Raw genomic sequence first — 57,671 nt, 5'->3', positions numbered from 1 at the left:
GTGGTATGGGTGATTAGTGTACTACCTGCCCATATGGGCAGAAATACGGTTTTTTAAATAGCCATAAAGCATGGGCGAGTGTATGACCGTCGCCGCCTATGTTCGGGTCTCGACTGCCGACCAGAATTTGGACCGACAACTGGAAGCAACACATGACTATGCGGTCGACGAACTCGGGTGTGATCCGTCTACCCTGGAAGTGTACCGGGACAAATCAACCGGGACCGATATCGAACGTTCCGGGTATCAAGCTCTCCTGAACGATGCAGAGGTGGGACAACTGGAAGCAGTGGTAGTACACGAAGTCTCGCGTATTGCTCGAAGTATTTCTGATCTTGAGCGCACAGTCAAGCAACTCCGGGATGCCGGCGTCGCTGTCCACATCGTTTCGGAGCGAATGGTATTGCGACCCGATCAGGAAGACGAGGATCCGTACCAGCGTGCGCTCTTTCAGATGCTCGGTGTGTTCGCCGAATTGGATGCAAAAATCAAGCGTCAGAATATCCGTCAAGGAATCGCGGCCCGGCAAGAAAGTGAGGACTATCGCCACGGGCCAGCTCCGCTCGGGTTCGAGAAAGACAATGGAGAACTCGTTCAGGCTGGCAACTATCACCGAGTGTGTGAAACACTGGAACAAGTGGCTCGTGACGAAATGAGCCAGCGACAAGCCTCCAAAGAACTCAATTGTGGCCGAAAGACGATTCGGCGTGCATTAGACGAACGCAGTGATCTGTATGGCCTCTAAAGTTAATTATGAGTCCGTCCGTTGACTCGCTCATTCATATCGCTCCTCAAGATCATCAAGTGCGCGCCAGAACTGTTCATCATTGATCCGGGGCTCTGTCGTTGCCCGCTCTTCTAACACGCCGGCGTACGTGTCGAATTCCTCGGGCCTTGGATTCGTCGCAAGAATACAGTCGGCGTATCCATCGATTGCGGTCTGGATGGTCCGTGCGTAGTGGTCGTAAGCACCGTCGATCAAGTTGTACTTCTCGTCGATCTCCTCAAACACCGCTCGATAGACGGTCGCAGCGGCCAAATACCGGTTTCGGTCCCGATACTGCTCGGCAATCTCGAAGAACCTGGAGAAGTCGATGGCCTCGAACACGACCGGGTCGGCATGCTGTTCCAATAGTTGTGCAATCTCTTCACGATACTCGTCGACCGATTTGTAGTCGTCGCCGAACCGCGCGAGAAACTGCTCGCGTAACTCGGGGCGTTCGGCAAGTGAATCACGGACGAACTCACGCAGGTCCTCGGCTAAGACATCGTTTAAAACTGCCTCGACACGGTCACTCTCGTCCTGTGGTGGGCTTGCGGCAATATCCAATAATACGGCGACGACGTGCTTGCAGTCACCGTTCCCGTCGTACGGACAAGTACACCGGGTGTCGATATGGTGCCCGCCGAATTCAACAGTCACATCGTACAGGTTCGAGCCGCTGACGGTCGCCGTAACGAGGTTACCGAATCGATCCAGTTGCTGAATACGTCCCTCGTCGCGGTAGTTTCTCCCGCGTTCGAAGACTGCATCCGTACTCCTGTTTTCGATAACTTCCGTCTCGATGTTCATGTCTCGCCTTTCGACGCGGACGTGGAATTCGATTTTGATGCCGGGTCGGTGTGTGCCAACTTAGACCGGCCAGCATCATCTTACATCCTCCGCATGAACTCGAAGGAATCCCGAGCGGTAGAGTCTCAGCGGTTTCGAGGGGGAGTATCCGTGTCAACGAGAACTGATGGCGCTTCTCACTCCCCACCGGCTACGATTGGTACACGCCGTGGGTATCAATTTCAGTTGCCTCCTCGAATGCTGCACGTTCTCGCTCGATTTCTTCAATTCCATCTCCGATAAGAATTCGAGCGACATCCTCGGATATCTCTCCGTCCCTGTACTGCTGGTGAATCTGAATCTTCTCTTCATTCGACAGCGTCTCACGCAGTTTTTCACGAAATCCCCGCCGAGCGAGTTCGCCAAGATTGATACCTCCGAACCGCATCTGATCAACGATTTGGCTTGCCTGCTTCTCTGTTTCCCCCCGAAACTGGATTTTGTCGTTCCCCGTCGTCATCGTGAAGAGATAGTGGGTGCCCGATAGAATAACTGTTTAATTAGCCGTCCGTGTCATGACAACAGCATCGACCAAATTAGAAATGGTTTAGATTAGCGTGAAATATCCGGGCTGTTCTCAACGGGGGTTGGTGGGGGGTGTCAGATGCACCCTCGGCTTGAACGACGGGATTCTCTCCTCAAAGAAACATAGTCGCTTCGTCAGTGTTTATTGATAAGCAGTTGGGAAGTAGTGTATGGATGAACTAACGGCGAACATCTCGTTTGATCGGTTCGCCGATATGCCGGAGTTCTACGGCTCAGGGGCTGCGAAGTTTCGTTTGGCGATGGTGAAAGAACGGGCGGACTTTCTGGATTTGTTCGAAGGGGCTCGCCACGTCGACGCGGTCACATACGCGGAGACGCCCGAGCTGATGGTGACGATGCTCACCGAGTACGATATCGATTCTCTCGATGTTCTGATTGGCAACGCGGACGACTATGCTGACCGAGTCAATGAGGTATCGACAGCACGGTCGCTCGTGGAGCTTCGCCAGGACGGGCGACTCACCGTTCGACTGAAGAACCAGAAAACCGTCCATTCGAAGATTTACCGTATCGTCATGCCGGATGACACGGTCAAACTCGTGCACGGTTCAGCGAACCTCTCACGGAACTCGTGGGAGTACCACACGAACCAAATTTCGGTCATCACGACCGACGTCGATACACAACTCGACGAGCAATTCAAGCAATTCATCGACGAGTACAGAGAGGGATACAGCGACCAAACGCTTCTCGACGGGCTCGTCGAGGCTCTCGAAGACGCAGACACGCCAGAAGAACGAGACAACCGCATCGAGTATTGGGTCGGTGCGGGTGACCTCGAAGTGAGCGACACAGCGGCATTGAATCAAGACGCAGTCGAGGACCTCAAATCGGTCGCTGACCATGTCACTGCCGTCGTTGACGATCCTGAGGGCGCTGATGAAACGGTCGCGTTCGTCGAAGAACCAGAGAACGCTGACCGAACCGTCGTCGAGCCTGAAGACTCCGCGGATGACGAGGATTCTGAGCGGGACAGTGAAGACACCGAGTCGCCGGATGTCGGACTGGTCGAATCGGACCACGAAACGGACCTGACAGAGACGCTCGATCGGCCACGTGTCCGGGCACCTGACCAGCAGATACGGATGGGGACGAGCAAGGTCGACAGGGACACAGCCGACGAATTCGGGACGAGTCTCCGCGACCGCGGTGCGACCGTCGAAGACCACAGCATCGCTGCGCCCCTGAGCGCGTACAACAACCAGGTCAAGGAATCGACCACCATCCCGACGATGTCTGTGCTGCCTGACGCTGAGCAACTCGTCATCGGTGACGACGACGAGATGATTCTCGTCGCTACTGATGACCCGACACCTGATGTTCTCAACCACTGTCTCGAAACTATCGAGGACTACATCGAGACTGTCGAGAACCACGGGCACACGCAGTCGGAAACTGCTGTGATGGGCCAAATGTACGAAGCGTTCCTCTACGGCTTTTGGGCACCGTTCGCCAACCAGTATGCAGAAGCGCTTTCTTCACCGTCCAGAACACTTGACAACGTCCTGCAGCACCTCTACATCGAAGGGAAAAGCGACGCCGGGAAGGACAAGCTCACCGAGTACATTCTACGTCTCATCTCGGACAACACGGTGATTTCCGGCGTGGATGCCGACGACGTCGGCGTGAAAGAGATTCGCGGAATCCGTCAATGGGACACCAGCTTCCCGTACGCCATCATTGACGCTGAAAAAGAGAAAATCCAGCGGTGGAGCCCGATCCGGAACTACTGGAGTGATTGGACCCCAACTAGCGTTGACCAGCCGTGCCTCATTTTCACGACCAACGATGCACTCCCGAAATCGGAGTTCCGGAATCGTATGAAAATCCTGAGTATGGACGTTTCATTCCCTTCCAATCCTGAAGACCCCGGGTTTCGTGAGGCGCAAGACGACCTCGCAGAAGTGCTGGAACGACAGAACCCGATCTTCAGTTACGTCGCGCGACGCATGCTTACCGAACAACCGTGGGAAGACGGGACTGGTACCATCGAAGACGTCCGGCGTATCGTTCGAGAATTCTACGAGGAAGCCGGCCGGAAGCAACCCGAGTACTTCCCTGCGGACGAGCCGGCCGAGAAGACGTACGATACGGGTCGAATCAACTGGCAGCGAGACATTCAGGGTGGCCGCGTTTCCTTCGAACCTGAACCAGGGGCAATCACGGCTGAGTTCGACCGCGACGGGTACGAAGTACACGACTACGCGAAACGCCTCCCGAAACGGTTCATGGCGGAAAAATCCGCGTCCAGCGTGTATATCGGTGCCCCTGAAGAGTTCGCCGAATGGGCCGGCTACACCGTCGACGAACTGTTAACCGGTGCAGCCGAGACTGGCATGAACAACAAAGAAGAGGAAGACGCAGAAGAAAGCGCAGATTCGAACGACGAGTCCGGTGGCTTTCTCTCCAGACTGCTCGGCTGATACTCAAGAGTTCCGGTCGATCCAATCACGGAACTCGTCAAAATCTTTCATCCCGGCCTGCTCACCGATGCTCCGTAGCGTCCCGGTGTCCAGTTCGTCATGGAGTGGGATGGGGACTGTTCGAGCGTCGGAATCATGGGCGGCAGGTGGATTCCATCGCAAGATAGCGTGGTCTCCGTTCGTTCTGACCCACTCGTAGATACCACTATTCACCATGACCTTTACGACGTCCATTCCAGAAAACGTCCCACGAGCCACGAGTTACTCGAAAATATCCGATTCGTCACGTGCCCCGGACGTATTGTTCGAAGGATCAATGCCGAGTTCGCGTAATTCTTCGTCGCTAGGAGCATTACCCTCGCCTCGGTATCCAGCCATAGCTTCGTCGAGGTTTTCAAGGGCACTTTGACGCGTTTTTCCCTGCGACGTTACGCCGGTTTCAATATCGCGGGCAATCCACCACTCGTCGGACTCGGTGAGCGTGATGGTCGGTTCAATCCCGGTACTCATACACTCTCTGTACCTACCTACTGGTCCAGTCGGTATGAAAGTGACGGGGTGGGTGAATTGTCTGTAGAGACGATAGAGGGAGTAAAACAGGTATCCGAAACGGTGTGACCGTATCAGCTCCGGCTGTGCTTCTAGCAGAGTAGAAGGTACAGCCAGTACGGTAGCTGAATAACACTCTCGTCGATTTGCTGTACTGGTTTCGAGCCGCGAACAGTATCGCCTGCGAGAAGGAAGCCGAGTGGCGAGTCGAATTCATTTTGGAACTCTTGGATAGCAGCAAGCGCCGCGTCCCTGTCACGCGAGCGATATGCGAGCCCGATTGGGACTGGCGTCTCTCCGACCTCGAAGACGAAGTCAACCTCGCCTTCCCGGCCACGCCAGTATTGGACACTCGGTGTCGGGTCGTTGCCTTGTGCTGCGTTGACGCCGTAGGCGAATCGCATTGTGTGGTCGAAGGCGGCGACGCGGGCGAGTTCTGCTTCTCGCTGGAAGTCGTTGCGGACGGCTGATGCGTCGCCGTCCGATAGGGCCGTTGCGAGGCCGGTGTCACGGAGGTAGAGTCGGACGCCGCGCGGGCGACTGTTGTCGTATTCCGTGACGCCCGTGAGGACGTACAGTTCGCTGAGTGCGGGGAGGTAACTGTCTGCGATTGTGCGGCGGTCGACGTCGAACAGTTCGACGAGTTCCTGGTAGCGGAAGGACTCGGTGGCGCGGTTCCGAGCGGCCAGCGCACACAGCCGTTCGAGGTCAGCAATTGTTTGAATTGATTCGAAGCCGGGAACGTCCTGATATAGGGCTGTCCTGACGTTGTCCCGGAGGCGAGCGTAATCTTTCGAGGAGAGGTCACTTGCTGATTCGACGGCTCCGTCGTGTTCGTAACTGATGATACCGCCCATCGTCAGGTACTCGACGACTTGCGACTGGATCCGGCGTTCCGCGTCGATGACTTTCTCGTACTTGCGTCGCAGTTCCTCAGTGAGGCTCGCTGTATCCGCTTTGGCAATCGCTGCCGGGAGGCTGTTCTCACCTGCTCGGATAGAGCTCGGACTGACGCGATTGTCGTCGGCTTCGAGGTCGGGGTAGAGAGTGAACAGGTAGTCTCGGAATTTCTCGGGAAGAATAGGTTGTACGTCGTACGCGTCCGGAGAAATTTCGGTATCTGCGAGTTCCCGTTCGATCTGGACCTCAGCGCTGGCCGTCATAATCACGTGCCGGTCCGAGGTTTGCTCGATGAGTTCGGCGACGGGTGTGCCCCATCCGTCAATCGTGGGTTTGCTCGCGTGTTCGATCTGATGGATGTCGTCGATGAGAACGAATTGTGGCCCGTCGTTGGGTGTTCGACCGTAGACGCGGCTTTCGTAGTATCGGACGGCGCGTGCGAGCTGCTCGTCCGACTGGAGTTGGTAGAGTGGATCGGCGTCAAACGGAAGGTACAGAAATTGCTCAGGAGCAGCGCCAGTCTCGATTCGGTGGTGGATGAACTGGTGGAGAAGCGTAGTTTTGCCGACGCCGCGCCGACCGACAAGTGCGAGGATAGACTGATCTTCGAATTGGCTACCGGACGCTTCCGGGCGTGCGAGATGGTAGAAATCGCTTTTCTGCCGGGCAGGAAGGTCGAAGGCGTCGGTCCTGTCGTCCCACCACGGGTTGTGTTCGTGGAGGGACTCGACTAAGGCGTCACCAGCATCGAGAGACATAGGTTATTGCTTGGTCCATGAGCGCCATCCCAATGATTGTTACGCCCGTCTACTCGGCGTTGCAACGCTGATTTACCACCAGAAACCACTCTAAACGGCTCGAAAAGTGATCTTGCGGGATTAAACATCATAACAGTGTAGTTTAATGCTTCAAATACGACTTTATAGTGCATACTGTCGAAACATTTATCTCGGCATGAGACATAATGTTGGGTGTAAGTGTGACAAAAGCGCCACTGCGTTGGTGCTAATTGGCTGGCGCGCTTGGGAGGCGCGTGTATCGTGGTTAGGGGCCCGTTGGCTGCCCGGGTGAGCGGCAGCTATCAACAAACTATGGATGGGATATTCGCGGATGCACGACCCGGCGCACGCCTCGACCTCTCTGTCGAGTTCATCACCAAACGACCACTCGGCTGCGACGGCGAGACGGTATTTCGGCTGCTCGTCACCGACCAGGCAGGCAACCAGTTCAGTATACTCGCCACCCCGGACAGCGACTCGTTGTGGCATCTCGAAACCGGCGAGACGTACGAGATTACCGGGCTGCTCGGTGCCGACCCCGTAGACACCGATCCAGCAGTTGCACGCGAATGCCCGCACTGTGGTGACCACCTCCGAGCGGGGCAAGCCATCGACGCTGCCGGCTCCGCAGTCGTCGAAGCAGCCGAGAAACTTGGTCTCGACAAGCGGTTCGGGATCCTCGATGAGAAGTCATCGCTCAAGCCCGTCAACGAGGATTCCACGACTGTTGACGACTGGCTCCCGATGCGAGACGACCAGCCGGTCGAGACACCCGACTATGTGTGTCGGTCCTGTGACCGGCACGTAGCTGAACGCGACTTAGCTCGTGATGAGGAGCCAGTCCTGGAAAACATGCAGGCAGATGCGAGCATGGAGCCCGCGAACAGTATGGCGAGTCCGGAGACAGTCGGCCTCGCCGCTGGCGGTGCGAAGGACATCACCAGCTTCCGGGAGAACGTATCGAACGGGTACACGCCGGAATCCGAAGCTATCAGTGACGAGGGACTGTTCTACGACTACTATTTCGAGACGGGAGGGCGGACTGCGACGGATTCGCTGTTCGCGCCGCGATATGCGGCAGCTGTCAGCGACCACCCGTTCACCGGCGAGACCGAACAGTACCTCTCCGTCGGGCTGGACTCGACGCTCTCCGTCGAGGAGTTCGAACGGCCGCGACTCGACCTCGTTGCGGTTCTGGATGTGTCCGGGTCGATGTCCAGCGCGTTCGACCAGTACTACTACGACGAGCAAGGTCGCCAGCGTGAAGCCGAGAGCGGAAACGAGACGAAACTCGAAGCGGCGACGCAGTCGCTGTGTGCGCTCACTGAACAACTTCATGTCGAGGACCGCCTCGGTGTCGTTCTCTATAATCATCGGGCGCACGTGGCGAAACCGCTACGCGATGTCGGGGCGACGGATATGCCCGCGATTCGACAGCACATCCGCGATATTGCGGCTGGCGGGAGTACGAACATGGAAGACGGGTTCGAGGCCGCCGTTGACATGCTGGCCGACGGGACGACTGGCCACGGCATCGAGCGCCGCGTCATCTTCATGACCGACATGATGCCAAACACCGGCGAAACCGGTGCGGCGGAATTAACCGAACGGTTTGCTGACGCCGCTGTCGACGGTATCCACACGACGTTCATCGGTATGGGGCTGGACGCGAACGCAGAACTGGCCGACACGGTGTCGGGGATTCGCGGCGCGAACCACTACTTCATCCACTCCGCCGACGAGTTTGAACAGCGACTCGGCGAGGAGTTCGACTACATGGTGACGCCGCTCGTCTACGACCTCGACCTGGAACTGGACGCGACGGGGTACGAAGTCGAAGCCGTCCACGGGTCCCCATCAGCCGACGGCGCGAGTGACCAGCTCATGCACGTCGGAACGCTGTTCCCCTCTGCTAAGCAGGACGGGAAAGCTCGCGGAGGGGTCGTGCTCGTCCGGCTCACGAAGACGGCGTCGGACGCGACGCTCGAACTGCAAGCCTCGTGGATGGAACGCGATGGAGCCGAACAGACCGAGCGGGTCTCGGTCTCGATGCCCGACGGCGAGTCATTCGGACACGACGGCGTCCGCAAGGCTGTGGCGCTCGCTCGGTACGCCCGGGAACTCCGCTCGTGGGCCGGTGACGTTCACGACCGGGCTGACAACGCGACGGGCGTCGATGACTGGCTGCTCCCCGACAAGCGCGGCGAACACGAGCGCGAGTCCGTCCCGCTGGTCGTGCCTGACGAGTACAGAGAGCGGTTCGACGGCCTTCGTGGGTACCTCACCGCTGAGATGGACGCCGTCGGTGACGACTCGCTGCAACAGGAACTGGACCTACTCGACATGCTCTGCCGGCCAGAGGCAGCACGGGAGGCGGAGGTGTCGGAGTGACGCTGGTCTTCGCGTTCGACCGGGACTGGACAGTCGACGTGAACCCGCACCCGCGTCACGAGGCAGTCCCGATTGAGTGGGTGCGTCACCTCGCGCACGAGACTGACCACGCGGTGTACGCCATCGGGAACCAAGACCTCGCGGAGGAAGCCGCTATTCCTGGCGTCGTGGATATCGTTGGTCGCCACGATGACCCGTGGGACGAGTGGCTCGGTACGAAACAACCCGACGGGTACTACGAACAGTTCCCGCTGCGTCGTGAACGACTCGCCCTCATCTCGGACCTGCACCCGAACGCGGACGACTACATTGTCGTCGACGATCTCGACCTGAGCGACGTTGACGGGTGGGAGCACTACCACGCGTGGGATTTCGTTCCAGCCGTTGAGCATGGTGATATCGACCCGGCGTTGCCATGGGCTCGTGAACCAGTCACTGACGGAGGGCTGTCGACCGCTGCTGGCGTCACGCCTGTCGACGAGTCGCACCTCTCGTCGTGGCTCACCGAGCACCGGGACGCTCAGGCCTTCGAACTCACGTACAGCGACGCAAACGGCGAGTCCACGGCACTTTTATCGGACATGTCGGTCGATGCCGTGCGACTCGAAGCCCCCTCGAAAGCGCCCGGTGTCCGCTGCACGCCGTTCGCACCGGGTGAGGACCGATTTATCATCGGTATTGAAGCTGTCAGACAGGTATCTGTTGTCGAGATCCCCGCAGAGGTAGCGCAGCGGTTGACGACGCAAGCGGAGACGTTGACTGAAGAAGCAGTACTGCTTCGTCGGTTGGCAGCGGCTAACCCGAACGCAGTTCGTATCTCTGCAGTCTTGTCGCTCTTAGACCGTGAAGAGACGGCACCTCTCCAGCAGCGGGAAGCTTTGCAGGCGCTCCGGCCGATCGCGGTTGCACGTCCCGAAGACTGTACACCGGCCATTCCGATTCTCCGGTCACTACTGTGCGACGCCGATCTGATCTCGCCGGACGATACCTTAGCGATACTCAGTTCGATTGGTGAACAGAACCCGGATGCAATCGCGCCGGCGACGGGCGAAATCACACCGTATCTTGATTCGAACCGCGTGGCCGCTCGTCGTGAAGCAGCCGCGTGTATCGCCCACATTGCGACTGCCGACCCGAGCGAGGCGGTCGATGCCGTTCCGGGGTTAGCGACTGTCATCGAAGACGATGCTGACGGGACTCACGATGCTGTGGCCGCACTCACCGATGTTGCGAGTGAGTACCCCGGGGCCGTTGCGCCGGTCGCAGAGCCGCTCGGGACGGTCGTCCTGGATGCGTCACAATCAGACGATGTTCGATTATACGCGACAGCCGCGCTTGGCAGTGCTGTCGAGACGGAACCAGGCCTCGCAGTCGATATCGTTGATGACGTCGCACAACTACTGACTGTGGAGAACCCCCGGCTCCGAAACAACGGGGTCGCGTTGCTCTTCGAGGTCTCGGCGATTCACACCGACGTTGTCGAGCCGTTCGTTGACGACATTGCTGACCTCCTCACAGTTGACGATGCGTACACGCGAACGAACGCCAGTGGGACACTCGCTCGCGTGGCCGAGGACTTCCCGGCCTCGGTCGAGCACGTGACGCCAACGTTCGTCGAATTGTTGACCGACGACGAGTCGACCGTCCGGGAGAACGCCTGTTGGGCGCTCGGATATCTCTGCGCCGCGGACAGCGAAGATGCACTTCAGAAGTGCCTGCAGGAGGATGTTGACAAAGACGTGCGGGCCCGGGCATCGTGGGCGCTCTCGCGTCTGGAGGGGTAGTATGCGGGTGAACGCTTATCATGGTCTGCTAGAGTCATAGTTATGATGAATAATGTGTGGGTGAGTTCGGGGAGTACGACTGTCGAGGCGATGGTGAATCCGATCGCGGCGGCGTGTGCCGGGGACGGACTGGACACCGCGTTCGTCCCCGACACTGTGTATTTCCTCGACAACCCCGGGCTCGGCGATGCGCTATCCGATACGAAAGTCCTCACAAGGACGCTGATGGAGCAGTACGGCGTCGAGAGCCCCACGATCAAGACAGGGCACATCGATCACGAGACAGACTTCCAGGGAATTGCGACTCACTTCAGAGAGGCAATCGCCGAGGCACGCGACGCAGCTGCGAACGTCGCCGTCGACGTTACGCCCGGCCGGAAGTTCATGTCCGTCATCGCGTTCAACGCCGGGATGACGTACGATGCCAATCACATTTTCTACTTCTACTTAGAATCGAGTGATTATTTCAGCCGCATCTACCCCGAGATCCCACGCACAGCAGCGAAATTGTACGACTTCACGGAGATCCTCTGATGGAACTCGCACACGAGGACTTGATGCTCCTGTTAAACGGGCTGTACGAACTCGGTGAGGAGTCGTTCTCGGTCGTTCACCCGGCGGACGAAATCGGCGAGCTGTTTCGTGTCGACCTCGGCAACGCGACGGACAGCACCGTCAGTATGACCACCGGTGCAGTGACGTACGAAGACGCACTCGACGAGATCGAACGGGAACACGGCCCGACAATTCGGAAGGAACTCCCGAACGAAGCGGCGTACGTCAAAGCCGTCACTGCCAGCGGGCTCGTCGACATTCAAAACCGGGAGGAACTGGACAAATTCATCACTCGGTACGGGTACCAGGACCTGCAGGAAGGCCACCCGCCGCGGTATGCTGGCTTCGACACGAATCTCCTGCCGTGGCGGATGCACGATGTCCTCGGCATTGACCCGGTGTTACACACCAAATCAGGTGGGCGAGCGCCAGTCAACGGGTACGCACTGCTCGAAGGCGTCGACAAGGAGTTGAGTATCAGCTACCGGTACGGCAAGAACGCGATGCCGGCTTCTGCACTGGCTGATGCGTTTGGCTCCGAGTACGAGCGCCTCGCCGGACAACCAACCGAAGACAACCGCGAGACACGCCTCGGACTGCGGGAATACCGCCGGTTACGAGAAACCCGGCCACACGACATCATCCCCACCGGGACCGGCGACACCAACATTATCGACGGCTGCGCCGAGTACTACGCTGACAAACCAACTGGTGTAATTCTCTTCTCGAACGACTACGGGTTCGTCGACAAAGCCCGTGTGCGGAAGGTTCCGGCCGTCCACGTGGAGTTCAGTATCGATTTCCCACGGCGCGTGACCGGGACATGGGAAGAGATTGCGACGCTGCTGTACGAACTCGCCGTGCTATTCGGTGTCCTGGTTCTTCCACGGGCAACGCTTTACGGCGTGTGGGAGGGCAAGAGCGAACGCAACTGGAAAGACGAGGAGATCGATATCGACACGCGAAGTGAGAAGTTGGCTGCTATTCTCGAACGGGACCAGCCAATTGTCCAGGCTCACGCTCTGCGTTAGTAAACTTGGTTAGGGGACAGCCAATTACAACGCCCCGTATGGCCGCTGGAATGTTAGTGAAACGTTATCATACTCTAACATTGGTTCGATACCTGCGTCCATAATCGAGTCAAACATTCTCTGCGTGTCTCCATAGGAATCTCCGAACGTATCCTCAGGATCTTCGATTCTGTAGAACTCGTACCGCTCATGTTGACCATTGTTTTTGACAGTCTCAAAAACGAGCGGCCCCTCTGGAATCGTGAGTGAACCGGTCGACGATGGATCCTCAGGGTGATCCAAAACGAGGGTATAGCCGCATGTCTCGATCTGCTCATCAGGGCTTCTATCAGCCTCTATCAACCGTTCTGATGCGTCATCTACTGTCTCACACCCTGCGAAAAATTCATCCGGGTTCTCTATATCGTAAATCCAGAATATATCTCCCCCATTCCCGTTCGGAGCAATCTCGAAAACCGTTATCGGGGAAGTAGACGATTCAAACATACCAGCCTCTTCTAAATCCAATAATAAGAGTGTTAGCTCTGCTCATTCTGTCGGGAGGGGCGCTGCACACGGTAGCTCGTTGTGAGTACACCACTGGCAGTGCGCGTCAGCGACGAACTCGTCGTATGTGAGGTTACTAATCGTTGAGAGCAACTTCTCAATTTCCTCCTTGACGTCCTGTAAATCACTCTCAGAGAAGATCTTTGTCTCGGTTTTCGGACCGAGCGGACCGACGTACGCGTACCCGGCGCTATGGATTGGCTCGTCGTACAGGTCGCGGCACGCGAGCAGGTAGAGTGGTAACTGCCGATTGGCTTCGATGTCTCGTTCGCGTTGCGTGGCTTTGTAGTCGATAACGACGAGTTCGTCGGCGGGGGTGCGGTAGACGGCGTCGATGTACCCGACTATTTCCTCACCGTCGATCTCCATGGCGAACTCGCGTTCCGCGTCGACGACGTCCCACTCGCTGAGTTCGAGTTCGAAGTACCGATCGATACACGCCTTCGCGTCGGGGAGTGCGTCGTGGGCCCGCTTTTGATTAGCGAGTCGCTCACAGATCTCGTACCATTCGGCTGGTGACGACGCGTTCTCGTCGGCCGCGATTTCGGCCGTGTCGTGGAACAGTATCCCGACGGTTTGCTGTGACGGGCCGGTGTCTGTCTCGGTCCATTCCTCGTCGTTCGGAGTGTAATCACGGAACGCGTTGACAACGTAGTCTAGGTAGTGTTGCCGCGGGCAGTCTTCGAACGATTTGAGCGACGTATAGCTGTGCTGGATTTCTGGAGCAACGTCGGGCGCGCTGGTAAGCGACTCAAGCGTGAGTCGAGACGGTGCAGTGCGTTCCACGGCTCCTGCTGCCAGGTCGGTGCCGAGTGTGAGGACTTCCTCCCGGGCTGTTTCGGTGTTAATAGCATCGCCGTTGTGCGTCACCGTTCCACCGAGGTCACCGATGACGGTCGCAGCAAGTGAGTCTGTCCAGTCGGCGGCTTCCGGCGGGAGACAGTGCTGGATGTCCCGCCAGATAGGGAGATGGTCGGCGTCCGGTTCCCACGGCAGTCCCGGTGTGAGTGTTTCCCGGAGGAAGTCCTCCATTTCATCGTCACTCGCGTCATCGTCTTCGCTCGATCCGTGCAGGACGAGTACGTCCTCGGCGCGTGTCAGGCCGACGTGGAGGACACGCCGCGTTTCCCGGGCGTCGTTGGCGACCAAGTCCTCTGCGAACGCCGCTTCAGGGCCGTCGGTCAGTGAGGCTTCCAGCGCGTCGTACGAGCGGCCACGTGGCCCCCACTCGTCGGCCGTGAGTCGCGGCATCAGGACGACCGGGAAGTCCAGTCCCTTGCTCTTGTGGATCGTCATGACGTTGACCGCGTCGTCAGCTAACTCCGGCTGGTCTGTCGGCGTCCCGCCGTTCTCGGCGAAGACCTCGTCGTGGTGCCGAAGCGTCTCGACGAACTCCCCGGTGAGCGACGGCTGGACCGCGTCGTCACCGAACTGTTCGATGACGTCCTCTAACTGGTCAAGACTCCGACGGTCCTGTTCGCTGAGATACCACTCGATGTCGGTCAGGTCCGTCAGTTCGCGGTAAAGGCGCGCAAGTGATGCGCTGTCCCGAAGCTCCAGTAGATGCGACACGTGGGTTCTCGCGGTTTCGACGCGGTCCGGTTCCTCGAACTCCGACAGCGGTGCCTCAAGCAGGGCTGTGACGAGAGCATCGTCTCGCGTGTTGAGGTGCCGGAGGTCCGCGTCAGCGAGGCGGTACCGCATCGTCAACACGCGGTTCCAACTGACTTCGTCGTCCTCTGGTCGGGCGAGTGCTTTGAGGTACGCGATGACCGTGCCGACACCGACTGAATCCGTCGCTAAGTCGCCGGCTACTTCGTACGGAATCCCGAGGTCCTCGAACCGGTCGACAAGTGGCTCGGCGTGCTTATTCTTCCGAACGAGTAACGCGATATCGCCGGGGTCGTACGCCCGGTTGATTTCGCCGGCAGCTCCTGACAGCATATTCTGGACGACGGTGACGAGCTGGTCGGCCCGGTCGGATTCGTCATCGGCCTCTTCGACCGTGACGACGCTGTCGCCGTCGTAGTCCGGCTCGTCGACGCGGGTGAGCGTCTTGTCGCTTTTCCGGTCGTCGAGTTCCCCAAGTGCGGCGTTGGCGAGGTCGAGAATCGGTTGTCGGGACCGGAAGTTCTGTTCGAGGGGTTCGTCCGCAAGCGCGTCGCCGAACTCATCGTCGAGTTCGTCAGTGATGTTGGCGACGTTCGCGCCGCGCCACTCGTAGATCGCCTGGTCGTCGTCGCCGACGACGAACAGGTTCTCGTTGCTGACGAGGGACGTGACGAGGTCGAACTGTAACCGGTCGGTGTCCTGGAACTCGTCGCAGAACACGTAGTCCCACCGGCCCGCGATATCGTCGACCGCGTCAGTTTGTAAGAGTTTGACCGTCTCGACGACGAGGTCGTCGTAATCGAGGAGTCCACGCTCGGCTAATTCTTGTTCGTACGCGTCGTACCCGGCGACAAGGTCGCGGGCGTGCAGGCAATCATCCAGAAAGTCAGCGAGGTACTCGGGGAGTTCCAGGCCGACCTCCGGGATGCCTTTCGGCGCGCCACTGGCGTACCCGCCGAACAGGTACTTCGGAATCTTGTGCGCGTTCTCCGGCAGGTCACGGTCGCCAGACTCGGCGGCTTCGGACGCCGCGATGAGCGAGTCACACACTGCGATGGCGCCGTCGAGGAAAACCGATATGCTAGCTTCAACGCCATCGTCGCCGATAGCTTCGCGTGCCTCAACCAGTGCTTCCCTGACTGCCGGCAGACCATCGAGTACGGTAGAGACGGACCGCCCGCCGAGGTTGTCGCTCGCGGCGTCTTCGATGGTTTCCGGAATGTCTGCGAGTTCGTACAATCGCTCAGCCGAGCCGAGGTACGCGTCGATAGCGTCCGGGTCGATACCGCTGCGTTTCATCGAGCTGATGAAGCCGGTGAGTGCGTCAGCTGCACCACTGCCGTGTGAGTTCGGGCCGTAGACGTTCGGCTTGACCGCCCGGTACTCGATTTCGTCGAGCACCTCCAGTGCCACGGCGTACTTCTCGGCGTCCGTTGCCACGTCGAAATCCGGGTCGATCCCGGCCGTGTACGCGTAGTCCTGCAAGATCGCGTTACAGATCGAGTGGTACGTGTACGCGTCAATGTCGTACCCGGCGGTCCCGAGTTTTTCCTGCAGTTTTTCCTGCATCGAATCGGCCGCGTTGTTCGTGAACGTCAACGCGAGAATCCGGTCCGGAGACACGCCTTCCTCGTCGATGAGGTGCTCGATCTTCCGGACCATCGTGAACGTCTTCCCGGTCCCCGCACCCGCCAACACCCGCATCGGGTACTCCCCCGACCTGATAATCTTCTTTTGCTGGTCCTTCGGGTCAACGTCCTCCTCTATCGTCGGGAGCCACGCCGGCAGATCTCCATTTCCGTCAGTCATTGCTGAACCTCCGTAGCGATGTAATCCGCACACATCGACTGATAATCACAACCGTCGCAGGCTTCCGCCTGGATGAGGTCAAACGGGTCCGGGGCGAACCGTTCAGTTGTAATACCTTCGTGCGCGGCTCTAATCAGATCCCAAATCGTGTCGTAATACTCCTCGTACGCTTCGGTCGTTTCCCGCGGTCGGCCACTCGCCGTCACGGTGTACCCGGATGGAGTGCTTTCTGTCTCCGTCGAGTGCAACAACCCGTAAAAGCTGAACCGAACGGACATCCCTGGCTCGTACAGTGAGGAGTCTTTGATGCCTTCTGTGTACGTGGCGGTCTGGAACGCGTTCTTGACACGTTGGGCCTCGTGGGCTTCCTCGTTCAGGTGCTCTTCGAGCCGGTCAGCACTCCAAGACCCGAGAACACCTCTGACGTTCCGTTTGTAATCAATCAGATGCAGCGTGTCACCGTCACGCAGCACGTTGTCAGTGTACCCGTGTAGTCCGATGCCGTCATGTTCACACTGGATTCGTTTCTCCGTCGCCACCGATTTCTCTGCGTGTTCGATTCCGTCGCCGTCCTCCGGGTCGAAGAACGATTTGATGCCAGCAAGGGTCTCCCGTCGTTGATACTCTTGGTGAGCGTTCGACGCGTAGTCCTCGGGGTCGATGTGCTTGGTCCACGTCGCATCGAACACGTCCATCGCTCGCTCGTATATGACTCCGGGGTCATCGTCGCGGCCTGTGGCGTCACAGACGCGCTCAATCATTTCGTGGTAGGCTTTCCCCTGTTGGAGATACAGCTTCGTCTCGTCGGGCGAGGAGACGCTCTGGACGTGCTTGTACTCGTATTGGCGCGGACACGTCGCGTACGTTGCGAGTCGAGTCGGCGACACGGACACGACGTCACTCACGGCGCACCCTCCCGGCCCCAAAGTCAACGCGAGCCTGCAACGCCTCCCGCATCGCCTCACCGCGTTCGCCACTCTCGTCAAGCACACGGTGAATCTCACCGATATCACCCGACAGGTCGTCGAGAGACACTGTCATTTCAAGACTCTGCGTTCGCCGCACGTCGGCTAACGCACGGTCGATTCGTGAGAGGACGAACTCTTCCGCGCGCCGTTCACTCCGAATCTCATCATCAGACTCGTCCTGGATCCACGGCAACTGCCGATACGCATCGGTGAGGAACCGTGACGGCTGTACTTTCTCGTCTAGCGCGCTGCTCTCGTGGTCGTATAGGCAGAAATACAGGCGTTCCGACGCGGCGTTCGCACCGACCGCCAATCGCCGCCGGGATTGCTCGACGTGATACTGCATGAGCGGGTCACTCGACGCCGTCGATTGCGTCTGGAACGTCGCCGCGACCTCACTCCCCGTCACGTCCGTTACACCGGGAAAATCAGGCATCTCTACGACGCGGTCCTGCGGGAATAGTCGCGTCAGGAACGGCTCACCCGGGAACGCCTGGTCGACGACATCCGGTACGAACACAGCGCGCCACGACCCGTTCTTCAGCGATTCTAACCGGTCGACGCGAACGCCACCGTCCAGATCCGTTGCACTCGTCCGCGTTTCCGATTCGGCGTGTTCGTGAGCGCGTTCGAGCATCTCCACGAATACGGGCCACGACGCCTCGATGAACTCCGTGTCCTCGATGAACTTCGCCATCGAAAACACCCGTCGGACGTTCCCGAACTGCGACCGCGCGTCCAGCGGCGACGCTCGCGTCGCAATCCGATCTTTCAACCCCGACGCCGTCGCCCACCGACGCAACACATCCGCAAGCGAGTCCTCCTCCGCACGAATCGTCGACAGCAGCGCCGTATCGAACTCACTCTCGTCGACAGACGGGGTCTCCTCACCCTCACTTTCAGCAGCGTAGTACCGCGTGACTTCCAACAGTTCCCGGATCGCCGGATCATCACCGAACCCGGTGACCGTCGTCGATTCAGTCGGGATACCTGCCTGCGTGAGTGCACGAATCGCGTCCGATACCCCATCAGTCCCGTGCCCGGTTGCGACAGCGAACGAGTCATACTGCCACCCGTGAACCTCCCGGAGTCGCTCGATCTCATCAGCAATCCGGTCAAACTGCTCATCACCAGACTCCGCACTCATCACGGTGACAGCACCATTCTCCGGGTCATCCGGCACATCACCGGTCGACAAGTACCGGGCTGTCGCCGCCGGCCGCGATGCAGGCGACGCCTCTGCCTCGGAACCACTGTCGGTCAGCGAGACGTAGTCTGTTACCGGGCCGGTCTCTACGCCAGTTCGGCGAACGCTGCTCGCTCGCTCACGAACGCAGACTAACTCAAGATCTGTCGTCAGTGCGGACAGGTACTGTCGATCAAGCGGGAAGAACTCCTCGAACTCGACGGCGAGGACCGCATCAACATCAACCGCGACATCTCGCTGTTCCGGGTCAGTGAGCTGTTCGATGGCGGTCGACAGCAACTGTCCGCGTTCGATGTGGCCGTGGTCAGCGAGCCATGCTTGGAACTCGGCGATGGTCTCGTCGATCTCGATTAGTTCCGGTGTCGTATCGAGTGCAGCGCTTTGCCACGTCGCTGTCTCCATGAGTTGCGCCACGTCTCCGGCAAAGGAATCTAATTCAGCCGCGGTCTCGAAATACTCCGACTCCCATTCCTTGTCAGCGAGGAACCGATGTACGAGTTCCCGGCGTAACATATCCGACAGAATTACTTCGTCAGTCACTGCGTTGACCACGTCAGTCGCATGCACCACGAGTGACGAGACACGAGGGACACCTGCACCGGGGACTTCTGGTTCGAGGACTTCCTCAAACGAGTCCATGCTCGTCGGCGACCCCGTCAACACGAGTACGTTCTCTGGTCCGTACTTGTTGCGCAGCTCCCGGTATTCGTCTCGGACTGCTGATTCTGTTTCAGATTGACCGAATGGGACTGATACCAAGCTGCCACTCAGTTTGTCCTGCCCGCTCATCACGAGTGGTTCCGATGCAAACTGACAGCGTGAATCACGAACTGTACTAACATACCCATACTCATGCGAACCTGATTGTTAAACCGTCGCCCGATTCCCAACACCAGATCGGGGGACTGCTGGCTGTCATAACAATGCGATACCAACGCCGACAGCGAAGGCCATGACCAGTAGCAGCACAGCACTACTGAGGATTGTGTTTTCCATGGCTTTCTCGGGAATCGACATCTCTCCGTATTCTTCGCGGAACTCGTCGAGATTTTCGTCGTTGTAGAAGTACTTCGTTTTCAGCGCGAACCGTTCGGTGACGGCACACCCGGTACACACCGGTTCCTGGTCGAGTCGTTCAGTCTTGATGTGCTTCTCGCAGCTTATCGCGCCGCAATTCGAGCAATACGTGTACGGTTCCCCTGCTCCACTTGTCTCGCAGTGCACGCACTGGTGGATGCCGTCCTCGGTCGTAACGCGTGACGGACCGGCAGCGAAGTACTGGTACGGATACGTGTAGTTCTGTAGCTGGACCGAGTGCCTGACATCGGGGAGGTAGACAGCGTTAATCGATTGCACAGAGATATCTGAAAGATTCGGTTCACACGTCTTCGTGTACGTGACGTTGTTGTCGCCGGTGTAAGTCACGTCTGTGGTGTGCACTCTCCGGAGTTGATCGACGGCCCACTCTTTGTACTCTGTTTGTGTCTGCCCGAACCGATTTTGCTCGACGCCATCGAACGCGTCTTCGAACTCATCATCAGTCAGTTCGACCGCTGCATGGCGATTCTCGGCAACCAAGGTACCGACATCCTCGGAGGCGATCGTGGGATTCCCCCGGTCGGCGTGAATGACGAACCGCGTCCGGTCGTTAATTCGATGGATAACACCGACAGATGTCTTGAAGACCGCGTCCGTGTCGGCCGTGACTGTGACTGTCGGGCGGAACGTGACATGGGACTGCGGATCCGGTACGGCTCCACCGTCTATGTTGTCGATATCACGGAACGCCTGGTGGATCGGCGCTGATGATGACCCGGCCGGGTCGTACGGTCGAAGCGTCTCGTCACACAGAATTTCGATGCGGCCGTTGTACAAATCCAGACCGACATCATCAGCGATGTCACGAAGAGCTTCCCCGTCGATAATTTCAATCGGGTACGGATCACCGTTCTCCCGGAGTCGCTCAACGTACTCGTGAGCCGGGCCAGTACACCGCCCGGTCGTCACGATCATCCCGCGTTTGGGCCCGTCGAAATCGAACGTCGAAATCGCGGAGTGCAGTTTCTGCACGACTGGCCGGCCGACAGTATCTGTGTGCTTACACTCAACGACAATCGCTCGGCGCGTCCCGTCAACGACTTCCTCCATCAACACGTCACGGCCTTCATCAGCCGTTTTTTCGGCCTGCCGGACGTTCTCATACCCGAGATTCCGGAACACATCCTCCATCAAATCCTCAAACTCGAACCCGGACAAATCATCGAGAACAGCCATTTCGTAAGTAACTAAAATGTATACTGCACCCACAAATAGTGTTCCGCAGTACAGTGTAGCTGCAAAGCTGCTCTAAACGGTCTTATTTTAAATAGTACAAAGTAGCTTACTGGAGCTGCTCGCGTACTGTATTGATATATTCCGGCTTGAGCCGATGGTAAGCATGTCTAGTATTATCCTCAATCTCACTTTGTTCAACCCAACCGATATCTGTCATATGTCTTGGATACCTTGATCGCCTGCTTATTACCGAGTTCATCCCGTTCTTTGTGAGTTCTATATTATAATCTTCTCGCAGCCGACGACGTACCTCAACACCACGGAGAGCCTCACCATCAGCATCTGCTAGCACTTTCAATACCGCCTTTTGATTTTTAGTCAAATCAGTCAAATTGGTTTGACCGTTCTCTCCCATTGGATTCCTAACTTCAACCTTTTCTCAAATCAATCTTTTTACAATCTGTATGATTATATGGCGCATCACCCGCTGAAATACTGCTCTGGCTCGGTGCGAATACTAACGACGTCTCCTTGAGGAGCCAGCAACCTTGTGACAACTATTGCTGATTTCCGCCGAGTGACCCATTACCATACTTGTATACAAGTACCCACCAATGCAATACAACAAACATCCAATGGTTTCAGCAGATACTGCGAAAGGAACGCTTCTCGGCCTTGCTTGTGGGGACGCGTTAGGGCGTCCTGTTGAGTTCCGCTCCCCGAATCAGATCACGAAACAGCACGGCACGCTCACCGACATGGTCGGTCACGGCACGCACGGTAAAACCGCTGGCACCGTGACCGACGACACTGACCTCGCACTCTGTAATGCCAGGAGCCTCGCCGAGCAAGCGGCGTTCGACGGGCAGGATATCGCTGACCGCTTCGCAGCTTGGTACGACGATGGGCCGTTCGATGTCGGCCTGATGACCGCCGACGCTATCAGCGAATACCAATCCGGTACGTCGTGGCGTGACGCTGGTCGAGAAGTCTGGCAACGACGCGCTGAAGGTTCTAACGCCGGGAACGGCAGTATCATGCGGTGTGCACCGCACGCCATCGCGTTCGCCGACGCCCCGGAAACACTCGAACGCGTCAGCAAGCAGTCCTCCGCCATCACGCACTATGACCCACGATGTCAGTACGGGTGCGTACTCCTCAATCACACTATAGCTGGCTATCTCAACGGGTTTGACGACCCGCTCAGCGATGCAATTGAACAAATCGAGGGCGATGCCCCGGACGAGCTCGTGGAAACGATTCGCCTCGTCCCTGACCTCGTCGGTGAGAAGCAGTTAGAGAATACGGGCTACGTTGTCCACACACTCCAGACGTCGCTGTACGATGCCCTAACCACAGACACCGCCGAAGACGCGATTATCACGTCAGTCAACCGCGGCGGGGATACAGATACACTTGGTGCGGTCACAGGTGCGATCGCCGGTGCAAGGTTCGGGGCAGACGAGCTACCAGAGCGGTGGCTTGACACACTGGAATACAAGGATGATTTGGAACTCCTCGCGCAAGCACTCGCCACAACGGATGTGGATGCAACTGTGTGATGCACGATTCCAATAGGTTGTCCGAGATTGAGGACGCTTCTACCGTCGGCAAATCAGTTCAGATTACGTTCTAATGCGTCAGTGAGTGTTTTTGTGACGTGGTCCTCGACCGATGTGTCCTCATCAATCTGCGAGCGGACTGCCGCTATCATCACACCGTCCAGTGATATTGTGACACCATCACTGGTCTCTTCCAACTCTTGTCGCAGTGCGATATCGAGTAAGTCACTGACTCCATCGATTGCTGGTTCTTCTTCAGCCAGCGCCTGTAGTAACCGCTCATGTCTATCTGAAAGTTCGACATCTACCTCTGCCCGGGAGTTGGATTCGCTTGCCTCACTAGCGATGCTATCCTTCTCAATGGCCTCTTTCAGGAAACCAGTGACCGCTTGTGAGAGGGTCTCGTCGAGAGATTCGTCGCGTGCTCGGGCAGCGGCCAGCAGGACCGCGTCAATAGTGTATCCAGCGCCTTCCTCGGCGGTCGGTTCCTCGGACGGGCCGTCGGGGCTTTCGGTTATCCCGTCGACAGTCAAATACTGGCCGTCTGGTAGCGGTAACGCATACAGCTCACCATCGACGTATGGGAAGAAAATCGGGTCAGCGTCCGCGTACGAAATCCCGATTTCATCAACGACCTCACGTGGAAGCATTACCCCTTTGTCTTCTGGCGGCTCTGGCCACTCACTCTTGTACTGCGGTAGCGAACCCGGTTCGCCACTCCCGTCACGATTGTCACAGCGTTCCCGCCACTGCCGATAGCTATTGAGCCACCGCTCGAAGTCTTCGTGATACTCAGTGCTAGCTAACTCGTCATCCTCGAATTCGACGTGGTAACGGCCGTCCCGTTCCTCAATATCAATGGCCGTGTCGTAGTACTGCGTTGCGACGGCCTTTGCAACGCGGTACGGGCCAAGTGAGAGTCGATACCGCTCGTACGCTGCATTTCGCTGTGGGAAGGTTTCCTCACTGGTTTGATCAGTTCCCGTCGAGGCGTCGCCCCACGATTCCAGGACCGGTCGATCACGGGCCGTAGGGTCGTCGGCGTTTGCGGCCGCATCGTAGACCATCGCTTGGAGCGTGCGGACGTGTTCGTGCGCCTCGTCAGCTGTCACTAACTGAGTTTCGTCGTCGATTCGCTCGAACAATTTCACCCCTTCATTCTCCAGGGTAACGAGCGTCGAAGCCACATCATCATGTGACTTGTAGCTCGGCACTTCGCGGAAGGTGTCACCCAACGCGCGGAACTCCGCTGCACGTTCGAGCAGCTGCGCACCATCCTCAACGGTATCTATTGCATCCGTTTCAAGCGGTTGAGCAACTAAATGATAGAACGTGGCTTCTTTGTCCCCTGTCGGATTGCGAAGGACTCGACCGATGCGCTGGACGAGTGACGCGTTCACCCCTCCGCGAGAGACGTTTACCGCAACCTCTGCGTCCGGCATATCGACACCGGTCCCGAGGAGATCGCCAGGACCGATTATGACCCCCTGCGAAAGCTCGTTAAACCGCTCGATTTTCTCCAGGCGGTCCTCCGAGGAATCAGTAAACGCCACGATCGCATCATCGCTGATACCGTGTCGCTCTGTCAAGATAGAGCGGAGTTCCGCCGCGGCATCGTACGACCGGACCAAGACGACAGTTTTCTGCGCCGGGGCGTGTTCAGCGACGAGTGCTGCGATGGCTTCCGAATCGGGTGCCGTGTTCCACCGGAGTGGCTTGCGAGCGAGCAGCGCTGACGCGAACGCGTCAAACTGTGTTGAACTGGATCTGAGGTCGCCTCCGTTGTTCGATTGCACGAACGATCGCAAGTCGTTATAATCGACGATGTCCGTGGGGAGGTTTGTCGCGTCTACGTTCAGCCGATCAGCGTTTATCGTTCCGGTTTCGGAATCGTAGCTCGCCGAAGTGATTCGAGTCTGACTCCCGAGGCGGTCCACGCGGTCGCCCGTCACAGGCAAGTATCGAACCTGCCAGGTGAAGTCGGCGATCACACCTTCGCGGCGGGCTTTTGCGACGTCGAATTTATAACACTGATCCAGATGTTGTTCGAGGGCGTTCTCAGCTGTCTCGTCACCAGTCCAGCCACTGTCGACGGACCCGGACATCGCCAGAATCGCGTCCGCTCCGGCTGTCAAGTCCTCGAAGAGGTCCCCCCATCCGCGCCCATCAGTCTTCCCACTGGAGTACCGGTGAGCCTCGTCGAGAATCACTAAATCGTACCGGGTAAACTCCGGCGTTTCGAGGAGTCCCTGTGCTGTTCTGAACTCGATATCACCCCACGAGAGTTCGATCATCCGATCATCATCCGAAACCGGTTCGGTACGGTCACGCGGGATATCGAGGTGTTCGTCTAACTCCGCCCGCCACTGACCGAGCAACAGCTCCGTGCCGGCCACAATCAGTACGCGAGGGCGAGTCGCGGCTGCAGGGATGTCACTAGTATCTCTCAGTTCCGGTGCTTCCGACGTATCTGTCGGATGTAACGACCCGTATCGCAATGCGATTGCTGCGAGCCCAAGCACTGTTTTCCCCGTTGCTGTCGCCATGTCGACGTATCCCCGCTGTTGGTTGGTGTGCCATCGCTCCAGCGCCTCTCGTTGATGATTCCACAGCGGCGTGGTCATCCGGGCTTCGTCTAATTGCTCGACCAGTTCGGCAGAATCAGTGTCCGAAGCCGGTATTTGCTCGACGAGTGCCTGTGCATACGCATCGACACGCGGGTCGGAAAACAATCGAGCCGTTAGATCGCTCACAGAGTCAGTGTCGCGTAGTGCCCGGAGCCCGGCTCCGTCGTTCCCACCCGACTTGACGCTTCGTTCGATTGCTGCCGCCGCCGTCTTTTCGAGTAACGCTTCCAACGCCCGGTCGATATCCATCGAACTGCCGGTCTCGCGGAGCGTGTGCCGCAGCGAATTGAGCTGGAACGCCAAGTCTCCGATTGTCTCATAATCGTATTCGCGGAGGTTCGCTGCAAGCGGGGAATCCTCACCAGCGATCTCGATCAACCCTTCAGTGTAGAATTGGCCCGTCGCCGAATCGAAATTGAACTTATCGATTGTCCCACCGATGTCTGTCGGGTCATCAGTTGCTCCGACAGCGATACCACGAAGAATATCAGCAGCAGCTCGGTCGACCTGTGCCGGATACGTCGTCGGGTCAATCTCGTCACGTTCGAGCCTATCTTTCCTGAACTGTTCGGACGGTGTCGTGTGATCGTCCCGTGACTGAAGTGGGTCGTTACCTGGCATCTGTGTAGTGTGTCCCGTATGCTTTCGTATACCGCACTAATTTAGACTACTCGACAGGATGTTAGTACAATACAAAAACCTTCCCGCGCAATTTTCAGTTGTAAGTACGCCAAGACACGATTTGCGGCTAATTTCGCAGCAAAATAGTTACGGCTATGTATCACATCAGGCATGGCATGACAGGTGTAAGCCGCGAGCAGCTCATCGCAGATTTGCGAGCTGCGGACAAAGAAGCGGCAGGCCCGCCCACCGTGTCGACTGTCCCTGCGGAGTGTGAAGGGACTATCAGAGAATACGTCTCGACGTTCGACACGTGGTATGGAGCGCTCGAAGCTGCAGGCCTTGCAGCCGACATTTCACCGCCGGGAGTTGATCAGGAGACGCTGGTTGAAGATCTACAGCGTGTTGCGTCCAAAATTGATCGGTCTCCGACCGGTGATCATATCGCTGATCACGGCGACTATGACATCGAGACGTACGAACTCGTGTTCGGTTCGTACGTACTCGCCTTGGAGGCGGCCGGCATCGACCCCGAGACGACACAGTATAATTTCAGTGAGGTAGAGCCGCCCGAACACCGTGACACCACGAAGAATGTTCGCTATCTTCGTGAACATGGTCCGACACCGAGTTCAGAGATGCCTCTCGGATCAAGCGTCAGCGATCGGAAACACGGTATGTGGCGCTTCGTTATGACTAGCGGCCAAGGCAGTACTGATAACGGTGGTGGGGCGACTGAAGCCGTCTACTATCTGGATGATCAGCACGATGCCAAGTCGGTTTTGCGAACGTTTTTCGAAACGAACGATGCCCTCGTGAGGAACAAATCGCGGCACGGAATCATACTCGGTGTCCGGAACCACAGCCCTGATTGGGTCGATACTGCAAAGGACCTGCTCAATGACATAGCCGCGGCGAGCGATCACACCGATGAGACAGACGTCGGTGTCCTTGTCGTAACGCCAACCGACGACACCCTCGTTCAGGGCGTCGCACGGACTGTAGAAACACCGGTAGAGAATATCAACGTCATCGAGGGGGTTGACGCGGACTCCGGATACGTCCTCGGCATGCCGGAGGAGCAACAGGCACTCTGGAATCGCGTCAACACCGGCGACATCGTCATGAGTCAGACGGAGACAGGAGTTCACACGTTTACTGTCGAACAGACAGTCCGCGATTGGAACGCCACACCGGACCTGTGGGCAGAGTACGACGATGGTGTTCGCGTAGCCGGTCCAGACCGTCCCTGGCCCTACCTTCTTGTCGGCACGACCGGTAGCGAAATCGATCTCGACCTGCAGACGTTCTGGAACGCGGTGTCCGCCGACGAAACATCCGAACAGATCCAGTACGTTCCCGAGGAAGCTCTCGCAGAGCTCAGAGCAGAATCCGACACGTTCTGGAACTTCGTCTCCGAACGGACCGAGCACAACGACGTTGGGGCGAACCAGCATCACGCGGAAGACGCCGAGAAGAACTCGCCAGCGAACAACACTCGGCACACAACCGACGCTAGTGCCTCCGAGAACATCACTGTTGAAATCGATTCTACAATCGCTTTCCTCATCTCAGACCAGCAATCCGACGATGTTGCGAGTTTGGTCGGAGCGCATCTCAAACAGGCAGTCGATGGTATCGACCCTGCAACCTCAGCGGTAACGAGCACGTCCACAACAGCAGTACGGGTTGAACTCACAGGGACACAGCGAACACTTATCAGAGCACTGTGTGGAGAAGATGCTGATTACAAATCGATAGATGCCTTCGTCGAAGACGCCATTCGCACACACTTGGAGATCCCCGACACAGAAGAGGAATTCTCCATCAGTCTCAGCGGAACCACAGCCATGGTGCTTGAACGTCTTGTCGAGAGAGACGGGACAGAGATCAACGATCTCCTCTCGGAACAGATCGCTGAACTTGTGGCAAAAAGGATATAGAGACTTGTAGTGTGCACTCTACTATCTATACAAAATCTCGAAGATTGGCTTACAATCTACACGTTCCATGCTATCCGCCCATCTCATCAAGGGAGAAATCCGATTCATCGGTCAAGCTACCACCAGAGCTCTGTTGATATTCGATATCTGTTGGGTCTTCGACTACGCCGACAAAGACAAGCGACTCACCGAGGAAGGTCACTGCGTGATTGGCTTTGTTAACGATTACACTCCCGCCTCCCTTCTCAGCATGGATGAACGAGGCGACGTCCCGATAGCTTTCTGATTCGATAAATTTCCGCCCATCTCGACTCCTGGTGAACGGTCGACCTTCGGCATCGACACTGAATTCGAACCCGTCGCTTGGTCCTGGATACGGGTCGCCTTGGGCTAGTTCCTCGGGATCTGGAATCGTTTGACTCGCCGGGGGATCGGGAATTTCGCTGTCAGTCGCTTGCCTGAGATGCCCGGTAATCGCGTCTTCTTCAGTTTCCCACGTTAGATGTCGGACCTCTGCCTGTGAGAGCTCCTCCCGCCAGTCGTATCGCTCGAAAATGTTCGCATCGACGGTGTCTCGCGCATAGAGAACGAACAACTCTGCTTGCTTATCCGGGTCTTCGCCCGTCCGAAGGATACGGCCGAGCGTCTGGATACGCTGTCTGATACTCCCTGAAGATACACGTACGATACCCACGTCAGCAGATGGGACGTCAACGCCTTCGATTAGCGCCTTGACGCTCAGCATTACGTTTGCAAACCCGTCGTCGCCGAACCATTCGATAGCGAAATCGTTCCAGGCCTTGTTCCTATGCCCCGAATGGTACATAACGGGGCGATAACTCGCAGTGAAAAACAGCTCTTCCAGCTTCTTATCGATTCGTTTCAGCGCCGGGTATCGCTCGTAGAGTTGTGCGCGGTCGACATCCGTATCCGTGAGTTCGCCTGTTCGAACGTCACGGCCCCGTGTTTCACTCGGAGCGACCATCCGCTCTAACTGCTCGATTCGTTCTTGGAAAACAATCGCTTTCTGGTCGTTGTCCACACTTTCTGAGAGCAGTTCCAGCGTTACGGCTTGCCGAGCAACGGCGTCAGCTACCAGTTCCCGTCGCTCCTGCGTGTATTTGAAGTAGTCCGAGATCGCCGGCGTCGCCCTGTCAGCGTTGTTCCGGATGACTTGCAGTTTCCGTGAGAAGCTCCCACTGAGTTCGTACAGGCGGTTCTGGTATTGCCGCTCGATGTCCGTTACCGCGTCGACTACTGCATCGGTCAGCCGCTGATACGCCATCTGTTCGGCGTCGGTGAGGTCAAACCCGATGTAATTAATCCGGAAGTCAGGTATCAGGTCACGGCGTTGTCCCTCGTCGTACGACAGTTCGTAATAGATCTCGCCGAGATTAGCGACCAGCATCTCGTCTTCCGGACAGCGCTCGTCAGCGGTCGGATCGGATAGCGGGGTCGCAGACAGGCCTAAGCTGGCTGTCCTGTCACAGTCGAACACGTTCGAGAACGTATCGCCAGTGTAGCGATGACATTCGTCGGCGATGAGGAGATGCTCACTGACACCTGCGGCTTGCAACGTCTCTGAGAGTGCGTCGTCTTTAACTGCGGAATTGACAATCGAGACAAGGACTCGACACCCACCTTCGAACCCGTCCTTGTGCCCGTCACCTAGCCATCCGATGTCGTCGGACGGGACACCGAGTGTCTCGACGAGTTCCTCCAGCCACTGGTGCATGAGTACTTTCGTCGGAACGACAACTGTAGCTACGCCGTCCGGGTGATCTGCGAGCCACTGACGCAAAACTTCCAGCGCCATCACTGTCTTCCCCGCACCAGTCACTACCTGTGCGATACCCCGCTCCGTATCCGTCTTCTCACCAGTGAACCATTGCGTCGCGGCTTCTTTTTGCCACTCGTACAGTTCGAACGTTCGTCAGGTGCGGTGTCCGCGGCATCCACCGTCGCTTTCTTCTTTGTCGACGCTTGGCGTGTGTGAAGTGGTGGTTGAGGGCCGGGTTGGTCGCGTGGTTGACCAGGGTTTGCAGCGTGATTGGGTGACGGTGGTTGACCCTGAGGTTGTGGCGTGGTCGCCGGCCCATACGCGCGAATCGTTGCGTGTTGATTCGGGTGAGTGGTCGTCACCAGGGTGTGCGGCGTGTGAGTTGGTTGCGGCTGAGGGTGGTGAGGCGTGATGGTCGATTTTGACACGTCTGATCTCCCAATTGAGTTCGAGCTACCTGTCGAGGAGGCTCTGATGCTCCCTGATCTGTACGTTGGCCTCGATGCCGGGCTGCTGGCTCCGGGTGATGGGATTGTAACCGATCGGCATCATGCGTCGTCGGATCGCTACGAAGCTGACGACCCACAGAACCAGATTGCGGGCCAGATTTCCCCGTTCGCGCTGTCGGGATGGCTGCGTCATGGCTGCGAGGCGGTTTTGCAGGCGGCAGGTGCGTCTGCGTGCCATCCCGGCGAGTCGAATGCGAACTTTAGACTTGAGGACGTATACGACCGGGATTTGGAATCCGGGTATCATGAGAAAGGGTCGTGCCAGGACGATGTGGATGCTGGCTGTGTGGTGTACGATCTGTTCGGTGGGTTTGGCGGATCACCGGGGAAGTTGATTCGTCGTCCAGTGTCGTTCTCGCCGGTCCGTAGCCAAGTAGATGTCACGAGGGGTGAAGCCGAGGCGCACTATCGCCAGCTGCACACACAAGTCAGATCCAGGAACGAGGAGGATGGTGGGCAGCCGCTGCGGCACTCGACGCGGGACGTGGTCGGGAATCTCGTGGGGACGTGGAAACTCACGTTGCGGGAGACGAAGCCTGAGTTCGTCGGGCTCTTGCTGGAAGCTGTCGCGTTCCTGGATGCGCATAGTGACGAGTATGCCTTCCAACTTGGGGGCGCGAGGAATTTCGGCGCGGGCATGGTCGACGCACAGGTCCTGAACCCGCTGTACTCTGAGGATGAGGTGTCGAATATGTATGATCGGCGGAAGTCGCCCACCAACGAGATGGAGCGGAAGGATGAGCTGTGGCAGACGCGGTGTCGGGACAAGTTCGTGGAGGCGCTCCAGGCCCGCACAGCGCGTCGTGATGGTGACCTGCCGGTGCCGGGTGGTGATGCGGCGTGACGTCGGACGTGCCGTTCGAGTCGCCGCACGAGGGGCCTGAGTCAGATGTGGATCCAATGGTCGCGGCGTTTCGCCATGATGTGCATAAGTTGCGGGGCCGGTCGCATGATGCGGCTCAAGAGGTGTTCCGCGACGCCAGGGTGAACGAGTCGGTGCCGTTGGGTGCTGATGGGGATGCGGCTCGATTGTCGCGGCCGAAAGGCGCGCCTGATGAGACGGTGGCGAATCACCAGTCGCCGCGCCGGTTGTCGCTCGTGACGGGCGGGACGGCCGTAGCGTCTGATCGGATTCGAGCGTCGGACGATGCGCCGCTGGATTGGTTGGTGTTGTCGACGGATCCCGAAGTGCTGCATTCGCGGTGGTTGACGAGCGAGGCCGCGGCAGCGTACAATGAGTCGGTGTATTACCCGTACACCTCGCTCAGGTTCCACGTGCTGCTCGTAGCGGCGTTGCTGGATAATTACCGGGCCGGGCATGAGTTCGCAGACCTCCACCTCGTGGCGACGCCGTCAGGCCCGCTGCCGGACGAAGGTAGGACTGCTGCAGCGGCCCGGGGGTCCGACGCAGTTGAGCCGTTTCGAACTGTCCTGTGGTCGCCGGTCATGTCGCTGCACGTAACGGGCGAGCCGGGGGACCGGCCGTCGGCTCCGTTGGGGTCGTGTCCGGCACGGTCGTTTGCGGATACGTGGTCCAGGTTGTCGGCGCATCCGTTCGATCAGAGTTGCCGGCGGTGGCGGCGGTTGGATGCGCAGTTGCGGCGGGTCCGGTCGTGGTCGACGGCGCTCGCGTACATCGAGGATTACGTCGCAGTGTACGGGGACGGTGATGCACGGTGAACCCGATATTCTCCACTGGAAGCGCAGGGGGTGTGAAGGCATGACACAGGTACAGCAGGTACTGTTCGAGTTGGAGTCGGACTATCAAGGGCACGCGTATCACGTGACGGGGAACGCGTTGTTCAATGCGCTCGCCCGTCGTGTCGACGCCCGGGCTCGCAAGCAGTTACAGGTGAGTCACGGAGTGTTCGTCCCGAGCGAGTACGGGGAGTACCCGTCTGCGCATTCCGAAGTTGGGTACGCCGGGGTGCTTGGGAAGTCGCTTCCGGCGGTCGAAAACTACGCGGACTTGTTCCTGTACAGAGACGCCGCACAACGATGGTTGCTGGATTCCCGGCCTCGGGACGCGCATAACGTGCCGGATATCCAGAGTCATGGTGGGCGACTCGCGTTCGCGCCACGGTGCTGGTTTGGGCGGCCCGAGAACGTCCGGAATTCGAAGCGATCAGTCCAGTGGTTCGTGCAGTGCTACGTACACGGCGGGCACGACGACGATGTCCTCCCGCTCGACGATGATGTGCTGGACGGGTTGCGTGTCGGGGCAGCCAGGAATTACGGGCTTGGCGAGCTGTCCCTGAAAGACACGCAGCTCGTTGAATTGGATGAATTAGACTACTCCCGCGTTGAGGACACGGCGCTCAACTTAGAGCTCGTGTCGCCATTCGTTCTGGAGAGTGAGTACCCGGGGGCTGACGGGCAGGACGTCCCGTGGTGGTGGGGTGTTGACGGTGAGTTGCGTCGCCGGGAAACCCGGCTCGTGAACGGTGAAGAAGTGCACGTACTTGAGACGGTGGATCACGGGCAAGTGGTGGATTTCGCGGGGACCGACGCGGTTCGAACGGCCAAGAATGGCGTGCTTCGCGTGGGGACGCATGCGAAGTACGGGTTCGGTGAGTTCCGCCTTCGACCAGCTAAGCGGGATCGCGTGCCGGAACGCGCCGTCGGTGTCGGGGGTGCAACCTCGTGAGCGACGCGTTAGAGCAGGTCGCATTCGATATCGAGACGACCGGGTTTGACGTCGACGATGTCGTGACCGTGGTCGGATTCAGTCTCCCATTAGGGGTGCGTGTGTTCTGCCAGACGGCCGAGCGAACCCGTGACGGGCTCGAAGAGGACGTGCAGGACCGCGTTGAGGAACACGTGATTGTGTCGGTCCACGACTCGGAAGCCCCCTTGTTAGAGGCGGTGGCGGAGTTCGTGCAGATGCGCCTCTACGATGATAACGTGCTCCTCGTCGCGTACAATGGTGAAACGTGGAATGGTGGCTTCGATGTACCGTTCCTTCGAACCCGATTTGCGGCGAACGGCCTTGACTGGCCGTTCCTCGACGTGCCGTACGCGGACCTCTTCCCGGTGATTAGGAAACTGTTCAACACGACCGTGGATGGGGAGTCACAGTCGAGTCTCACGGCAGCATACGACGTGCTGTGCGGTGACGAGTTCGGAGAGATCGATCCGTTCGATGACAGTAAGGAGGCGGTGGTCGCGTTCAATGAAGGACGGTTCGTGGACGTGATTCAGCATAACGTCTCGGACGTGCTTCGAACGGCAGCACTTGGCAGCGTCGCGGAACGGTACTGCAGTAAATCGGATTTCCAAGTGAAATCGTTAACCCCGACGAGTCACGGGTGACGCGGCCGAGTTGACGGCGAGTAGTGTGGCGAGGACAGGCGGTATTGAAGCGATACACCAGGTAGACGCCAGGTATCGACGCGGGGCCAACAAGCGGCTGATGAACGCAAAATGCAACGACAAACGCGGTTCGATCACGGTGACGTATCGGCGACAGATCAAGAACGCAGTATCGACGGAGAGGTGAGAGCATGACCGAGGATGTGTCGAACGAGACGGTGGATCCGGAGACGAGGAAGGACGTGTTAGCGGCTGCGGGGCATCGCTGCAAGTGGTGTGGCCGGGACGGTCCGGGTGCTGGCGGCGTGGCGGCGCTGCAAATCCATCACGCGACGCGTGATGTCGACGAGATGGACGAGCACGACTTAAGGAACCTGACTGCAGTATGCCGGCGCTGTCATAACTGGCTGCATAACCAGCCATCGGGCGACGAAGTCCCGGTCGAGCTTACTGAAGCGGACTCGACGGTATTACTGCCGCAGGACGCTGAGATCATCCAAGTGTTAGCAGAGCACGGCCCGATCCGAACAGGTGACATCGTGGACGAACTCACGCCGGATCTCTCCGTGACAGCAGTCCGGGAGCGCTTGTGGGTGTTGATGGGCCTCGACAATAAGGTCGAAGGACGCGACCGGCAAATCATCGATCAGGACGCAGACACGGGTGAGTGGGGCCTCACTGAGCAGATATCGAACTCTGCTCGCGGCCGCATTCCTGATGACCCGCAAACCCTGTTACAGCGTGCTGAGGACGAACGTGTCCGGCAAGCCCTTGACCGCGGGTGTAGCCGTGACGAGGTCGCTGATGTGATCGGTGTGGTGGGGCGGACAACGTGGCACAAGGAAAAACGCGCGAGAGCGTACGCATTCCCTCTAAACGCGTTGGATGACAGAGGCGGGCGACCGTCGGCCAATGTCGAAGATGGTGACTCACTAACAGAGATGCCACCTGCTGAGGGGGACGACGGTGCCGAGACGCAGCAGCGACTCGACGCAGTGGAAGACGGCGCTGACGGTGAAGCAGGGGTGCTGAGCGATGGCGGCAAGGCCGATCAGGAACCGACCGAGGAAGACGGTGAAGACATCTCGTGGTCGGATGCGAAAACGCAGTTACAGCAGACGATCGAGGCGTTAGAAGAACTCGAAAAGGCGCTGTAGACTCTCACGCGGTCAGGTTACGCGTCGTCCAGTTGCGATATCTTCGTGCGTAAGTGGTCGTTGAACTCGTCACCATCGACGCCGTGGTGGGTTGTGTAGTGGCAGTTCGGGCAGAGAGCCACGACGGTTGCCGTGTGTCTGACCCGCCGTCACTCAGTTCGTTAATATGGTGGGCGTGGAGATACGGTTGCCTTGGTTCACTGGTGTGCTGGCTCACCGCAACCTTCGCATTCACAGTTCCACGGACTATGATTAACCACGTAGTTATGTGACAGGGGCGGCTTGGTAGTGATGGAATGAAATATATCGCGTGAGCGTTTGCGTGATAGTATCCTGTTGATTTGATGGCTCGGACGTTGTTCGTACACGTTGATGAGAGTGGGAACCCATCAAACGGGTCATACTATGTAGTAGCTGCTCCGTGGTGTCTTTCTGAGCGGGGCCGGGCGAATGAGGTGTTACGGCATACGGCTGATGAATTGAAAACGATTGCTGAGAGTGCGTTGCATGGGTCTCGAACGTTGTCTGAGCTGAAGGGATCTGCATTACCGGTTGCGGTTGTTAATACGACTGTTGGGTGTTTGAATCAAGTCGAGTATGATGACCCGACAATTGAGCAAACCCGGTTGCCGTGGGAGATTACGCACCCGATCCGATTGTCAGTGCATGCGGTGAACCCGGATATCGGCAATGACGTGTTGACAGACGTGATTGGGAACTTCGATGAATCTGTTCAAGAATTGAAGACACTGGCGTTATGCAGCGTGCTAAACCCGGTATTTCAGACGACGCACGTAGCTCTGAGTACGATTGATTCGATGTGCGTCGTTCTGGATTCTGAGGTGTGGCAAAACCCTGCGGAGAAGGTAGCGACTGTGTTAGATCGTACTGCGGATGAGATTCCGCCGATTGAATTTGACAGTCGTGATAGTAAGGACGCGCCAGGGCTACAGGTTGCTGATGTAGCGGCATACAGTTGGGCTCGGCATCAGCGGAAAGGAGACTGTGAAACGGCCGTCGAAACGCTGCATCCGCTTCGGTTCGCAAAGAAGTAACTCCAGAATTATGCTCTCGGAAAGGCTACCAGGTAGCCTCACGGAACTCAGTACCCTCAAGGAGGGATCATTGATCCGTGCGCCACCTGCTCATATACACATATTCAGCGAGGCGATTTAATTCTTCCTACTGCCCTGTGGCGAACCGTGCTCAGACAGGATGGTTTTGAATAGCGTGATACTCGTAGTACTCGGTTGCAGTACTGAGAGCGTCAGTGGTGCGTACAGGTGGTATCAGAACCACCGGGATGTCGAGATGTCCAAGTTGACCAATGAGTCGCGCCCGGAGATCGCTCAGGGCCTCGAAAATAGTGAGGGCAACACCGCCTCACCAAGATGCTACTCGCCGACGCAAAGCAAAGTCTCTCCTCGACCTGTCTCTTTAGAGTTGGCTGTGGCTCGGGATACCATGTAGGGTTGATCGAATCCTAGTCTTCGAGGAAACCTGCGCCAGCAGCATCGATCAAGCAGAAAGTGTGACGTCTTTGTCCACACATTGTTTTGCTGCTTGTTGAATCCTGACACACACACATATTCGTACCACTATTCTGATAGAAAAAGCAGTCACTCTCAATGCTCACCAATACCTTCGTTTCGAAGTAACTGGCACACCACCACGATAGCTCCTGTCGCCTCACCGCCACTCATGTATAGAACCGTACCGGGCATCCACAGTGTGCCTAGTGAGCACTGTCCCTTACCAAACTGATACAAGCAGACACCAGCCTAACCACATGGCGCTTGAAAGTGGTAACCCATCCGGCAACTGAGATTCCAATGCCACGGGAGGTAAATCCTCCTCAGCCATCTATTAGACCAACCCCCTTCGGAAAATTTCGGGGGGTATAGAACTGGTCTAGACCCCAATCGACGCTCTTAGATATAACTTTGCAGTTTCTGAAGCGCTCTAAAGCTGCAAGCAAAACCAGTGTCTTGAGACACACCCCGTCATACAGCCATAATATCAATGTAAATCAGGGCACGGTCTGTCCATAACCGCAAGACGGCAAAGGGGTGAATTGGCGGGATTTCTCCAAAAATTCAGTGGAGGGACCCTCGACCAGTTCGATGGTGATTTCAGACGGTGTTAATAATACATTGACTCTAGGCACGATTTGTTCATAACCGCAAGACAACGAGTGGGTTTGGACCAATGTAAATTAGGGCACAATCTGTCCATAACCGCAAGACATGAGATATAGTATTATTATTGACATTGAGAGATCTCAGTCTGAGTTATTAACGGTCATTCCTAGATGTTAGAATCTTATCTATTTGCTGGAGATGGCTAGTAATGCAAATCACTCACAAAATGTCCATAATGATCGGACAACAGCAGGATAGAGTCCAATAGAAATTAGGCCACAATCTGTCCATAACCGCAAGACAGCACCGTACAATGAAAATAGGCACAGTTTGTCCATAGTATCGCGTTCACCCATGCCCACAATTTTACATAATTTGTATTTCATATCGGGGGATAGCTCATGAATCGGTCTACATTCAGCCCCATTAATTCATAATCAATATCTTGACATACCAATCTCTATTTGCCTGTCTGCTCCACTTACCCAATCGTATTCTCGCCAAACGTAAACAGAAAATACTGGATGATAGAAAATAAAAATAATTAATTCTCATCGATAGCATTTCAATATAAGTGCCCTCAATTCAGCTATTATAAAGAGGGAAGATATGAGCTACCTCACCGAAATTCACAGAATTCTTAGACGTAATATGGTTAGAAATTGAAGCGTGAAGGCGAGGATAGTTAGTGTTTTTTCGCCGGTGGTTCTTCGAAGCAGTCGTTTTCGATAAGCCAGCTGCGGAGGTCGGCGTACACGTCGCTGCAGTCGTCACGGGCTGGTTCGGGCTCGGTGAGTGTGTCCCAATTCCCGATGAGCACGAGACGTTTTTTGGCGCGTGTCAAGGCGACGTTGAGTCGGCGTGGGCCGACATCGGGGAGTGAGAGGAAGCCGGATCGGCCGGCGTCGTTCGACCGAACGAACGACATGAGGATGACGGTGCGTTCGCCGCCTTGGAATGAGTCGACGGTGTCGATCTCGATTTTATCGGTGGTGACTGGTAGGTCGTCGAGTTTGCTCCGAATGGTTTGGATTTGCCCGGTGTATCCGGTGATGACGCCGATGTGTTTACACGGCGTGCCTCGATCCCGGAGGTCGTGGACGTGGTGGGCGATGAGGGCTGCTTCGGCGTCGTTCGCGTAGGACGTCCCGTACCGTTGTGTTTCGTCACCAGTGACGTGGTGTGCGGTGACCGGCGGGAGGTCCCACAGCGTGTACGGATCGTTTGGTCGGTCGACGGTCTTGACCTGCCCGTCGTAGAAGGCTTTGCTTGGGAACGCGGCGATGTCTTCGTGCATCCGGTATTGCGTGTCGAGCAATTGTGCGGCGTCCTGTCCATACCGGTGGACGAGGTGTTCGTACAGGCTGACTTCGAGGTCACGGTCTCGCATTTCGTCGCTCGCGTACGGAGGGAGTTGTTTGTGGTCACCGGCGAGGATCATGCGGTTTGCGGCGAGCCACGGGGCGAACGTCGCTGGAATGGATGCTTGGGAGGCTTCGTCAACGATGGCGACATCGAACTCGTTCGTGTCGAACTCGGCAGCAGCGGACATCGTCGCGCCAACAACATCGGCTTGCTTCGGATGCCGTCCCAAGTAGTTCTGTTCCACAACACGGTTTGTACTGCCTGTCCCTGCCCGAGCAATCGTGAGTTGCTCCTCAACTGCGGCTTCGTGGAGTGACCCCTCCTCAGGGTCGCTTGGCGTGCTCGTGCCGACCAGAAGGTTGTCTGTGGCTTGATTCGAGTGCGCGCAGGCTAACACAGTGTGGCCCCTGTCGACGAGCTCCTTGATGAGCGTGACGAGCGTCCTGGTTTTCCCGGTGCCGGGCGGGCCGTGGATAAGTGTGATATCATCTGCACACACGCCGTGGTATGCGGCGCGGCGTTGCGAATCGTTCAGGTCAGGGAACTCTGTGTCGAGTCCACGGCCTGGCGTGAAGGATACACCACTGTTCCCGGCGACCGGTGCGTGCTTCGATGGGGTGTCTCGGACGCGACTGATACAGTCGAGTTCTCGGTCGTACGGTAACGCATTGAAAATCGGATAGAGACCGATAACGAACTCATCGTCATCGAAAATATTCCGAAGGGACCGCGTCGCAGCCTTCGGGTCGTCCGCGTCTCCGGATATGGTGAACGTCAGATCCCGTGTCCCGGAGTCAGCGATTTCCCCGAGGACGGGGAGGCCAGTAGGTGATTGTGCCCACGGCGGCGTGTCAATCATGATTTCCGTGCCTTCCCACAGATTCGTCTCAGCGCAGATATACGTCGGATCGGCTTCCTCATCGTCTTCAGTAGGGACAGTGACGTGCCACCGCGTCGGGTCTGCACCCGTGTCTTCATATACCGGCACGGCATCATGCACGCCGCCTTCCCTCGATTGGTATGCGTTCTGATCGAAGGAATGGTATTTCTCAATGCTGTCGCGTCGATCACGTTGCTTCTCGGCTGTGACGAAGTCTAACAAGTGGGTGAAAAAGTCGTCACGTCGCTGTTCGCCCCAATGGTCCGCTGTGAGTTTCTCCGGGACGAGTTCAAGTACCGACTCTTCCTCCTGCGTATCCCCGCTTGGCATGTAACTCGGGGTTGCTGGAACGTCAAATGCATCTGTCCAGAATCGAAGCCGCCACCCGATTTCGGTCATCCCGGCTTGTCGGACTGATTGGAAATCATCCCGATCCACCATCGACCAGTGATACTCGACAATCGTCCGACGGTCTTCTTCCGTGAACCAGACGAACTCACCGGTGAGCTCTGCCGACTCTGGTTTATGCAGTGGAAGCTGGACGCTGTTGCCGCGGTGCAACGCACCGAATTGCTTGAATTCAGCAGCAAGCGCCTCAAGATCGACCGCGTCCCCGTCTTCGGTAAGCACATCAACTTTCTCAGGTCGCTCGCTGAACGCAGCGAGCGACGGTGAGTATCGAGCAGAAAACGCCTGAACCATCACCGACAAATCAATATCCGGCATCAGATAGCAGATACGTGGACTTACATATAATTCATTCGTCAAGAGAATAGGATATCACTGATAATGCAGAATTAAAACAATGCATCAGAGTCAGCCGATCCTTGCTAAGCGTTTTGAAGCAGGTGAACACGCCTCGGAAAACAGTTCGCAGACACTCAGCTTCGTTGTTTGACGAGTTCCTTAACCGAAAGACCGCCTGTATCCGTCTTTTCCTCTGTCTCCGTTGCGTTATCAGCCGGCACTTCAATATCAGGTGTACTGGTCGGCGTGTAACCGTTGGCATCGTGCAGAACACCCTCAGAGTCGCCGATCGTACCTGGCATTGACTCGCCTACGGAGCCGCCGCCTCCCTTCCGGTACTCTCGCCCGTACGCATCCGTATTGTTACCAGAACTCACACAACTGTGTACTCGTTACTGGCAGATATACTTATGGCAAATGATGACTTTTCAGCCATACAATTACAATACGGAAGAATTCTGTCCAGGCACCCATGTTGAATAAATCTCTTTCCCTCGTCGCATCGTAACTAGCTCTGTTCGCACCGTCGGAGATATTTTAGTTTGTGAGTGGCGGTACTTTGATTTCTCTCGTAGGCGAGTATGGTCCATGGCCAAGAGGATTACGAGTCAGGTAGCGGAATTACGGCAACGGATCGCTGCGTTGCCGGATGCGTCGGAGCCGCCGCCGACTGCGTTGCAGGTGCTTGGCCGGGGTGGGCAGGAACGGGATTGGCAGCAGTTCCTCGTGCATTTTCTCTCGCCTGAGGAGGCTCACGGGTTGAATCACGCGCTGCTTGAGCACGTCTTAACCGCGTTAGCTGACCGGTCTGAATTAGAGTTCGCGTTTTCTCGGTTTGAGATTGAGGAGATCCATATTGCGCAGGAAGTCGTGACTGAGCAAGGACGGCCGGATCTGTTGGTGTGGGTACCTGAGGAGTGGTTTTTGTGCTTCGAATTGAAAGTGCATGCTTCAGAGGGAATGGACCAGACACCACGCTACGTGGACATTGAATCGTTCGACGGCATTGGGGTGGAGAAAGATGACGTGCCGCGTGATGGGCATAATTACGTATTTTTAGCACCGGAGGATGCGTCGTCGCCAGAAGCGGACGAGTTCGTACACTTATCGTGGGAATGGTTGGTGGGTGAGATGCAGTCGTTCCTGATGGAGAGTTACGATGAGTACCCGGCGCGGACGACGGCGCAGTTGAAAGAGTTCATTGACACGATTCGGAGTGAGTTGACGATGACTGAATACGAGGAGAATCAACAGGAGATGGTGGAACTGTTCATTGAGAACTACGATGTGATCACGGAGTTGGAGGACGCGTTCGATGAGGAGTGGGCGTCGTTCGAATCGTCGTGGGGGACGCGGTTAGCGCAGGCACTCGACGATGCGACGCTTGTTGAAGATGCCGAGATACCTTCTGAGTACGCTGCTGTATCGCTCCCGATAGGTGACGAGCAGCGGCAATGGACGTTCCGGCAAGGGAAATCCGACTGGTCGTGGTCATTCCCGAAAGAGTGGTGGACGAAACTCGACGAGCAACGCCAGGTATCAGAAACGGCGAAACCGAACGCGCGAGTCGGGTTCGTCCACCGATTAGGCCAGAACCGAGACGAGGCAGTCCGTGATAACACGCTTATTGTGACGCTGCGTAACGCCCCGTCTGGCCACGACACGTTCTATAATGGGTTTGCGACCCGGTTCTCCGATGCAGCAGCTGAAATCCGGCCAGCGATCGCTGACACGAACTACTCTATTACAGGGAACAAATCGAACGTGTTACGCGGCGAATACCCCATCGAGATCGACGCACACGAGAGTTTCTTCGACGCGTACATCGCTGCGCTAGCCCGGGCAATCACGCAAGGGGCGATTGGAAATCCCGACCTGTACTCGACAATTGACCGGCTCTATGCGGAGACGATAGAAGAAGACGTATCGTTGTAACAGTCCGTAGTTACCACGCGGCCACTCATGTGAACTGTCGAATTCATTTGGAGACTGGACTCCCTGTCGATACATCTGTCTCTGTTTAGCGCGTCGTGGAAGCAGGGATTCCTACCCTCAAGGAGCGAACGGCGTCAGCCGTGAACTAGTAAGGTAGTTCACATCACTATCGAAGCGGTTCATACACCTGGTGCTCGTTCCAGAGTTCCTCACGACGAGTGTCGAATTCGTGACTGGAATCATTTGTCGGCTGCAAATCAATCGTGCTCTCGATGTGTTGGTTCCAGGGGAGTCGTTGCCCGTTATCTGTCCAGCAGACCAGTGGGTCCGTATCAACAGTCGGTTGCTCGCCTGTCTCGACGCGCACGGTGAGGGTAGCAGGCAACTCGACTGCGTCACTGGCAATCCACCAAGCAATACCTCGATACCCCGAGTTACGATACAGTGTATCATCGAGAAGCGGGATATCCTGCCCATCGAGAGAAACCGACCAAGAAATGTTCTCCCGGAGCTGTACTTCTCGATTCATTTGAGTCATCCCTTGTGGCGTGTCAGTGGGTGCGAGTCGGTCTCCAATTCCTGGCGCGATTGCTCGCCAACAAAAGAGCGTTGTATCGGTGGGGATCCCAAACCGATGATCCGCGCCATCCAATGGTAATTTAATTTCAACCGAGGGGTGTGAGAGATGGTCAGTGCGAGTCATCAGAAGAGTACATTTTGAGATCAGCTGCTGGTGACGCAGGATGTGAGTCGGGATCGGGACTCGGATTTGTTACGCGGAATTGTGTGGGGCTTCCAAATTCTAGAAATCGACCTGTATTGCAGCTATAGCAACGGTGCTGGAACATTTCCCCTATCGACCGGTTATCGCGTGTCTCGAACCGGGCCGTTGTACCGCACTCCTCACAGACGGCATCAAATGGGTTTAGATCATTAACCCACCAGTCAGGCAGGTCGATTTCTTTGATATTGTTCTCTACCATGCAGTATCACACGCCTTCGGCGAGTGCATCGTGTTTTGAACTGAGGCGATCATTACTGGCTTTGATTTTGGAACCACGAGACTGCTTCGCCGAACCCCCAAGCTTGGGTGTCACCGGACGTTCGCTGGACGAGTGGCCCGCGGTATGAGTTCCAGAGTTCATATTCGCCACCCTGCGGGCCTTTGAGGGTGAGCCGCGGAGCATTCGAATCTTGACTCGCAGCAGAAGTGCACTCCACAATCTCACTGACCACGTAGGGTGGATCCCACGCATCAATCTCATCCCCCTCCTCAAATGCAAGATCGCTCTTTGACAGTGCCGTGAACAGTTCTACGGCTTCCGTATCGTCCTCCGTCGTAAAATACACCTCCCACTCTTTTCGGTCATCCGTGGATTCGACAACGGTCAATGGCTGTTTCCGGTTGTTAAACAGCACTTTGTCTCCGTTTGTTGCTTGTCGCATCCGGTCTTTGATTGCCGCATCACTCAGTTCCCGGTGGTCGGTCTGTGTATTCTCCTCACGCATAGTAAACCACCCTCACTACGGGCACAAAAGCGTTACTCCTAAATTGGTCTAAGAGGCCCTCTAGGGGAATATTTCGGAGGATTAGCTAGGAGAGTGAACTATGAGTGAAGTTTATAGATGTGTCTAGGAATCGTTCTAGAAAATAGGAATGAGTCGTTCTCAGTGAGCCATGCAGCGGCATCACCCGAGAAATGACTTGAAAAAGGTGTCGAGTGTATGGCAGATAGTCCAAGTACTCTCACCGAGTTCACTGATACCTGACGCAGACTCTACAACTGAAACAAATGAATTAGATCAATTACTCAGGTAATTCGCAGGTGCAGACGCCGCCTTCGCGGATCTGGTTAGTGACGTGCGTGTGGAGCGAGTGTGAAAGGGCACGCATTGCAGTAGCTTGTTCAGCAGTGGGGCAGCGACCACCATAGTAACTGTCTGTCCGGTTGGTGTTGTACAGGTGTTTCAGGTCGTCTATAGTGTCGGGAGTGAGGAGTCCGAGTGTTGCAGCGCGGTCGTAGCAGTACGTGTGGTCGTGGAAATCTCGGAGTTCATCGCCGCCTTCGGCCAACGCGTACGCCTCTACAGAGCGTTCCGTGGCTCCGAAGCACAGCTCAATCGTAGCGGTGTAGTACCCGTTCCCGTCGAGGTTATCGATTGCGGCGAGGAGCCGGCAGGCTTTCGTGAGTTGGGTTTTCCAGTCGGCGTCAGTTTCAATTGCGTATTCGCGTGTTGGGACGCCGTGTCCTGCTTCATTGAACGCGTCGATCGCGGCGTCAAGTGCGTTCGTGACGGCTGTCGGGTCAGGGTTACTCATCGAGGTCTCCGTGGAAAATCATTTGCTTGACGGTGTCGAACTTCTCCGTCTCGTAGAGGACGAGCCCATCACTAAGCGTGGTCCTGATCTCTTCCGCGTAATTCGGTATCGCAGGGAGTCCTTCGACGTCGATTTCATAGGCGTATCGTCCGGTGTCGAATTCTCGGTCTTCCAGGTCTTGCCGGACGCGGTTCGCTGTGCGTTGGTTCGCCATCCGGTCGTCCTCGACGAGTACCCACATGTCAATGTCACTCCGCCGGTCAGCTTCGCCGCGGGCGACACTGCCGTACAGTACAATGCCGAGGACATCGTCGAGTTCGTTGAGGAGATCATCGACGGCAATGCGGACTGGCTCGTAGAATTCTGCTTGCGGGATGTCGAGAAACGGGTCATCCGGCCGGGACAACCGGCCCGTGTTGATGTGGACGAGACGCGTGGTACCGTCTCGTTGTTCGACGACGAGATCATTTGCCGCTAAGACATCGACGGCCTTCGAAATCGTGGGTTGGGAGTAGTCCACAGCCTCAGCGAGTTTAGTAATGGAGAACGCATCACTGTGATGGCGTGATAAAAATGTGAGGAGGTCGTGTACTGCTTGACTTCGGAATAAATCGGGGTTTTGAGCCGGGATATCCAGAAGAACAGTCGACCCGCGCCCGGACTTAGTATTCGTGTTGCTCGACATAGTGAAGGGTTCGTCAGCCTATCTACTTAAAGTTTATATTGAATGCTGTCTTCACTCAGATACTAATCTGATCTGCCACAGCAAGGATGCGTAGATCGCCTATTCAATCGGGAGCCGTAGTTGTCGCCGTCGGAGTTCGTGTCAATGCCAGTGCCGTGTCCCGGGGTACTGACTACCGCCACAATATTAATGTCCACTGAGCATATATTGTAGAATGATTATGTCTAAAGGGCATTTCAAATCGGCGGGGGAAAGCATCTCGCACGGGGATGCGAGTGTATTGTTTCCTATTACGGAGCTTGATGCGACGGTCCACCAGCATCGGGACGCTGAACGTACCCTCGAAGCTGCAGAGGGATCGGACGTCATCGCTGTCGCACCGACCAGTCTAGCAAGCAGTTATTTCCTCACGCAGCATGTACTCACGGCGGTTCTTGTCGATACGCTCTCACCAGCCGTGCAGTCACACCTTGATGATGCGCTTGACGGGTCGATCGAACAATTCGAACTCATTCAAATCGGGAAGTGGACTGCTCAATCTCCGAATCACTCGCTAAATGAATTTACCGGGGCGTAACGATGGTGTGTGGTACGATTCAGACACCTGAGGAAGATGAAGAGGCGTTGTCCGAAATTGAGGCGGAGTTGACTGCCGACCGTTCGGAAGCACTTCGACAGCTTACCCGGCAGGGACTCACCGATTGGCGCAAAGAGAAAGCGCTTGAACAGTTAGAGGAGCACAAGATTATACTCGCAAGTACAACAGAAACGCCGAAAGCTCGGTGAATGAGAGTTTGAGGATCCCGTCGCGTCTCATTCCGTCGTTGGAGCGGCCGTGTCTACTAATTCCTTGGAGTCTAGTAATAGGGTATGAGCGAGTTTCGGTATCAAATCCTCGCTATAGTCGGTGCCGCGATTATGTTTACGTATAGTGCGCTCGGAACGCTCTCCAATGCATCAGCAAAGCCGTATCAGTCAGTGCTACTGCTTGTCGGGCTCGTGGTCGCTGTGGCACTTGCATTCCACTTAGGGACGGTGTGGAAGCGACGGGAGAGTGAGTCACAGTTGCGCTAGAGGGTACGTCCGTAATTGGTTGTATTTTGCCGGGACCCGCTCTGAGTGGTATCTTACGCCGGGCGTCAATGGAGGTTGAGCTGCTGTGTTCGCAATTATTCCGTCTCGGAATTGAGATGTGTGTCTGTGGGGTGTTACTGGTGGGGGCCCGGGTCGTACCCGGCGTTTTGGAGGTGTGTGGGTATTGGATCGATGGTTTCGAGTATGTCGTGGAGATGTTGGTGGCGCGGCCGTCGTCGATGAAGTCGTTAGTATAGGTGTTTTCAGTGGGGATAGGACGGTGATGTCGATCCGAATCCACTCATACTCCCTGAGTATCGATCCCTGCAATGCAGCCGCTAATATTTTGTAATACTTACTCAATTGCGTTGATTTATCAAATTCTCCAAACTAACCCTTTAAAACAAGTGGTTACTCTAATTTTGTAGGTCAATGTTCGTATCGTTCCACACGGCACATGATAACCGTCTCGAAGGGCCAAATTCGAGAACACAGAATCCAAGACAACTAACACTCAGAACCAGGAACGCTGCTCACGCGGGATGGTGGCGACTATGAGTAGCTATTCCGCAGATGACTCAGAGGAGTCGTTCCCGCAATTAAACGAGCGGCAAGAGGTCATCTTCGAATCGACACTCGAAGATTTCAGGCGGTATCTCAAATCAGAAGGGAAGAATCCGCGAAAAGAAATCGGGTACTCTGAACAGTCAATCGGGACACGAGTCTCACGAGTACTGCAAGCTATTGAATGGGTCTGGAGAAACGACAGGATTTCTACAGAGATCTCGCCGGAACAAGCGGACGAAGTAATCGAAGCCCTTGCCACCGACGAGTTCCGACGCCGCGATGGCGATCGATACGCCGAGGGAAGCAAACGAAAAATCTCGAACGCACTGGTCAATTGGTTCCGATTCAATGGATCTGATTGGGAGCCGGATATTACTTTCAACGATGAGCCGGCAAAGAACGCGGCAGACCCGTTCACCAAAGCCGAAGTCAAGTTGCTTTGGGATACGTCACTGACCTACAAGTCGATCCCAATGTATAATAACCTCACTCCCGATGAGCGTGATCGCTGGCGAAGGCATCTCGCTCAGGTAATCGGTAAACCAAAGAGCGAAGTCAAACCGGCGGATTGGGATAAGGTCAACAAAAATTGGAAATACCCATCGCTCATCGCAACTGAAAGGTCTGCAGCATGGCGGCCAGCGCTCATCAATAGGATGAAAGTCGACTGGTACGATGCAGATGGAAAGAAGATTATCATTCCTGCAGAGCACGCTGTCAAAAACGATACAGAGTGGACACAGTATCTTTCGGATCAGGCCGCCCAAGCCCTGGATTCGTGGCTTGAGCAACGGAGCAATAGCAGTAACTACGACGATACCGGTCACATGTGGCTCACAAGGAAGGGTAACCCATACAAATCAAACACACTCAACTATCTCCTCGATAATCTCATCGAGGAAGCCGGAATCAACCACCAAGGTCGAAAGCTCTGCTGGTACTCATTCAGGCACTCCCTTGGCACTTACACGTATGAAGAGAAAACGGACCTCGACATCGTCGCGGAAGTATTACGGCAAAACAGTACGTCCTCAGCATCTCGATACGTCCATCCAACTAAAGAGCTCCAGCGGTCAGCAGCGGACATCCTCTGAGACTCATTTGAAGAAGCGATACGACGAGATGTATGTAGTCGCTACGTTAGCTTCTGCGCTCAACCCATTCGATCTAACGCGTCTTGACGATCTTCTACTGGTACTTGATCGTACTTCATTGTCGTTTCGGCGCTCTTGTGTCTGAGCTGTGCCTGAGTGGCTGCGAGATCTTCCTCGCGGGTCATGTACGTCCCGACGGAGTGACGAATCGTGTACCAACTCATCTGCCGGTGAGTGGTGTCGATGTCAGCGATATCGCAGAGCTGATGCAGCAGGTATCGGAGTGTCTTCGTGGTGTACGGATTCGATTTCCGGGTCAGCCAGATCGAATCCGTGTCGTCGTACTCCGGGTACGTTTCGCGCTCAGCGAGCCAGTTGTCGAGTGCTTCCGCCGTCCGGGACTGGAGGCCGACAACCCAATCGTCTCGGTTTTTAGCGCTCTCCTCTTTCGGGATGCGGAGAACCGCGTTGTCCGTGTCTACCCACCCGACTTTCGATCGTTCCACCTCGACCGGTCGAAGCCCGGCATCGAGGCTCGACCAGACAAGCGATGGGACCTTCCACCCGTTCGCGCGGTCCCAATCAGAGGGGGAAATCTCCGACTTCGGTTTCTCGAACCGCTGAGCAAGGTACTGCTTCCACCTGTCTCGCTCCGCCGGTGTGAGGTTGTTGTAGTTGGGGACAGAGCCGTATTCGAGCGCGGCCTCGCGCACCGCAGATCGCTCCTCGCGGGTGAGGAAGTCCCGAGGGTTCGTACTGGAATCAGCAGCGAACGTGATATCCGGATCCCATTCACTGCGGCCGTGCTCGTGGTGCCGCCATTTGAACAGTCGCTTGACCGCTTTCTGGCAGTTCCGCTTGTTCGTCGCGCCCGTGTCCCCGCGTGCGAGATGCTTCATCCACGCGTCGGCGTGATCGTGCGTGACGTTCACCGTGTACCCGCCCTCTTGGTCCCACACGAACCGATAGAATCGATCCATCCGATACGCACCTGGCTTCACCGTACCCACTGCGTATCCAACTGCCTCGTCTGGTCGCTTTCCGAAGGTGAGGAGCCATTCGAGACACGCCTCACGCTCGGCTCGGTAGTCGAGTAATTGTCGCTGGTTGAGGTACTCTTCCGACGTGTCGGTTACGACGGGGAGCTCGTCGAGTTCGTCCATTAGACTCGCCCCCGTCTTGCGATTCGGACGTATTTGGCTAGTCCTTTGAATCGAGTAGGTGGGACAAAGCGGCTAATCGCAAGACTGCGCCGGGATGACTGAATCCTGATTTCTGACTTGGCCTGAAACATTGGCTATCATTGCTCTATTCACGACTCAAAAAACGCAAGACGGCGGTAGAATTGGGATGCTCGGTCAGGGATTTGAACCCTGGTCCTCGGCTCGAAAGGCCAAGATGATTGGCCGGACTACACCAACCGAGCGTACTTCCGGATTTCGGGTACTCCAATTTAACCCCATCGAAATCTCCACTACCTGTGGTACGGTGACACGGAGTCCCGTCTGGGGGTTCGCACTGCCGGCACTAGCTGGCTACTTCCCCTCGAACTCGGGGTCGCGGTCCTCGGTGAAGGCGGTGAGTCCCTCCATGAGGTCCTCCGTCGCAAAGAGGTGGCCGAAGGCCTGGGACTCGACTTCGAGGCCGGCCTTCTCGTCGACGCGGCCGGCTTGCATCGCGCGCTTGGTGAAGTCCATCGCGATGGGCGGCCCGGCCGCGAGGTCGCTCGCGAGGTCCAGCGCGGTGTCGAACAGCTCCTCGCTGGTGGTGACCTCGTTGACGAAACCGTAGTCGGCCATCTCGGCGGCGTCGTAGCGCTCGGCGGTGAAGATTATCTCCTTGGCGCGGCCCTCGCCGACGATGTTGGCGAGGCGCTGGGTGCCGCCCCAACCGGGAAGCAGACCCAGGTTGTGCTCGGGCTGTCCCAGCTGCGAGCTGTCGGAGGCGACGCGGAGGTCGGCCGCCGTCGCGAGTTCCATCCCGCCGCCGAGCGTGTAGCCGTCGATGCCGGCGACGACGGGCATCGGGCACTCCTCCAGCTTGCCGAAGGTCTCCTGGCCCTTCTTCGAGAGTTCGACGCCGTCGAGCGTCGTCGCGTTCGTGGCCGCGGACTGCACGTCGGCGCCCGCGGAGAACGCGCGGTCGCCGGCGCCCGTGAGCAGGAGCGCTCGGACGTCGTCGTCCTCGCTGAGGCTGTCGATGGCATCGGCGAGTTCGTCCAGCATCTCCGTGCTGACGGTGTTCATCCGGTGGGGCCGGTCGAGTTCGATGTGGCCCACGTCGCCCGCCAGGTGCTCGACGTTGATGGTGTCGTAGCTCACCTCGCTCTCGTCGTCACTGCCGTAGAAGCCGCCCTCGCTCGCCGCGGTCCGGAGCCCGTCGGCGACCTCGTAGCGTTCCTCGTCGGTCTGGTCGTGGACCGTTTCGAGCGTCTCGACGAGCGTGTCGAGGTCGGCCTTGTCGGCCATCTTCGCCGGTCCCTCGGGGAAACCGCCGCCCAGCATCACGGCCTCGTCGATGTCGCGGACCGGGGCCACGTCGTTCTCGACGAGCTTCCCGGTCTCGTTGGCCATCACGGCGAGCAGACGGTGTTTGACCTCCTCGCTGGCCCGGTCACGCGGGATGTCGGCGCCGCCGTCGTCGTAGTCGTAGAAGCCCTCGCCGGTCTTCTTGCCGAGCTTCTCGTCCTCGACTTTGGCCTCCAGTAGCGGGCAGGGGTCGTAGGCCTCGCCCAGCGTCTCGTGCATGTATTCGAGCACGTGCAGCCCCACGTCGTTGCCGACCTGGTCCGAGAGTTCGAGCGCGCCCATGGGGAGTCCCATGTCGAACTTCGTCGTCGAGTCGACCTCGGCGATGGTCGCCACGTCGTCGTGGACCAGCCAGCAGGCCTCGTTCATCAGCGGGACGAGGATACGATTGACGATGAACCCTGGCGAGTCCTTGCGCACGCGGACGGGCGTCTTGCCGAACTCCTCGGCCAGCTGCTCGATGGTGTCGAGCGTCTCGTCGCTGGTGTGGGCGCCGGTGATGACCTCGACGAGCTGCATCCGGACCGGCGGGTTGAAAAAGTGCATGCCGCAGAACTGCTCGGGCCGCTCGGTCACCTCCGAGAGTTCGGTGATAGAGAGACTGGAGGTGTTGGTCGCAAACAGCGTGTCCGCTGGGGCGTGCTGTTCGACGTCCGTGTAGACGTCCTTCTTGATGTCCATCTTCTCGGGCACGGCCTCGATGATGACGTCGGCGTCACCGACGGCCGCCTCGACGTCGACCAGCGCCTCGATGCGGTCCAGCGCGTCGTCGGCCTCGCCCTGTGTGAGCTGGTCTTTCTCGGCGAGCTTGTTCAGGGACCATTCGATGTTGTCGTAGCCGTTCTGGACGAACTCCTCCTTGATGTCGCGCATCCGGACCTCGTAGCCCGCCAGCGCGGCGACTTCGGCGATTCCGTGTCCCATGTTGCCCGCGCCGAGCACCGCGACCGTCTCGATGTCCTCGAAATCCATGACATGTAGCCCCACTGCCGGCCCACGCTTCAACGTTTCTCTCCCCGAACAACCGCCATCGGGTTTATCGCGCCGTTACGGCCGCTAGGGCGCGATAGCGCGCCGACAAGGAGCCTCTTACCGAGCTGTTCGTCTGCCGGGCTGTCGGCCCTGGGGCCGTACCCGGTTCCTAACTAAACACGCAGTCGCCCAACTGGACGTATGGACCGACAGTCCCCACTCGACAGCATGGAGTCGTGGTTCGAACAGATGAGCAAGCAGTTCGAGACCGCCGCCGACCGCTGGGGCACCGGGCTCGAACCGTGGTCACAGGGAATGGACCAGCCCCGCATCGACGTGGCCGAAGACGACGACCAGTACGTCATCGTGGTCGACATGCCCGGCTTCGGCAAGGACGACATCGAGGTGTACGTGACCGACAACACGCTGGCCATCGAGGCCGAACAGCGCGACGAGCTGACGACCGAGGAGGCGACCTACATCCAGCAGGAGCGCACACACCAGTCGCTCTCGCGCCGAATCACCCTCCCGGGCGACGCCGACACGGAAGACATCACCGCGACAATGGACGACGGGGTGTTGCGGATTACGGTCGCCAGAGTCGAACCGCTCGACAGCGGTCACCAGATAGATATCGAGTGACGCCGACCGGCGGGGCGGTCCCGTTGTTTTAAGCCCGTTCGGCGGTGAGTGTACCGCATGAACGGTGGGTGCCATCTCTCGGCCGTTCGAACCGTCAGACAGGGACGCCGACGGACACGTCGCTGTTGTTGAGACACAGCTTTCTCCCCGCGATGGCACAGTTTCGGACCACACCACCGACTCCACGATGCTCGATACACTCCGCGACGACATCCGCACGGCACTGGCCAAGGACCCCGCAGCGACCAGTGCCGCGGCGGTCGTCCTCACTTACCCCGGCCTGCACGCTATCTGGCTGTACCGCCTCGCCCACGCGCTGTGGGCGAGTGACCGCGAGTTCGCCGCCCGACTCGTCTCCCACCTCGGACGCGTTCTCACCGGCGTCGAGATACACCCCGGCGCCGACGTTGGCGAACGGCTGTTCATCGACCACGGCATGGCGACCGTCGTCGGCGAGACGGCCGACATCGGCGACGACGTGTTGCTCTATCACGGGGTGACGCTGGGCGGGAAGTCGATGCAGCGGACCAAGCGCCACCCGACGCTCGAAGACGGCGTCACCATCGGGGCCAACGCCACGCTCATCGGTCCCGTCACCATCGGCGAGAACTCGACCGTCGGCGCGGGTGCCGTCGTCGTCGACGACGTGCCACCGGAGACGACCGTCGTCGGCAACCCGGCCCGTCCGGTCGACGAGTCCGACGCGGAACCGACGGAGGCGCAGTCCCCGGCTGTCACCGACGGCTGCGGCCCGGACGGGTAGCGAACGAGAGAGCAGCAAGTTCTTGGGTCACTGCCCGCTACCCAACAGCGATGACGGATTCGCCACACGACGCGCTCCGCGAGGACCCCGACATCGGGCCGCTGGTGGCGGCCCACGGCGAACTCACGCTCGACCCCGCAGAAGACCTCTTCCAGCGGCTCGTGGTCTCTATCTGCCGACAGCAGGTGTCCATGGCCTCGGCCGCGGCCACCCGCGACCGCCTCTTCGAGGCCGTCGAGGTGACGCCCGCCGGCGTCCGTGCGGCCGACGACCAGCTGCTCCGCGACGCCGGCCTCTCCCGCCAGAAGACCCGCTACGTCAACGCGGTAGCCGAGGCCTTCGAGGACCACGGCTACTCGCTGGACTACTTCGCCGACATGGACGACGACGGCGTTCGCGAGGCGCTGACGGCCATCACCGGCGTCGGCGATTGGACCGCTGACATGCAACTGCTCTTCTCGCTCGGCCGCGAGGACGTGTTCCCCGTCGGTGATCTGGGCGTCCGCAAGGGGTTCGAGACCGTCGTCGGCGGCGGCTACGACCGCTCGGAGATGGTCGAGTACGCACAGCGATGGGCGCCTTACCGCAGCTACGCGACACTGTATCTCTGGCGGGCCGAGGAAGACATCGCCGAGAGCGTCACGGAAGTCCGGGACGACTGAGACAACTCGGGGACCGGCTTCCCGTTACTCTTCGGTGTCTTCCTCTTCCTCAGTCTCGACCTCGTGGTCGGCGTCGGCGCGGTGGTTCACGTCCACCTGGTAGTGTTTGAGGATGTCACGACCGAGCAACACGGGGTAGTCCATGTGCGAGCGGTCCTCGACGCTTGCCGTGACGGTGTGCTGGGTGCCGCCCAGGCCGACCACCAGGTCGACGACCGGCCGGGAGCGCCCGGACTTGAGGCTCCCGGATTTGATCTTGACGATATCGAGAATCGGGCCGGTGCCGATTTCGGCGGCGAGTTCGGCGTCGATGCTGGTCCGCGTCGCGCCGGTGTCGGACTTGGCCAGGACGCTCTTGTTGCCCCGGGTCCCGGAGACGACGACTTCCTCGATGTAGCCGACGACGACGTTCTCGGCGCGCTTGCGCTGTGGTTTCGGCGGCGTCGCGGCCGGTCGGGAGTCGTCGAGTCGGTCGGCCAGCCGGTCGACCTCGCTGTCGGGGACGCTCCCACCGGCCCGTTCGATGGCCCGCTGGGCGATGTAGGGCGCCGGGCTGATGCCGCTGGCCTCGAACAGGCCGCGAAAGCCCGCCGTGGGGTTGACTTCGAGAACGTAGTAGCCGTCGTCGCCCTGAACGATGTCGACGCCGGCGTAATCGAGACCGATGGCCTCGACGGCGTCGAGCGCCATCCGGCGGACCTTGGTCGGGAGGCGGTCGGTCATGTCCTCGACGTCCCCGCCCAGCGCGACGTTGGTCCGCCACTCGCCCTCCGGCGCGTAGCGGTTCATCGCGGCGACGACCCGGTTGCCGACGACGTAGACCCGGAGGTCGTGATGGCGGTTCTCGTCGTGGTCGAGGAACTCCTGTAAGAAGGCGTGGCGGTCACCGACCTGCGCGTTGACCGGGTCGTCCAGTTCGACCATCCACGTCCCGCCGCCGTGAGTGCCGATGGCTGTCTTGTACACCGCGCGCTCGCCGAACTGGCTCCGGGCCTCGTTGAGCCGTTCGTTAGACAGCGCGAGGACCGCGTCGGGGATGGGGACGCCGGCTTCCGCCAGCGCCGCGGCGCTGGCGAACTTGTGCAGCGCGGTCGTGGCCGCCACCGGTTCGTTCAGCATCGGCCCGAGGTTGTGGAGCGTCAGCGCGAGACCGACACCCTCCATGGGGTGTTCGTCGCTGGAGAGGAGCAGCCGGTTCGCGACGACGTCTACCGCCGGCTCCAGTTTCATCCGGCCGTCTCTGGCTGTGACTGTCGTGTTCTCCTCCCGGAGCCACGCTGTGTCGTACCCCATCTCGTCGGCGGCGTTGAGAATGGCCTTCGTCTCCTTGCTGGAGTGGAGGCTGAGAACGCCGACGGTGATATCGCCACTCATTGGCGGCTAGTTCCGACGGTGCCAGCAAAGGTCTGGCGGGTTCGCCGTCCGGGGGTATTTATACACCGTGTCTCGCTTGTACCACCATGGACGAGGCCGAGCCCTTCACCTACGACGGGGGCCGGGTGGACCCGGGAGAGACGCAGAACGTTCGGTACACGGTGAGTGAAACCTACATGGGTGACCCGGTCCGGACGCCCGTGACCATCGTCAACGGGGAGCGGCCGGGGCCGACCGGCTTCCTCTCGGCGGCGGCCCACGGCGACGAGCTGAACGGCATCGAGGTCGTCCGCGAAGTCGCTCACGAGTGGGACCTCGCCGAGCTCGCGGGGACGCTCGTCTGTCTGCCAGTGTTGAACGTGCCGGCCTTTCTGGCACAGGAGCGGTACCTCCCCATCTACGACCGGGACCTCAACCGGTCGTTCCCGGGCGACCCCGACTCGACGAGCGCAAAGCGGATGGCCCACCGCGTCTTCCGGAACTTCATCGCGCCCTGCGATTTCGGGCTGGACTTTCACACCTCGACGCGGGGCCGGACCAACACGCTGCACGTCCGGGGCGACATGGCAGACGAGCCGGTGGCCAGGGTCGCCAAGGCGTTCGCCTCGAACGTCATCATCTCCTCGGAGGGGCCGTCCGGGTCGCTGCGGCGGGAAGCGAGCCGAGCGGGGACGCCGACGATAACCGTCGAGATGGGCGAGGCCCACCGGTTCCAGCGGTCGTTCATCGACAGCGCTCTGGAGAGCGTTCGGTCCGTGCTCGCGGAGTTCAGCATGCTCGAATCCGAAGTGGTACAGTGGCCGGGGTGGCGAACCGTTATCGAGAACAGCGACGAGAAGACGTGGATACGGGCCGACGCCGGGGGGCTGGTCGACATGCACCACGAACGCGGCGGGCTGGTGTACGAAGACGAGATCATCTGCACAATCGCGAATCCCTTCAAGACCGACAGCATCACCGTCAGAGCGCCCTTCACCGGGCTGCTCGTCGGGGTGCTGGAGAACCCCCTCGTCTACCCCGGCAACCCGCTTTGCCACCTGGTCCATCTGGACGAGCGGACCCTCAGGGCGCTCGAACGAAGCCGCGAAGAGCCAGTGTGGAGCGCCCATCCCGAGCAGCCCCGGTCGGGCTGAACGGACGACCGGTTTCGGCGGACATTATTTCCCACTCGACCAGCTGGAACCGGGTGGGGAGCCTGATTCCGGCGAAGGGCACACGCGGTAGTAACTACTATCTGTCCCCGGACTAAGCCACCTGTATGAGTCAGTCTTACAACCGCGGCACCGTCGAGGACTTCGGACGGTGGCGGGAGTTCTCGGCCGGCATGTGGGCCTGGATATTCCACAAGTTCACCGGCTGGGTGCTCGTCGGGTATCTGTTCACCCACATCGCCGTGCTGAGCACGTCGCTGGGTGGTGCCGAGCTGTACACGAGTACGCTGCAAGGCCTCGAAGCACTGCTGGTCGTCCGATTCCTCGAAGTCGGTCTGCTGGCCGTCGCCGTGTTCCACATCCTGAACGGCGTCCGGCTGCTGATGGTCGACCTCGGCGTCGGGCTGGAGGCACAGGATACGAGCTTCTACGCGTCGATGGTGCTGACCGGCGCCATCGTCGTCGCGAGCATTCCGACCTTCCTCGGGGGGCCGCTGGTATAATGGCGGAACACTACTCCTCCTTCGAGCGGGGCGGTCGCCGCTGGCTGCTCCAGCGGCTGACAGCGGTGTTCCTCATCGGCGTGCTGGCGTTCCACTTCCTCCTGTTGCACTTTGCGAACCACGCGGCCGACATCACGTTCGCCGGCACGCAGGCGCGTATGAGTCAGGTCGGCTACTTCGCGACGATGTGGCTGTTCCTCGTCACCGCCACCTTCCACGGCGTCAACGGGGTGTACAACGCGCTCGTCAACCAGGGTATCGAAGGGACACAGAAGAGCGCGGTCAAGTGGGTTCTCGTCGTGGCCGGACTACTGCTGGTCGCACAGGGCACCCGAGTCGCGCTCGCCATGAACGGATTCCTATAATGAGCACACAGATAGAACAACAGGAGACGGAGACCGAAGAACAGGAACAGGAACCGGAAGTCGAGTCGCCGGGCGCCCGGCGACGCGCTCAGAAGCGCGAACGGGAGGCCGAGCGCCAGGCCCAGCGAGAGACCGAGGAGGCGACGCTGGACGACGAGGAGACGGTTCTTCTCAAGGTGTTCCGCTACGACCCCGAGGTCGAGGGGAAGCAGGAGCCGCGCTTCGACGATTTCCGGGTCCCGTACCACAAGGGGATGACCGTCCTCGACGCGCTCATCTACGCCCGGGACAGCTACGACTCCTCGCTGACCTTCCGGCACTCCTGCCGGCAGGCCGTGTGTGGGTCGGACGCGCTCTTCGTCAACGGCAGCCAGATGCTGGGCTGTAAGACCCAGCTCTCGGACCTCGAATCCCCGGTGCGCATCGAACCGCTCCCCCATCAGGAGGTCGTCAAGGACCTCGTCGTGGACATGGAGCACTTCTACGACCAGATGCACGCCGTCGAGCCGTACTTCGACGCCGACGAACTCCCGGAGGACGAACTCGAAGAGCAGCGTCAGTCCCGGGAGAACCGCGAGAAAGTGAAGATGTCCACGCGGTGTATCTGGTGTGGGGCCTGTATGTCCTCCTGTAACATCGCCGCCGGCGACAACGAGTATCTGGGTCCCGCGGCCATCAACAAGGCCTACCGCTTCGCGATGGACGAACGCGAAGGGGCCGACCGAAAGCAAGAGCGCCTGCGTATCATCGAGCAGGAACACGGTGTCTGGCGGTGCCAGACCCAGTTTTCCTGTACCGAGGTGTGCCCGAAGGACATCCCCCTCACCGAGCACATTCAGGAGCTCAAACGCGAAGCGGTCAAGAACAACCTGAAGTTCTGGTGACGGTAGCCCCCGCTTTGGAATCTCTCCACTAGCCACGCGATAACCGGACCGGAGTGGCGGACGGAGAAATCGGGAACTGTCACCGAACGCGGATGGGTCGGGTTTGCCGACGCTGGTACGTTTTCCGTTCGCCGGCTGGGATGCCGTTCGACGAACTCGGAGGGTACGACCGGCAGAGATGTGCTATTTCTACAGAAAGTGCCCGAAGTCGATAGTTCAGGACGGCCGGCTCAGCCCGACCGGAATCCAGTTCGGAGGGGCAAGTGACACTGACGAACTGGTAGTATGAATATTACGGCAGTTCATACGTTAGCCGCCCCTTTCGTCGCATAACTGACTGCTAAATTAAATATCCGGCCGTTAAGATAGCCACCGATGACTGTTAATTACGAGGCCGGTGTCGTCGGATGTGGCGCAAACGCCAACGACCGACACATCCCCGTACTGAAGTCGAACCCACGCGTTTCACTGTCGACAGTCTTCGACCAGCATCGGTCTGTTGCGGAGGACACTGCCAGAGAGC

The 57,671-nt window shown here is 58.0% G+C and carries 47 protein-coding genes and 1 tRNA gene (1 of these 48 only partly in view); 26 read left to right on the top strand and 22 right to left on the bottom strand.

Going from position 1 to position 57,671, the window contains the following annotated elements; genetic code table 11:
• The first annotated feature begins 82 nt into the window (after window positions 1-82).
• Complete coding sequence (locus tag NDI56_RS04715; RefSeq protein WP_310918274.1) at window positions 83-745, top strand: recombinase family protein; 663 nt, start codon at window positions 83-85, stop codon at window positions 743-745.
• Between the two features lie 30 nt (window positions 746-775).
• On the opposite strand, the gene NDI56_RS04710 is transcribed toward NDI56_RS04715, so the two are convergent.
• Together NDI56_RS04710 and NDI56_RS04705 are read right to left on the bottom strand one after the other, a co-directional pair.
• Window positions 776-1,573, bottom strand: a complete 798-nt coding sequence (locus tag NDI56_RS04710) for an SWIM zinc finger family protein (RefSeq protein WP_310918273.1) — start codon at window positions 1,571-1,573, stop codon at window positions 776-778.
• A gap of 190 nt (window positions 1,574-1,763) precedes the next feature.
• A complete protein-coding gene (locus tag NDI56_RS04705) occupies window positions 1,764-2,072 on the bottom strand; it encodes a DUF8065 family protein (protein ID WP_310918272.1) in 309 nt (102 codons plus the stop codon).
• A 235-nt stretch (window positions 2,073-2,307) separates the two neighbouring features.
• Here NDI56_RS04705 and NDI56_RS04700 point away from each other — a divergent pair, with 235 nt between their 5' ends.
• On the top strand, window positions 2,308-4,581 hold the full coding sequence (locus NDI56_RS04700) for a phospholipase D-like domain-containing protein (RefSeq protein ID WP_310918271.1): 2,274 nt from the start codon (window positions 2,308-2,310) through the stop codon (window positions 4,579-4,581).
• A 3-nt stretch (window positions 4,582-4,584) separates the two neighbouring features.
• On the opposite strand, the gene NDI56_RS04695 is transcribed toward NDI56_RS04700, so the two are convergent.
• The 3 genes from NDI56_RS04695 to NDI56_RS04685 form a co-directional block, all read right to left on the bottom strand.
• A complete protein-coding gene (locus tag NDI56_RS04695) occupies window positions 4,585-4,839 on the bottom strand; it encodes a type II toxin-antitoxin system HicA family toxin (protein WP_417935941.1) in 255 nt (84 codons plus the stop codon).
• Window positions 4,840-4,842: 3 nt separating this feature from the next.
• Window positions 4,843-5,091 carry a type II toxin-antitoxin system HicB family antitoxin gene (locus NDI56_RS04690; RefSeq protein ID WP_310918269.1) on the bottom strand — a complete coding sequence of 83 codons (249 nt, stop codon included), beginning with the start codon at window positions 5,089-5,091 and terminating at the stop codon, window positions 4,843-4,845.
• 131 nt (window positions 5,092-5,222) lie between these two features.
• Window positions 5,223-6,788, bottom strand: coding sequence for an ATP-binding protein (locus NDI56_RS04685; RefSeq protein ID WP_310918268.1), 1,566 nt, complete (start codon window positions 6,786-6,788; stop codon window positions 5,223-5,225).
• A gap of 333 nt (window positions 6,789-7,121) precedes the next feature.
• On the opposite strand from NDI56_RS04685, the gene NDI56_RS04680 reads away from it, so the two are divergent.
• The 4 genes from NDI56_RS04680 to NDI56_RS04665 all read left to right on the top strand — a co-directional run bounded on the left by NDI56_RS04680 (window position 7,122) and on the right by NDI56_RS04665 (window position 12,570).
• Entirely contained in the window at window positions 7,122-9,200 is a 2,079-nt protein-coding gene (locus NDI56_RS04680) for a vWA domain-containing protein (protein ID WP_310918267.1), read from the top strand.
• On the top strand, window positions 9,197-10,984 hold the full coding sequence (locus NDI56_RS04675; RefSeq protein WP_310918266.1) for a HEAT repeat domain-containing protein: 1,788 nt from the start codon (window positions 9,197-9,199) through the stop codon (window positions 10,982-10,984). Before NDI56_RS04680 ends, NDI56_RS04675 begins: the two co-directional genes overlap by 4 nt.
• A gap of 90 nt (window positions 10,985-11,074) precedes the next feature.
• The gene (locus tag NDI56_RS04670; RefSeq protein ID WP_310918265.1) at window positions 11,075-11,518 is read left to right on the top strand and encodes a PDDEXK family nuclease; all 444 of its coding nucleotides are present in this window, start codon (window positions 11,075-11,077) and stop codon (window positions 11,516-11,518) included.
• On the top strand, window positions 11,518-12,570 hold the full coding sequence (locus NDI56_RS04665; RefSeq protein ID WP_310918264.1) for a PIN domain-containing protein: 1,053 nt from the start codon (window positions 11,518-11,520) through the stop codon (window positions 12,568-12,570). The genes NDI56_RS04670 and NDI56_RS04665 overlap by 1 nt, the downstream gene beginning before the upstream one ends.
• A 24-nt stretch (window positions 12,571-12,594) precedes the next feature.
• On the opposite strand, the gene NDI56_RS04660 is transcribed toward NDI56_RS04665, so the two are convergent.
• From NDI56_RS04660 to NDI56_RS04635, 6 genes are all read right to left on the bottom strand, one after another.
• Window positions 12,595-13,056 (bottom strand): hypothetical protein, encoded by a 462-nt coding sequence (locus tag NDI56_RS04660; RefSeq protein ID WP_310918263.1) that lies wholly within the window; start codon window positions 13,054-13,056, stop codon window positions 12,595-12,597.
• A 42-nt stretch (window positions 13,057-13,098) separates the two neighbouring features.
• Window positions 13,099-16,536, bottom strand: a complete 3,438-nt coding sequence (locus NDI56_RS04655; RefSeq protein ID WP_310918262.1) for an ATP-dependent helicase — start codon at window positions 16,534-16,536, stop codon at window positions 13,099-13,101.
• The gene (locus NDI56_RS04650; RefSeq protein WP_310918261.1) at window positions 16,533-17,441 is read right to left on the bottom strand and encodes a PD-(D/E)XK nuclease family protein; all 909 of its coding nucleotides are present in this window, start codon (window positions 17,439-17,441) and stop codon (window positions 16,533-16,535) included. Before NDI56_RS04650 ends, NDI56_RS04655 begins: the two co-directional genes overlap by 4 nt.
• On the bottom strand, window positions 17,434-19,350 hold the full coding sequence (locus NDI56_RS04645; RefSeq protein WP_310918260.1) for a DEAD/DEAH box helicase: 1,917 nt from the start codon (window positions 19,348-19,350) through the stop codon (window positions 17,434-17,436). The genes NDI56_RS04650 and NDI56_RS04645 overlap by 8 nt, the downstream gene beginning before the upstream one ends.
• Before the next feature lie 276 nt (window positions 19,351-19,626).
• Complete coding sequence (locus tag NDI56_RS04640; RefSeq protein WP_310918259.1) at window positions 19,627-20,985, bottom strand: restriction endonuclease; 1,359 nt, start codon at window positions 20,983-20,985, stop codon at window positions 19,627-19,629.
• Between the two features lie 106 nt (window positions 20,986-21,091).
• Window positions 21,092-21,400, bottom strand: coding sequence for a hypothetical protein (locus NDI56_RS04635; protein ID WP_310918258.1), 309 nt, complete (start codon window positions 21,398-21,400; stop codon window positions 21,092-21,094).
• A gap of 220 nt (window positions 21,401-21,620) precedes the next feature.
• Between NDI56_RS04635 and NDI56_RS04630 the strand changes: the two genes are divergently transcribed.
• A complete protein-coding gene (locus tag NDI56_RS04630) occupies window positions 21,621-22,547 on the top strand; it encodes an ADP-ribosylglycohydrolase family protein (protein WP_417935949.1) in 927 nt (308 codons plus the stop codon).
• Window positions 22,548-22,600: 53 nt separating this feature from the next.
• Here the strand turns inward: NDI56_RS04630 and NDI56_RS04625 are convergent, their stop codons facing one another.
• Window positions 22,601-25,795, bottom strand: a complete 3,195-nt coding sequence (locus NDI56_RS04625) for a DEAD/DEAH box helicase (RefSeq protein WP_310918256.1) — start codon at window positions 25,793-25,795, stop codon at window positions 22,601-22,603.
• Window positions 25,796-25,971: 176 nt separating this feature from the next.
• On the opposite strand from NDI56_RS04625, the gene NDI56_RS04620 reads away from it, so the two are divergent.
• The gene (locus NDI56_RS04620) at window positions 25,972-27,738 is read left to right on the top strand and encodes a homing endonuclease associated repeat-containing protein (RefSeq protein WP_310918255.1); all 1,767 of its coding nucleotides are present in this window, start codon (window positions 25,972-25,974) and stop codon (window positions 27,736-27,738) included.
• A gap of 70 nt (window positions 27,739-27,808) precedes the next feature.
• Here NDI56_RS04620 and NDI56_RS04615 read toward each other — a convergent pair whose 3' ends face one another.
• On the bottom strand, window positions 27,809-29,659 hold the full coding sequence (locus NDI56_RS04615) for a DEAD/DEAH box helicase (protein WP_310918922.1): 1,851 nt from the start codon (window positions 29,657-29,659) through the stop codon (window positions 27,809-27,811).
• Between NDI56_RS04615 and NDI56_RS21830 the strand changes: the two genes are divergently transcribed.
• The 7 genes from NDI56_RS21830 (at window position 29,619) to NDI56_RS21710 (ending at window position 35,551) form a co-directional block, all read left to right on the top strand.
• Window positions 29,619-29,930: a DUF8112 family protein gene (locus tag NDI56_RS21830; RefSeq protein WP_470303399.1), complete on the top strand. Its 312-nt coding sequence runs from the start codon at window positions 29,619-29,621 to the stop codon at window positions 29,928-29,930. The two genes, NDI56_RS04615 and NDI56_RS21830, sit on opposite strands and share 41 nt — an antisense overlap.
• Complete coding sequence (locus tag NDI56_RS04610; protein ID WP_310918254.1) at window positions 29,930-30,871, top strand: hypothetical protein; 942 nt, start codon at window positions 29,930-29,932, stop codon at window positions 30,869-30,871. The genes NDI56_RS21830 and NDI56_RS04610 overlap by 1 nt, the downstream gene beginning before the upstream one ends.
• Entirely contained in the window at window positions 30,868-31,707 is an 840-nt protein-coding gene (locus NDI56_RS04605; protein ID WP_310918253.1) for a DUF8168 family protein, read from the top strand. The genes NDI56_RS04610 and NDI56_RS04605 overlap by 4 nt, the downstream gene beginning before the upstream one ends.
• A 40-nt stretch (window positions 31,708-31,747) precedes the next feature.
• Complete coding sequence (locus tag NDI56_RS04600; protein ID WP_310918252.1) at window positions 31,748-32,674, top strand: hypothetical protein; 927 nt, start codon at window positions 31,748-31,750, stop codon at window positions 32,672-32,674.
• Entirely contained in the window at window positions 32,671-33,339 is a 669-nt protein-coding gene (locus NDI56_RS04595; protein ID WP_310918251.1) for a hypothetical protein, read from the top strand. Before NDI56_RS04600 ends, NDI56_RS04595 begins: the two co-directional genes overlap by 4 nt.
• A gap of 191 nt (window positions 33,340-33,530) precedes the next feature.
• Window positions 33,531-34,496: an HNH endonuclease gene (locus tag NDI56_RS04590; protein ID WP_310918250.1), complete on the top strand. Its 966-nt coding sequence runs from the start codon at window positions 33,531-33,533 to the stop codon at window positions 34,494-34,496.
• Between the two features lie 344 nt (window positions 34,497-34,840).
• On the top strand, window positions 34,841-35,551 hold the full coding sequence (locus NDI56_RS21710; protein ID WP_417935940.1) for a DUF3800 domain-containing protein: 711 nt from the start codon (window positions 34,841-34,843) through the stop codon (window positions 35,549-35,551).
• A 1,771-nt stretch (window positions 35,552-37,322) separates the two neighbouring features.
• Here the strand turns inward: NDI56_RS21710 and NDI56_RS04585 are convergent.
• Together NDI56_RS04585 and NDI56_RS04580 are read right to left on the bottom strand one after the other, a co-directional pair.
• Window positions 37,323-39,608 carry an AAA domain-containing protein gene (locus tag NDI56_RS04585; RefSeq protein ID WP_310918249.1) on the bottom strand — a complete coding sequence of 762 codons (2,286 nt, stop codon included), beginning with the start codon at window positions 39,606-39,608 and terminating at the stop codon, window positions 37,323-37,325.
• A gap of 155 nt (window positions 39,609-39,763) precedes the next feature.
• Window positions 39,764-40,006 (bottom strand): hypothetical protein, encoded by a 243-nt coding sequence (locus tag NDI56_RS04580; RefSeq protein ID WP_310918248.1) that lies wholly within the window; start codon window positions 40,004-40,006, stop codon window positions 39,764-39,766.
• A 211-nt stretch (window positions 40,007-40,217) separates the two neighbouring features.
• Between NDI56_RS04580 and NDI56_RS04575 the strand changes: the two genes are divergently transcribed.
• Window positions 40,218-41,564: a PD-(D/E)XK nuclease family protein gene (locus NDI56_RS04575; protein ID WP_310918247.1), complete on the top strand. Its 1,347-nt coding sequence runs from the start codon at window positions 40,218-40,220 to the stop codon at window positions 41,562-41,564.
• 1,035 nt (window positions 41,565-42,599) lie between these two features.
• Here NDI56_RS04575 and NDI56_RS04570 read toward each other — a convergent pair.
• The 3 genes from NDI56_RS04570 to NDI56_RS04560 all read right to left on the bottom strand — a co-directional run bounded on the left by NDI56_RS04570 (window position 42,600) and on the right by NDI56_RS04560 (window position 44,569).
• Window positions 42,600-43,073, bottom strand: a complete 474-nt coding sequence (locus NDI56_RS04570; RefSeq protein ID WP_310918246.1) for a hypothetical protein — start codon at window positions 43,071-43,073, stop codon at window positions 42,600-42,602.
• 298 nt (window positions 43,074-43,371) lie between these two features.
• Window positions 43,372-43,884 (bottom strand): DUF8154 family protein, encoded by a 513-nt coding sequence (locus NDI56_RS04565; protein WP_310918245.1) that lies wholly within the window; start codon window positions 43,882-43,884, stop codon window positions 43,372-43,374.
• Window positions 43,877-44,569 (bottom strand): nucleotidyltransferase domain-containing protein, encoded by a 693-nt coding sequence (locus NDI56_RS04560; RefSeq protein ID WP_310918244.1) that lies wholly within the window; start codon window positions 44,567-44,569, stop codon window positions 43,877-43,879. The genes NDI56_RS04565 and NDI56_RS04560 overlap by 8 nt, the downstream gene beginning before the upstream one ends.
• A 220-nt stretch (window positions 44,570-44,789) precedes the next feature.
• On the opposite strand from NDI56_RS04560, the gene NDI56_RS04555 reads away from it, so the two are divergent.
• Both NDI56_RS04555 and NDI56_RS04550 read left to right on the top strand, forming a co-directional pair.
• Window positions 44,790-45,146 (top strand): DUF8165 family protein, encoded by a 357-nt coding sequence (locus tag NDI56_RS04555; protein WP_310918243.1) that lies wholly within the window; start codon window positions 44,790-44,792, stop codon window positions 45,144-45,146.
• A gap of 1,051 nt (window positions 45,147-46,197) precedes the next feature.
• A complete protein-coding gene (locus NDI56_RS04550; protein WP_310918242.1) occupies window positions 46,198-47,304 on the top strand; it encodes a tyrosine-type recombinase/integrase in 1,107 nt (368 codons plus the stop codon).
• 59 nt (window positions 47,305-47,363) lie between these two features.
• Here the strand turns inward: NDI56_RS04550 and NDI56_RS04545 are convergent, their stop codons facing one another.
• The 3 genes from NDI56_RS04545 to NDI56_RS04535 all read right to left on the bottom strand — a co-directional run bounded on the left by NDI56_RS04545 (window position 47,364) and on the right by NDI56_RS04535 (window position 50,804).
• The gene (locus NDI56_RS04545; RefSeq protein WP_310918241.1) at window positions 47,364-48,467 is read right to left on the bottom strand and encodes a tyrosine-type recombinase/integrase; all 1,104 of its coding nucleotides are present in this window, start codon (window positions 48,465-48,467) and stop codon (window positions 47,364-47,366) included.
• A gap of 188 nt (window positions 48,468-48,655) precedes the next feature.
• Window positions 48,656-48,730, bottom strand: a tRNA-Glu gene (locus tag NDI56_RS04540).
• Window positions 48,731-48,839: 109 nt separating this feature from the next.
• The gene (locus tag NDI56_RS04535; protein ID WP_310918240.1) at window positions 48,840-50,804 is read right to left on the bottom strand and encodes a 3-hydroxyacyl-CoA dehydrogenase/enoyl-CoA hydratase family protein; all 1,965 of its coding nucleotides are present in this window, start codon (window positions 50,802-50,804) and stop codon (window positions 48,840-48,842) included.
• 201 nt (window positions 50,805-51,005) lie between these two features.
• On the opposite strand from NDI56_RS04535, the gene NDI56_RS04530 reads away from it, so the two are divergent.
• The 3 genes from NDI56_RS04530 to NDI56_RS04520 all read left to right on the top strand — a co-directional run bounded on the left by NDI56_RS04530 (window position 51,006) and on the right by NDI56_RS04520 (window position 52,871).
• The gene (locus NDI56_RS04530; protein ID WP_310918239.1) at window positions 51,006-51,446 is read left to right on the top strand and encodes an Hsp20/alpha crystallin family protein; all 441 of its coding nucleotides are present in this window, start codon (window positions 51,006-51,008) and stop codon (window positions 51,444-51,446) included.
• A 187-nt stretch (window positions 51,447-51,633) separates the two neighbouring features.
• Entirely contained in the window at window positions 51,634-52,209 is a 576-nt protein-coding gene (epsC, locus tag NDI56_RS04525) for a serine O-acetyltransferase EpsC (protein ID WP_310918238.1), read from the top strand.
• Window positions 52,210-52,259: 50 nt separating this feature from the next.
• Window positions 52,260-52,871, top strand: coding sequence for a DNA-3-methyladenine glycosylase family protein (locus NDI56_RS04520; protein ID WP_310918237.1), 612 nt, complete (start codon window positions 52,260-52,262; stop codon window positions 52,869-52,871).
• A 24-nt stretch (window positions 52,872-52,895) separates the two neighbouring features.
• Here the strand turns inward: NDI56_RS04520 and NDI56_RS04515 are convergent, their stop codons facing one another.
• Complete coding sequence (locus NDI56_RS04515) at window positions 52,896-54,245, bottom strand: RimK family alpha-L-glutamate ligase (RefSeq protein WP_310918236.1); 1,350 nt, start codon at window positions 54,243-54,245, stop codon at window positions 52,896-52,898.
• An 86-nt stretch (window positions 54,246-54,331) separates the two neighbouring features.
• Between NDI56_RS04515 and NDI56_RS04510 the strand changes: the two genes are divergently transcribed.
• The 5 genes from NDI56_RS04510 to NDI56_RS04490 all read left to right on the top strand — a co-directional run.
• Window positions 54,332-55,378 carry a succinylglutamate desuccinylase/aspartoacylase family protein gene (locus tag NDI56_RS04510; RefSeq protein ID WP_310918235.1) on the top strand — a complete coding sequence of 349 codons (1,047 nt, stop codon included), beginning with the start codon at window positions 54,332-54,334 and terminating at the stop codon, window positions 55,376-55,378.
• 125 nt (window positions 55,379-55,503) lie between these two features.
• On the top strand, window positions 55,504-55,899 hold the full coding sequence (gene sdhC / locus NDI56_RS04505; RefSeq protein WP_310918234.1) for a succinate dehydrogenase, cytochrome b556 subunit: 396 nt from the start codon (window positions 55,504-55,506) through the stop codon (window positions 55,897-55,899).
• Window positions 55,899-56,264 (top strand): succinate dehydrogenase hydrophobic membrane anchor subunit, encoded by a 366-nt coding sequence (locus NDI56_RS04500; protein WP_277541238.1) that lies wholly within the window; start codon window positions 55,899-55,901, stop codon window positions 56,262-56,264. Before sdhC ends, NDI56_RS04500 begins: the two co-directional genes overlap by 1 nt.
• Entirely contained in the window at window positions 56,264-57,148 is an 885-nt protein-coding gene (locus NDI56_RS04495; protein ID WP_310918233.1) for a succinate dehydrogenase/fumarate reductase iron-sulfur subunit, read from the top strand. Before NDI56_RS04500 ends, NDI56_RS04495 begins: the two co-directional genes overlap by 1 nt.
• A 375-nt stretch (window positions 57,149-57,523) precedes the next feature.
• Window positions 57,524-57,671, top strand: the beginning of a protein-coding gene (locus NDI56_RS04490; RefSeq protein ID WP_310918232.1) for a Gfo/Idh/MocA family protein. 884 nt of this gene lie beyond the right edge of the window; only the first 148 of its 1,032 coding nucleotides appear in the window; its start codon is at window positions 57,524-57,526; its stop codon lies beyond the right edge, outside the window.

The organism is Halomicroarcula saliterrae (assembly GCF_031624395.1).
Classification (GTDB): Archaea; Halobacteriota; Halobacteria; order Halobacteriales; family Haloarculaceae; genus Haloarcula; species Haloarcula saliterrae.
This window is presented reverse-complemented; position numbering and strand designations above follow the sequence as displayed.

What these genes read in the sequence shown, in the direction of transcription:
- NDI56_RS04500 (WP_277541238.1), top strand. Translation starts at nt 55,899, where the DNA reads ATGGCGGAACACTACTCCTCCTTCGAGCGGGGCGGTCGCCGCTGGCTG.
- NDI56_RS04585 (WP_310918249.1), bottom strand. Translation starts at nt 39,608, where the DNA reads ATGCCGGATATTGATTTGTCGGTGATGGTTCAGGCGTTTTCTGCTCGA.
- NDI56_RS04530 (WP_310918239.1), top strand. Translation starts at nt 51,006, where the DNA reads ATGGACCGACAGTCCCCACTCGACAGCATGGAGTCGTGGTTCGAACAG.
- NDI56_RS04590 (WP_310918250.1), top strand. Translation starts at nt 33,531, where the DNA reads ATGACCGAGGATGTGTCGAACGAGACGGTGGATCCGGAGACGAGGAAG.
- NDI56_RS04710 (WP_310918273.1), bottom strand. Translation starts at nt 1,573, where the DNA reads ATGAACATCGAGACGGAAGTTATCGAAAACAGGAGTACGGATGCAGTC.
- NDI56_RS04645 (WP_310918260.1), bottom strand. Translation starts at nt 19,350, where the DNA reads ATGGACTCGTTTGAGGAAGTCCTCGAACCAGAAGTCCCCGGTGCAGGT.
- NDI56_RS04510 (WP_310918235.1), top strand. Translation starts at nt 54,332, where the DNA reads ATGGACGAGGCCGAGCCCTTCACCTACGACGGGGGCCGGGTGGACCCG.
- NDI56_RS04575 (WP_310918247.1), top strand. Translation starts at nt 40,218, where the DNA reads ATGGCCAAGAGGATTACGAGTCAGGTAGCGGAATTACGGCAACGGATC.
- NDI56_RS04520 (WP_310918237.1), top strand. Translation starts at nt 52,260, where the DNA reads ATGACGGATTCGCCACACGACGCGCTCCGCGAGGACCCCGACATCGGG.
- NDI56_RS04600 (WP_310918252.1), top strand. Translation starts at nt 31,748, where the DNA reads ATGACACAGGTACAGCAGGTACTGTTCGAGTTGGAGTCGGACTATCAA.
- NDI56_RS04495 (WP_310918233.1), top strand. Translation starts at nt 56,264, where the DNA reads ATGAGCACACAGATAGAACAACAGGAGACGGAGACCGAAGAACAGGAA.
- NDI56_RS04570 (WP_310918246.1), bottom strand. Translation starts at nt 43,073, where the DNA reads ATGCGTGAGGAGAATACACAGACCGACCACCGGGAACTGAGTGATGCG.
- NDI56_RS04635 (WP_310918258.1), bottom strand. Translation starts at nt 21,400, where the DNA reads ATGGGAGAGAACGGTCAAACCAATTTGACTGATTTGACTAAAAATCAA.
- NDI56_RS04630 (WP_417935949.1), top strand. Translation starts at nt 21,621, where the DNA reads ATGGTTTCAGCAGATACTGCGAAAGGAACGCTTCTCGGCCTTGCTTGT.
- epsC (WP_310918238.1), top strand. Translation starts at nt 51,634, where the DNA reads ATGCTCGATACACTCCGCGACGACATCCGCACGGCACTGGCCAAGGAC.
- NDI56_RS04555 (WP_310918243.1), top strand. Translation starts at nt 44,790, where the DNA reads ATGTCTAAAGGGCATTTCAAATCGGCGGGGGAAAGCATCTCGCACGGG.
- NDI56_RS04660 (WP_310918263.1), bottom strand. Translation starts at nt 13,056, where the DNA reads ATGTTTGAATCGTCTACTTCCCCGATAACGGTTTTCGAGATTGCTCCG.
- NDI56_RS04620 (WP_310918255.1), top strand. Translation starts at nt 25,972, where the DNA reads ATGACAGGTGTAAGCCGCGAGCAGCTCATCGCAGATTTGCGAGCTGCG.
- NDI56_RS04685 (WP_310918268.1), bottom strand. Translation starts at nt 6,788, where the DNA reads ATGTCTCTCGATGCTGGTGACGCCTTAGTCGAGTCCCTCCACGAACAC.
- NDI56_RS21710 (WP_417935940.1), top strand. Translation starts at nt 34,841, where the DNA reads ATGGCTCGGACGTTGTTCGTACACGTTGATGAGAGTGGGAACCCATCA.
- NDI56_RS04665 (WP_310918264.1), top strand. Translation starts at nt 11,518, where the DNA reads ATGGAACTCGCACACGAGGACTTGATGCTCCTGTTAAACGGGCTGTAC.
- NDI56_RS04535 (WP_310918240.1), bottom strand. Translation starts at nt 50,804, where the DNA reads ATGGATTTCGAGGACATCGAGACGGTCGCGGTGCTCGGCGCGGGCAAC.
- NDI56_RS04670 (WP_310918265.1), top strand. Translation starts at nt 11,075, where the DNA reads ATGGTGAATCCGATCGCGGCGGCGTGTGCCGGGGACGGACTGGACACC.
- NDI56_RS04640 (WP_310918259.1), bottom strand. Translation starts at nt 20,985, where the DNA reads ATGGCTGTTCTCGATGATTTGTCCGGGTTCGAGTTTGAGGATTTGATG.
- NDI56_RS04690 (WP_310918269.1), bottom strand. Translation starts at nt 5,091, where the DNA reads ATGAGTACCGGGATTGAACCGACCATCACGCTCACCGAGTCCGACGAG.
- NDI56_RS04655 (WP_310918262.1), bottom strand. Translation starts at nt 16,536, where the DNA reads ATGACTGACGGAAATGGAGATCTGCCGGCGTGGCTCCCGACGATAGAG.
- NDI56_RS04625 (WP_310918256.1), bottom strand. Translation starts at nt 25,795, where the DNA reads ATGCCAGGTAACGACCCACTTCAGTCACGGGACGATCACACGACACCG.
- NDI56_RS04565 (WP_310918245.1), bottom strand. Translation starts at nt 43,884, where the DNA reads ATGAGTAACCCTGACCCGACAGCCGTCACGAACGCACTTGACGCCGCG.
- sdhC (WP_310918234.1), top strand. Translation starts at nt 55,504, where the DNA reads ATGAGTCAGTCTTACAACCGCGGCACCGTCGAGGACTTCGGACGGTGG.
- NDI56_RS04680 (WP_310918267.1), top strand. Translation starts at nt 7,122, where the DNA reads ATGGATGGGATATTCGCGGATGCACGACCCGGCGCACGCCTCGACCTC.
- NDI56_RS04705 (WP_310918272.1), bottom strand. Translation starts at nt 2,072, where the DNA reads ATGACGACGGGGAACGACAAAATCCAGTTTCGGGGGGAAACAGAGAAG.
- NDI56_RS04715 (WP_310918274.1), top strand. Translation starts at nt 83, where the DNA reads ATGACCGTCGCCGCCTATGTTCGGGTCTCGACTGCCGACCAGAATTTG.
- NDI56_RS04515 (WP_310918236.1), bottom strand. Translation starts at nt 54,245, where the DNA reads ATGAGTGGCGATATCACCGTCGGCGTTCTCAGCCTCCACTCCAGCAAG.
- NDI56_RS04700 (WP_310918271.1), top strand. Translation starts at nt 2,308, where the DNA reads ATGGATGAACTAACGGCGAACATCTCGTTTGATCGGTTCGCCGATATG.
- NDI56_RS04550 (WP_310918242.1), top strand. Translation starts at nt 46,198, where the DNA reads ATGAGTAGCTATTCCGCAGATGACTCAGAGGAGTCGTTCCCGCAATTA.
- NDI56_RS04560 (WP_310918244.1), bottom strand. Translation starts at nt 44,569, where the DNA reads ATGTCGAGCAACACGAATACTAAGTCCGGGCGCGGGTCGACTGTTCTT.
- NDI56_RS04545 (WP_310918241.1), bottom strand. Translation starts at nt 48,467, where the DNA reads ATGGACGAACTCGACGAGCTCCCCGTCGTAACCGACACGTCGGAAGAG.
- NDI56_RS04610 (WP_310918254.1), top strand. Translation starts at nt 29,930, where the DNA reads ATGGTCGATTTTGACACGTCTGATCTCCCAATTGAGTTCGAGCTACCT.